Raw genomic sequence first — 56463 nt, forward strand, 5'->3', positions numbered from 1 at the left:
GTGGCGCAGACCCTCCTTGAAGAAGCCGTCGGCGGTCGCGGCGAGGGCGCCGGAGGTGACTCCGTGGAAGCCACCGCCGAAGGCGACGATGGTGCCCCGGCGGGTCACGAGGCACGCCAGCGCCAGCGCGGCCTCGACCGCGCTGGCGCCGGAAGGACTGCAGAACTGGACCCGGTACGTCAGGTCGCGGGGTTCGAGCACGTACCGGCGGAAGGCGTCGAGGAACTCCGCCTTCGCGGACGTCGCCAGGTCCAGCCCGTGGACGAGCCCGTCGTTCGCCAGGTGGCCGATCACCTCGCGCGTGATCACCTCGGGGTTGTGCCCGTAGTTCAGCGACCCGGCGCCGGACAGGAAGTCGAGGTAGCGGGTGCCGTCGGCGGCGTACAGCCACTCTCCCTTGGCCCGGGTGAAGACCGTGGGGAAGGACCGCGCGTAGGACCGGACCGCCGACTCGGTGGTGTCGAAGATGGTGCTCGTCGTATCGGAAAACGCTGTGTCGGAAATCGTTGTGTCGGAAATCGTTGTGTCGGAAACGCTCATCCCGGCCTCCTAACGGCTCGGTACGTTGCCGGCGAGGGTGGGTGCCTTCTCCCCCGTACCGGATGGCACGAGGCCGATGGCGATGTCGTCGCGGTGGCGCATCCCGGGGAAGGACACGCGGCGTACCTGCCGGTAGGCGTTCTCGCGCGCCTCCCGGTAACCGTGGCCCGCTCCGACGACGTGCAGGACCCGGCCCCCGCACGTCACGGGGACCCCGGCCGCGTCGCGCCGGAGGTTGGCGTAGAAGGCGACGTCGACGTCCTCCAGCCCGCTCACCGGCTGTCCCTGTGCGAACGCGCCGAACGGCCACCCCGGCAGGGCGTCCGGGTCGAGGGGGTCCAAGCAGCCCTGCGTGAGCGCGACCGAGCACCGCACCAGGTCGTCGGTGATGAGCCGCTGCCGGCCAAGGCCGCCCGCGAGGACCGACCGGCACAGCGCCACGAAGTCGCTGTGCACGGACGGCAGCACGACCTCCGCCTCGGAGTCGCCGAAACGGGCGTTGACCTCGATGACGACGGGCCCGGCGTCGGTGAGCATCGCCCCGATGTAGACGAAGCCCGAGTAGTCCAGGCCGTCGCGGCGCAGCCCCCGTACGAACGGGTCCAGGATCGCCGCGCGGACGCGTTCGCGCAGCGCGGGGCTGTCGGCGGGGTGCGGCGCGACCGACCCCATGCCGTCGCAGTTCTTCCCGGAGTCGCCGTCGAGCGCCCGCTTGAAGTCGACGGCCGAGGGGAACATGAGGTACTCGTCACCGCCGATCAGCGCGAAGATCGAGATCTCCGTGCCGCGCAGCCGCTCCTCGACGACGACGCGGAAGTCGTCGCCGTGCTCGCGGGCGAAGCGCTCGACCGCGGCCTCGGCCTCGCCGGTCGTCTCACAGACGATCGAACCGTCGCCGTCCACGGTCAGCCCGTCGGTCTTGACCACACAGGTGTACGGGCGGGACCGGATGTGGGACCGGGCCTCCTGCGGGTCCGTGAAGACCCCGTACGCGGGAACCGGCACGCCGTGGCGGTCGCAGAAGAGCTTGCCGCGCTCCTTGCTGGCCTCCAGCTCGGCGGCGGCGCGGGCCGGGCCGATCACCTGGTGGCCGTGGGCGCGGAGCACGTCGACGTACCCCCGCGACAGCGCGTCGATGTTGCCGACCAGCACGAACTCGACCGGCGTCGTACGCAGGAACGCCAGTGCCGTACCCGGGTCGTCGAACGCGATGGAGGGCACCGGCACGACGCGTTCGTCGCCGATCACGTCGCATCCAGGGCCGTAGTAGACCGTGACGGCGGGGTTCGTACGGGTCATGAGGTCGCAGATGGCGTGGCCCCGGCCGGTGCCGTCGACGACGAGGACGGCCGTCACCGTACCTGCACCCTCTCGGACCTGCGCACGCTCGTGTCGAGCACGGCGTTGGCGGCGCGTACGTGGTCCAGGAGGGTGCCCCAGACCTCGTAGTACCGGTCGGAACCATCCATGATGTCCTGGTTGCGGACGAAGGAGGAGTTCGCCCATTCGCACTTCGGCCGTACGTGGTGCAGGTCGTGCTGGACGGTGTCGCCGACCAGCACGAGCAGGCGGTACGGCGCGTGCACGAACACCATCCGCAGCCACCATCGCGCCCAGGCGCGGGCGCCCGATCCACGGCCCGGCGCGGGCTCGCCGCAGAAGCGGCCGAAGGTGAGCTGGTCGCGCTCGGCCTTGACGAGGCCCTCGGCGTTGTCGAACAGCCACCAGCGGTGCTCGCTGAGCGTGTAGAGGAAGGTGTGCGCCTGGAAGAACACCGAGGCCGGGACCACCCACAGCACCAGCCATGGGATCCACAGGCCGGTGGCGGCCAGCACGGCGACGGTCCCCGCCAGGAAGACCAGGGACATCGCGAACCGGTACGGCCGCTGGCGCGGCGTGTAGTTGCCCTTGAGGCGCGACCAGAAGAAGCCCCAGTGATGCTTGGGGGAGACCGTCGCCCGCCACAGGTAGCGGTTGAACTCCTGGGCCGTCATCCCCGGCCGGGCCCCGGTGCTCCGCAGGTAGAGGGTGTCCTCGTCGCGCAGCGAGCACGGGAACGCGTGGTGGAGCAGGTGCTCCCTCCGGTTGGGGTCGTACGGCCGGCGCCACAGGAACGTCGTGACCACCTCGCTGACGACCCGGTTTCCCCGGGCCGTCCTGGCGAACATCCGGTGCAGGGTCTGGTGCACGACGACGACGTCGAGCCGCCGCATCCCGCCCGCGGTCGTGAGCCACGAGACGGCGAGCAGTGGCACGGTCCACAGGCTGGGGAAAAAGAAGAAGACGGAGCCGATGGCCACACCGATGGCGGTCTGCGCCACCCCGGCCAGGCTCGCCAGCACGGGCCGCCACTTCACCCGGGGCCGGTCGCCCTCGAGAGGAACGCCCGTCACCCAGGTAAGGAACGGCTGGACGACCCGCCACAGGCCGCGCATGCTCTCACGCGGATGCGTCACCGTCTCCGGCGCCCGCCACGAGGTGTCGATGGCCATCATGATCTCCGGGCGGCCGGGTCGGCCGCGGCGCCGCCGAAGAGGGTGTCGTTCGTCTCGTGGCTCATCGGCCGTACGAGGTCGTGCCCGTTGGCGAACGTCGTGTTCACGATCAGGCGGCGCCCGTCGCCGCGGATCGGGTAGACGCGGTGCATCGTGGTGTCGGTCTTGATGAGGTACGCGTCGCCGGCCTCGAAGGCGTACGAGCGCACGACGCTCTTCAGCAGCGCGCCGTGCACGTCCGGGTTCTCCTTGTCCCACGACGTGTGCGGCACGGCCTGGACGAACCCGCCGTCGCGGTGGTCCGGGGCCTCGAGGACCAGAATGAACCCATAGGTGTAGTCGTCCCAGTGCCAGCCGTGCGTGTCGCCGTCGCGGGCGAGCCTGCTGATGACGTAGTGCTCGCCGGGGTACGGGCAGATGAACAGCTCTTCGCCGACGATGTCGGCGAGCAGGCTACGCAGGGTGGGGGAGAAGTAGACGGAGTGGATGAGCGGCCCGTTGTCCTTGATGACCGGCTGGCCGACCGAGGCCATGTGCCGCGGAGTCCCGTCGGTTATCTCCATGTCGAAGTCGTGCACCACGCCGAAGCGGTCCATGATGCCGGCGGCCTCGGCCCTGACCTCTTCGAGGAGCCCCTTCGGGCAAAGGTTGCGCAGGGCAACGACATGCTCGTCCCGGAAAAGCTTGCGGAGGGAGGCTCGTTTTTCTTCGGTGAAGCCGGTCGCGAAATGCTCCCGCAGCAGGTCGTCGACGTCTGTGGCGCCGATTTCCCGCTCGGCTCGCGCGGTTTCTGAGCTGCTCATAAAGTATTCCCTTCCATCGCTTCGCCCGGAGTGGATCGTCTTCGGTCCTGATGTGTTCCCGGAATGACTCGGCCGGCGTTTTTCGCGGCATGGCGAGCCGCTTCTCGCGGAGCTGCGCCCGTAGCGGCACGCCGATGGAGCCGCAGTCGGCGGCATGTGAGTTGACGTGCGCCTATGTCGGACTTTGGCGCAGGGTGGGCGTGCGGCGGGTGAGCTCTCATCGGGGCCCTCGTCCCACGGTCAGGCCATGGCGAGCCGTCGAGCCGCGCGCGCATGGGCCGTTATTTTGAGCCGACGATTCAATGTGGCCGAAGACGCAGATGTGCGTGGCCGTTACCGCGCGCTACCTCAGAAGGTGGTCGCCCGAGGTATGAAAGCGATTAGCGTCATGATCGACTATTGGCGCTTCCGCTGATTCCGCCATGTGTATGTCCTCCTTGACATCACGGGCGTCCCACGGGTCGAAAAGAGTATTGCATGACGCCTATGACCTCCACGGTGTGACATGGAACACATTGCTGTGGGCGCAATGGATATCTACAGTGGGCGACCTTTTCGGCTGGAGATATCGGCGAGTGAGCGCGGGAGCTCCATGCGTGACGGCGGCGCGTACTCGCGGGCGTACAGGGAGGCTTTAGCGGTAATAAACCGATCGCTTAGATGTATGGGTTATGGGAAATGGCGGAAATGTTCGAGGGCACGCACTCCGGTGTGGAGTGCGTGCCCTCGTTCTGCCGTCGAGGCGGGTCGTCAGTGGACGACGCCGAGAGCGCGGGTGAGCGTACGGAACAGGTCGGTCTGGTCCGTGACGCCCACGACGTTGGCGGCCTGGGGACCCTGGGCGGCGATCCGCACCTCCGTCCCGGTGTGCTCCTGCGAGACGCCGGGCTTGGTGGTGGCGTAGTTGATCTTCATCTGGGCGCCGTCCGCGGTGATGAGCGTGGCGGTCTGCCCGGGGCTGTCCGTGGTCGGCGGGACGATCTGGCTGGTGTGGCCGTGGTCGGCGGTGACGACGACGAGAGTGTCGGAGTGGTGGCGGGCGTAGTCGAGCGAGGCCTTCACGGCCTTGTCGAACTCCACGTTCTCGCCGATCTGGCCACACGGGTTGGCGGCGTGGTCCTGCTTGTCGATCGAGGCGCCCTCGATCTGAAGGAAGAAGCCCTTGCGGCTGTGCGCGGACTGGGCGTCGAGGAGGCTGATCGCCTTGCCGGCCATGTCCGTCAGGTGCGGGCCGGTGAACGCGGTGTTGGGCGTGCACCGGGCCGGCTCGGTGCCGCCGACCTTGGCGAGCGGGCCGGTCTGCTCCAGCGGCAGGTTCGAGTCGGCGAACAGGCCGAGGAGCCTTTTGCCCGGCTTGGCGGCGGCGAGCCCGGGAGCGTCGGTGACGACGTTGTAGCCGGCGGCGGCGGCCTGGTCGATCACGGTCTTGTTCTTGTACGGCCCGGCCTTGATCGTCTGAGCGAAGCGGGCCTTGCCGCCGCCGAGGTAGACGTCGGCGCCGGTCTGGACCTGCTGCTCGGAGATCGAGCCGGGGCCGCCGTTCACCTTGTCCTGCAGCGGGCAGTTGGCCATGTCGGCCGGGCCCTCACAGGAGCGGTCGGCGACGTGCGCGGAGAGCACCGCGGGGGTGGCGTCGCCGAGTTCGGCCGTGGTGACGTCGCCGGTACGGAAGCCGGCCTTCTTGGCCAGCTCGAGCACCGTCGGCTGCGGCTTGCCGTCCGGGGTCACCGAGATCGCGCCGTTGTAGGTCTTGTGCCCGGTCGACCATCCGCTGCCGCTGGCGGCCGAGTCGGTGACATAGTCCGGCTTGCTCGGGTCGGCCTTGGTCAGCGCGTACGTGGTGTACTCACCGGTCAGCGGGAGCGTGTCGAGGGCCAGCCGGCCGGCGGCGCCCTTGGAGTAGTTGCGGGCGATCGTGATCTCCGAGTCGCCCATCCCGTCGCCGATCAACAGGATGACGTTGCGGGCGGTGCCGCCCTTGATCGCGGACCGGACACTGCTGGTCCGGTCGCCGTTGGAGGCCAGAGTCGGCACGGCCGCCCCGGTCAGCAGCCCGATCGCGGCCACCGCGACCACGCCACGGCGGATCAGCCTCGACTTTGAGGTCATACGGCAAATTCTCCTCTGCGGGGGAACGATCTATGGCAGCAAGCACACGCCACCAGTGCCTCATGACGCACCACACAAGGCCAGGCAAAGGAGAGGCAAAAAACAGGTAAAGACGGCAGTTCGGCGGCGGGCCCCGAGCCGCCGCACGTCGCGGCGCCGGCCCTCGCGGCGACGGAGCCGGGCCGGCCGGCGAGGTCATAGAGGTGGTGGCCGGGGGGTGACGTCTCGTCGCCCTGGTCGCCGGCCGTCTCGCCGCGAAGATGACCGCCGCCTGCGGACAGGCGGCGGTAAATGGGCGCTCCGCCCCAGAGCCAGGCCGGACCCGCGGTGGTCGCGGGCGCTCGGCCCGCCGGTGCCCCGGCCCGTCGGCATCTTCAGGCCGCGGTCCAGGCGAAGGCGTCTCTCAGCCCGTCGGCATCTTCTCTCGTGCCCGGGCCTTCATCTCCTCGACCTTCTCGGACGGACGGGTCTCGCCCATCTCCTCTTCCAGCCGCATCCCGTTGCCCAGGGCGAAGAAGGCCGGGGCCCACTGCCCGACGAAGATCCCCCAACGGTCGGCGCGGGCGATGCCCTTCGACTCCAGGTTGCGTGAGGTGAACCACGACGCGATCGACAGACCGATGGACGCGAGCCCCGCGGTGTAGAGCATCGACGACGAAATGCCGGCCTTGCGCAAGAGCTTGATCACGAAATCCCCCCGATGAGCTGCGGACTGACGTTTCGTGTCTGAATACCCAGGTACCGGGACGGCCACCTCGGCGTGACTCACCGCAGGTCGGATTTTGCGAACGCGTGGCGGATCAGCCGGCGAGCAGCAGGATCGCCAGGTCGTCGGTCAGCACGCCGCCGTTGAGGTCCTCGGCGTCGGCGACCAGCGCGTCGATGAGGTCCTGTCCGGTCATGCCTCGCCGCAGAGCCTGGGCGGCGAGGTCCACCAGGCCCTCGGTGTCGAGCCGCCGCGAGCCATGCCCGACGCGGCCCTCGATCAGGCCGTCGGTGTAGAGCATCAGCCCCCAGGAGTCCGGGAGCTCGATCTCCGCGGCCGGCCACTCGCCGTCGGTGAACAGCCCGATGGCCGGGCCGCACGCCTCCTCCGGCATCGCCCGTACGCCGGAGCCGCTGAACAGCAGCGGGCGGGGATGCCCGGCGCGGTACATCGTGGCGTGCCGGCGGTCGGGGTGGACCGTCACCATGCACAGGGTGGTGAAGATCTCCTCGGTCCACCGTTCGAGCGTCAGGACGCGGTCCAGCGTGACGAGCAGTGCCTCGCCCCGCTGGCCCGCCAGGACCAGCGTGCGCCAGGCCATGCGCAGCCGTACGCCGAGGGACGCCTCGTCCGGGCCGTGCCCGCTGACGTCCCCGATCATCAGGTGGACCGCCCCGTCGGGCGTCTGGATGGTGTCGTAGAAGTCGCCGCCGAGCAGCGCGCGTCGCCGGCCCGGGCTGTAGCGGGTGTGGTGACGCAGCAGAACGTCGTCGAGCTGGGGCACGGGCAGCAGGCCGCGCGCCAGGCGGTTGTTCTCCGAGCTGAGGAGGCGCGCCTCGCCGAGTTCGCGCTCGGACTCGTCGGCACGCTTCCGCTCGATCGCGTATCGGACCGCGCGGGTCAGCAGCGGGGGCTCGACCTCCTGCTTGACCAGGTAGTCCTGCGCGCCGGCCCCGACCGCGGCCACGCCGACCTGGGCGTCGTTGAGCCCGGTCAGCACGAGTACGGCCGTGTGCGGCGCCAGGCGGAGCACCTCGCGCAACATGTCCAGGCCGTTCGCGTCCGGCAGTGACAGATCGACCAGGACGCAGTGGAAGCCGGGTCCGCCAGGGCCCAGGAAGCCTCGGGCCTCCGCGAAGCTGCGCGCCACGACGAGCTGGGCGTCGAGTTCGCCCTCGTCGAGGAACTCCTGCACCAGCAGCGCGTCGCCCAGATCGTCCTCGATCAGCAGGATGTCGAGCGCGTCGCGCCCCGCGACCGGGACGCGGGAGGGATCAAAGAGATCGGCGGTCCTCACCGGTATCGGGCCTCTCATGGCAAGCTGGGTTCGGCCGCGGGCGTGCGGCGGGGGGAAGGCTGAGTGAGGAAGCGGAGCGCAGGGCGCGCGATCGCGTCTTAGCACCATACGTCCGATACGGCGTCGTTCGCTCATGACATCGCAACCGCCTGCACACTCCCACCCTGAAGCGGGAAGCCCGCCACTCTGCCACCGAGTGTCACGATACCGAGCCGGTTGCCGCCCGACAACAGACGTCCCCCGTACCGCCGTCCAGGGGGGTCTTGTCCTGGTACGTTGCCTAGGCGGGTCCGAACCACATGCGACCGCGCAAAGGGAAGCGGAGTTCTGGGGATCGGCGACCCGCCCTACAATCGAACCTGACCGTGCCGCTGCGGCGGACGCCATCAGGTGTGACGCCCCGTAACCGTTTGAGCTCCTGATGTGAGCCCACCATGACAGGAGTCGCGATGGCCGCCATGGCGCCCGCACACCCCTATCGCATCCTGCTGGTCGAAGACGACCCCGGGGACGCGATGCTCGTCGAGGAGGCCCTGCTCGACGGCGCCGAGGACCGCAGCGTCGTCCAGGTATCCGATGGCGTCGCGGCGCTCGAATACCTACGCGACACCGCGCAGCCCCGGCCCGACCTCATCGTGCTCGACCTCAACATGCCGCGGATGAACGGCGCCGAGACGCTCAAGGCCCTCAAGGAGGACGAGGCCCTCAAGTCCATCCCCACGGTGATCCTCACCACCTCGGCCGCGAGCCAGGACGTCTCGGCCGCGTACGCCACCTACGCCAGCGCGTACGTCGTCAAGCCGGTCAACCTCGACGACTTCATCAGCGCGGTGCGCAACATCGACACGTTCTACCGGGAGTTCGCCGAGCACCCCCCGAACGACTAGACCCCTTCGGCCTCGGCGGGGAGCGTGAAGGCGATCTTCGTCCCCGGCGTGTGAGTCGTGTCGACGCCGATCGTGCCGCCGTGGAACTCCACGATCTTCTTGCACATGGCCAGGCCGATGCCCGTACCGGGATAGGACTCGCGGGTGTGCAGGCGCTGGAAGATGACGAAGACCCGCTCGGCGTACTCCTCACCGATTCCGATGCCGTTGTCGGCGACCGCGAACTGCCACATGTCGCCCTGCCGCGCCGCGGACACCCGGATCTCCGGGGTCCGGTCGGGCGACCGGAACTTGATCGCGTTGGACAGCAGGTTCTGCAGCAGCAGCGCGAGCTGACCCGGATCTCCGGTGACGGTCGGGAGCGGGTCGTGCTCGACGTGCGCGCCGGCCTCCTCGATCGCGACGCTGAGGGTGTTCTCGGTCGTCGTGTACACCTCCTCCAGGTCGACGTCGGCGCGCGACTCGTGGAAGCGGCCGACGCGGGAGAACTGCAGAAGGTCGTTGATGAGCGTCTGCATGCGGTTGGCGCCGTCGATCGCGAAGTCGATGTACTGGTTGGCGCGCTCGTCCAGCTGGTCGCCGTAACGGCGCCGCAGCATCTGACTGAAGCTCGCGACCTTGCGCAGGGGCTCCTGCAGGTCGTGGGAGGCGACGTACGCGAACTGCTCCAGCTCGGCGTTGGAGCGTCGCAGCTCGCCGGTCTGGTCGGCCAGCCGGTCGCGGGCACGCCCGGAGACGGCGAGCTCCGCGGTGAGCCGTCGCCGCATGGCCTCGACGCTCGCGGCCACGCTGCGCAGGTCGGCCGGTCCGCGCGGGACGATGGGGTGGGCGAAGTCACCGGCGGCGACCTGCGCGGTGTCGGTGCCGAGGCGTTCGAGCGGAGTGGTGACGCCGCGGCGCAGTCCGGTGAAGACCAGCCCGGCGATCACCAGGATCAGCGCGGCGATGCCGAAGAAGATCGCGTTGCGCTCGTTGCGGACGGTGTCGAGGTCGGCGCGGCCGGCGGCGCGGTCCTGCGTCAGGTGCTGTTGCTGCGCGGCCATCGCGGCGCGCAGGGCGTCGAAGTCGGTCTTGCCCGCACCGGCCCGCTCGTCCGCGACACGTGTCGCCGCGGCGCCCTTGGCGGCGGCGATCGGCGTGGCGACCTGGTCCTGCCAGGCCGTGGCGTGCCGCAGGACCAGGGCCAGGTCCGCGCGTTCACGCGGCGCCTCGACCAGCGGGTTGAGCACGCGGAGAGCGGCCTGCTGCTGTGCCTTGCCTTCGAGGTAGGGCTGGAGAAAGTCCGCGCGGCCGGTCATCCCGTAGCCGCGGATGCCGGTCTCCTGGTCGAGCATGGCGGCCTCGAATCGGATCGAGGCGATCAGCATCGACGACTCGCGGTCGACCAGCCGGTCCGTCACCGTACCGGCGTGATGGAGGGCCCAGACCCCGAGGAGGCCGAGAGCGGCCAGCACCGCCAGCGCGACGCTGACGCCCAGCTGCAGCCATCGCCGGGTCGTCCAGCGACCGAAGGCCGGGGGCGGCACGACGGCGTCCGCCTTCTCTTCGGCGTCGCCGCCGTCGATCTCGGCGACCGGTGACGCCGTGGGTTCGGGGGCCATGAATCTCCGCTTTCACACTCAGGTGGCCGACGCGCCGCGACGAGGCACGGCGGATACCCGACGATATCGCCGGTGACCATGCCGGACGTCGCACGGCCGCCCGGGTGTCACACTGAACGTGGCCGACCTTCCGAGCGGACGGGGTCACATGAGTACGGACGGCACCGAATACGTACGAGACCAGCGGTATCTGACCACCCGGATCACCGCCGACGGGCGAGACGGCCATCCCGTCGAGCCGGGGCGCTATCGGCTCGTCGTGAGCCGCGCCTGTCCCTGGGCGAACCGCAGCATCATCGTGCGGCGGCTGCTGGGCCTCGAACCCGTGCTCTCCATGGGGGTCTGCGGGCCGACCCATGACGAGCGGAGCTGGACCTTCGACCTCGACCCTGGGGGACGCGACCCCGTACTCAAGATCGAGAGGCTCCAGGAGGCGTTCCTCGCCCGCGATCCGGACTATCCGCTCGGGATCACCGTGCCGGCCATCGTGGACATCCCGACCGGCAAGGTCGTGACCAACGACTTCGCGCAGATGACGCTCGACCTGTCCTCGGAGTGGCGGCGGTACCACCGGGCCGGAGCCCCGGACCTGTACCCCGAGCGGCACCGGGACGCGATCGACGTGATCAACGCCGACGTCTACCGCGATGTCAACAACGCCGTGTACGAGGCCGGTTTCGCCCCGGCCCAGGATGCGTACGAACGCGCGTACCGGAAGCTGTTCCACCGCCTCGACGTCCTGGAGGAGCACCTCGCGACCCGCCGGTACCTCGTCGGCGACACGATCACCGAGGCCGACATCCGGCTGTTCACGACGCTCGTCCGCTTCGACGCCGTCTACCACGGGCACTTCAAGTGCAATCGCAGCAAGCTGACCGAGATGCCGGTGCTGTGGGCGTACTCCCGCGATCTCTATCAGACCCCCGGCTTCGGCGACACGATCGACTTTCCGCAGATCAAGGAGCATTACTACGTCGTCCACCGCGACGTGAACCCCACCGGCGTCGTACCGCTCGGACCGGACACGTCCGGCTGGCTCACCCCGCACGGCCGGGAGGAGCTCGGCGGACGGCCCTTCGGGGACGGCACGCCGCCGGATTGAGGAGCGGCGAACGGCGGGCGTACGCCGCTCGGCGGGCGGTCAGACCTTCAGGAAGGGCTGGAGCTCGGTGGCGTACTTCTGGAAGTTCTTGCCGCGCGCCGAGAAGTCCGTGGTGACGTTGCCCGAGATGCGGGTGAGCGCGTCGAGCAGGGCCGTGAAGGCCGGGCCGAAGACGCCGCGGGTGTGGTCGCCCTGGTGGCGCCCGCCGATCTCCACGGCGGTGTCGACCTCGGGCCGGAGGGTGTCGTCGAGGGTCTCCAGGAACGGCTTCGCGGCCGGCGGGATGTGCGTGATGCCGTAGTCGATGCTGAGCCAGTTCTCCGTGATGCCTCCGAGGACGGCCAGGTCGAGGACGTCGCGGGCCTGGGCCCACTCGGCGGCGGTGGGCGCCGTCGCGGCGAGCGCGTTGATCTGGTTCCTGATCGCGGCGACCGTCGGGGTCTCGAAGAGCCGGTCGTGGTCGTAGAAGAGGTCGACGAGCGCGTGCCGGTACTTGTCGAGCAGCGGCGAACCGCCGGCGGCATAGGGCGACGCCTCGACCAGGACGTCGAGGATCATGTCGGCGAGTTTGAGCGCGGGCACGCCGGCCAGGGCGTACGGGATGGTCAGCCGCCGGGTCTGGGCGTCGTAGCCGACGGTCTGGCCGGCGTCGGCGAGCAGCGGGCGGACCTTGCCGACGGTCTCCTTGAGCGTGGCGAGGTAGGCGCTCATCCGGTCGGCCGTGTCGAAGTGTTCCTTGTCCAGGCCGTACCAGATGCCCGTCCAGCCGGTGTGGCGGTCGCCGATGAGTTTCTCCCGGCCCTGGAGAGCCGTTTCGAGTTCGAGGAGGCGCAGCTGGTCGGGGTTGGCGGCCTTCCAGAGCGCCAGGGTCTTGTCCCAGCCACGGCTGCCGGTCTCGATCCGGGCGAAGGCGCGGTAGTCCTCGCTGCGGATCCAGGCTCGGTTGACCTTGATGTCCACCCAGGCCAGGGCGGGCCCCACGGCCAGCGCCGGGGTGTGCAGCGCCTTCAGCGCGCGGCGTGACGCGACGAGCCGGCCCGTCGCGCGGTAGTGGCCCGTCGCGGCGCCCTCCAGCCGCTCGGCGATGCGGGCGGCGGCCTCGGCGTAGGTGTCGGCGTTGAACAGCCCTGCCTGCGGGGGGAGGTACTCCAGCCCCCACGCGCCGCGGTAGGCGTAGTCGCGGACCGGGAACACCGGGTCCTCGTACAGGTTGTGCGCGACCTCGTGCAGGAGCATGATCGCCCGGTCGGTGACCGTGCGGGGGGAGTTCTTGTCCACCAGGTCCGGCCGGATGTCCACGCCGTCCACGAGAGTGCCGTCATCCTCCTTGCCGACGGCGGCGTTGGCCCCCATCGACGGCGGCAGGTCCCCGTTCACGACGATCTTCTGCCGGCCGATCAGGTCTTCCAGCCGGTCGTGCAGCAGCGTGAACCGCTGGTGGAAGCCCGCGTGGTCCTGGGCCACGTAACCGTCGAGGACGCCGGTCGCCGTCAGCGCCGGCTGGTCGGCGGCGTCCACGATGGTCTTGATCTTGGCGGACAGCGTCTTCAGCACCACTGTCTCGTCCTTGCTGAGCGGTCGGCCCATGTCTCCCCTTTTCGCCCCGTTATGTGCGTGGGTTCATCAGAACCGGGCCGTACGGGTGCCGGTCAAGGTCAGAGCGTGGGGCCGGAGGTCCTTTAGGCCGGCGGGGCCCGGCCGTTAAGCGGCGGCCGAGACGACGTGGCTGGTCAGGGGGTTCTCCGTCCGAGAGATTTGGACGACGAAGTGCACGAGCAGGTGCATCGTGCCGAATTGACGGCAATCGGGCGTAATGTCGCTGTATGACGTTCGATGTTCCGCCTGACCTGGTACAGCTCCGTCGTGACTTCCTGCGGGCCGACGCGGCTCGTGCGGGTGAGGGCGAGGCGGCGGAGCAGGCGTACCGGGAGGCGCAGCGGCTCACCGAGGCGATCGGGGACCATCCGTGGTGGGCCACGGTCGAGAACCGCTTCGAGGCGCGGATGGCGCTTCTGGACGCTACCCGGGAGTGACCGCCCCGCTGAGGAGCACCTCCCGCTGCCACGCGTCCCGCGGCTGGGTGTGCAGCCGCCAGTAGTGTTCGGCGATCTCGTCCGGGTCGAAGGCCGTGCCCGGGGCGACCGCCCCGCCCACGGTCACGCTGGCCACGTGGACGCCCGATGCTCCGTACTCCTGGTCGAGCAGGGTCACCAGTGTGCGTACGCCGGCCTTGCCGAGCGACAGGCTGACGTAGTCCGGCTTCGGTTCGGGCATCCCGCCGGTGATGAGGTACGAACCGCTCCCGCGCCGCGCCATCTCCGGCGCGACGTGGGCGGCGGCGGTGAGCGCCCCGACCACGTTGACCGCCCAGGCGTCCAGCTGGGCGCGTACCGACAACCGCCCGGGCGCGTCCGCCTGGATGATCGCCGCGTTGTAGACCACGACGTCCGGGGGACCGAGCTCGCCCGCCGCCGCGTCGAGGGCGGCGACCAGCTCCGTCTCGTCGCCGCTGTCGGCGGTCGGCGTGACGACCGGCACGCCGAAGGGGGAGAGGGCCGCGGCCAGGCCGGCGAGCTTTCCGGCGTCCCGCGCGATGAGGGCGATCGGCAGGCCCTCGCGCGCGAACCTCCGGGCGACCGACCCGCCGATTCCCGGACCGGCTCCGATGACCACCGCTCCTGCCATCAGGGGCTCCTTCGTCTGGATGATGCCTGACATCCAGGACGTTAAGGTGTGACATCAATGTGAAGGTCAAGCGAGGGATCACATGCGGATCGGTGCCCTGGCCCACCGGACGGGAGTCAGCCGGCGGCTGCTGCGCTACTACGAGGAGCAGGGCCTGCTCCGGCCGGTACGGCTGACCAACGGCTATCGGGAGTACGCCGAGTCGGACGTGGCCGCCGTTCGCCACATCCGCGTCCTGCTGGCCGCCGGCCTGCCCACCGCGGTCATCTCACGAGTGCTGCACTGCGTCCACGACGACGGCGAGCGGGTCATCCCCGCCCCGTGCCCGGAGATGGTCACCAGCCTGCGGCGTGAGAGCCGTCGCATCGCCGAAGAGATCACCGAGCTGCGCTCGTCCCAGCAGACGCTCGACACCCTGCTCGCGATCGCCCTGCGGGACCGTACGGCGGAGTCGGTCTGACCCGCGGCCGGCTGCGGGAAGCCCGAGTGCCTGCTGACAGTTGGCTGCGAATCCGCAGGTCAGTGGCGATGCCCCAGCAGGCGTATGGCAGTCTGTCGGACGATGGACCACCCCTTTTACACCACATTCCTGCTGCTCGCCGGGCTTCTGCTGTCCGTCGTCGCGCTGTGGCGCGGCTGGCGGCCGTCGCTTCGCACGGCGCTGGCGGTCGGGATCGCGCTGCGGCTGTTCCTGCTCATCAACGCCGCCGCGGACTCGTGGCAGCCGCTCGACTTCGTCGACGGCTTCAAGCCCGCCGGGCAGGCGATCCTGGCGCATCAGGACCCGGTTCTGGCCACCCATGGGTCGTGGCACTTCCTGCCGATGATCCCGTACCTGTACGCCCTCGGGCTGCGGGCGGGCCTGCCCTGGGAGATCGCCGGACGCCTGGTCACCGTGGCCGCCGACATCGCCCTCATCCCCCTGGTGGGGAGGCTGGCCGGTGAGAAGAACGCCGCCGCGGCCCGGTTCGCGTACGCCTGCAGCCCGATCGCGCTGATGGTCGCCGTCATCCACGGGCAGATCGAACCGGTCGCGCTGGTCTTCCTGGTCGCCGCGTACGTCATGGCGCGCTCCGGCCGCGGCGGCTGGGCGGGGGCGCTGTTCGGGTTCGCGCTGTCGGCCGGTACGTGGCCGGTCATCCTGCTTCCGCCCCTGCTGGCGATGCTCCCGAACTGGCGCGAACGCGTCCACAGTGTGGTCATGACCGGTGTCGTCCCGGTGTTCTTCCTGGTCACCATGCCGCTCGTGGTGCACGTCGGCTGGGTGGACCTGCTGCACGTCGCCCGCTACCTAGGCGGCGTGAGGCCCGTCGTCGGCGAGTGGGGATGGACGGCCTGGATGACCGGCGGCAACTGGGCGCTGGCCCCGACCGCCGCCGGGATCGGGCAGGTGGTCCTGTACCTCACGCTGCTCGCGGTGATGTGGCTGTGGCGGCGCGCCGACCGCGTCGACATGACCTCGGCCATCTTGCTGGCGTTCCTGATCGTCACCCCGCGCATGGGCGCGCAGTATCTCCTGTGGGTCGTGCCGTTCCTCGTCGCCCGGCCGACGCGCTTCAGCCGGCCGGCGCTCTGGCTGGCCGCGCTGTGGGCCGGGCTGGGCTACATCTACCTGACCCACTTCGACGACGCCGGCTGGTGGCAGAACCACCAGTGGTGGTCCCGCAGCTCCGTCGCCGTCATCGCCCTGCTCATCCTCGCCATGCCCTGGGGCCGCCGCACGCCCGCCGAAACCGAGGAGCCGGCGACCGTACGCTCCCAGCCACTCCCCGCCGGCCACTAGGGCGGCGCACGACGCCGCGGACCGGATGACGGCCACGCCGGCGTCGTCCGGTCTGGAGGACGTACGCCGGTTCCCGGCCGTCCCCGGTGGCCCGGTCCTCGTGGTCGCCCGCCGCGCCCAGGGCTGACCGAAGCCCTGCGCTCCGCCGTGAGGTCGATTCACGCAACAGAGGTCACAGAGCGCTATTGTGCCACTTCGCCGCGACAAAATCTGAGCCAAGATTGTTGACAATCACTCGGATGTGGCGGCACTATGGCGGCTGGGGCTGCACACCCTCCCAACCCGTCAGCCCTACGTCGAGGAAGGGTTCCGATGAGTGGTGAGTCCCGGTCCGCTGGTCCGCTGCTCGTGGTGAGCGCCCACGCGGGTGACTTCGTGTGGCGTGCCGCGGGTGCCATCGCGCTGGCGGCCGAACGCGGGGACCGCGCGAAGGTCGTGTGCCTCAGCTTCGGAGAGCGCGGCGAGTCGGCGCGGGCATGGCGTGAGGGCAAGAGTCTGGAGGAGATCAAGGCGCTGCGGCAGGGGGAGGCCGAAGCCGCGGCGGCCGAGCTGGGCGCCGAGATCGAGTTCCTGGACGCCGGGGACTATCCGCTGCGGGAGACGCCGGAGCTGGTGGACCGGCTCGTACGGGTCTACCGCGCCTTCGAGCCGGCCGTGGTGCTGACGCACACGCTGATCGACCCGTACAACGGCGACCACCCGGCGGCGGCGCGGATGGCGCTGCAGGCGCGGGTGCTGGCGCAGGCCATCGGGTACGACGCGCCGGGTGAGCCGCTGGGCGCGCCGCCGGTGTTCCTCTTCGAGCCGCATCAGCCGGAGCAGTGCGACTTCAAGCCGGACGTGCTGCTGGACATCACGCCGGTGTTCGAGCGCAAGCGCAAGGCGATGGAGTGCCTGCCGGCGCAGGTGCACATGTGGGAGTACTACACCGACCTGGCCAAGCGGCGTGGCGTACAGCTCAAGCGGAACGCCGGCCCCAACCTCGGGCTCCAGCACGACACGATGGCCGAGGCGTACGTGCGGGTGTACCCGCAGACGACGGGGGAGCTGGCGTGAGGACGGTGGTGGTCACCGACCCGCCGCGCGCCGACCCCGGCGCGGTCGACGCGCTCGCCGGTTTCGGCGTCGCGACCGTGCACGAGGCGATGGGCCGCGCCGGGTTCCTCGGGCCGGGCATCCGCCCGGTGCACCTGGGGTCGCGCGTCGCCGGTACGGCGGTGACCGTGCTGTCCTGGCCCGGCGACAACCTGATGATCCATGTCGCGGTGGAGCAGTGCCGTCCGGGCGATCTGCTGGTGGTGGCGACGACGTCGCCGTCCACGGACGGGATGTTCGGCGAGCTGTTCGCGACCGCGCTGCAGCACCGGGGGGTACGCGGGCTGGTCATCGACGCCGGCGTACGCGACGTGGCCGACCTCCACGCGATGGGCTTCCCCGTGTGGTCGGCCGCGGTCAGCGCCCAGGGCACGGTGAAGGCCACGCCCGGCGCCGTGAACGTCCCGGTGAGCATCGGTGGCCAGGTCATCCGGCCGGGCGACGCGATCCTCGCCGACGACGACGGCGTGGTGCGCGTCCCGCGCGAGACCGTCGCGGACACGGTGAAGGCCGCGCGGGCGCGGGAGGAGAAAGAGGAGGCGACCCGGACGGCGTTCCGCACGGGCGAGCTCGGCCTCGACCGCTACGGGCTGCGCGACCGCCTGCTCGAGCTGGGCATCGAGTACGTCCCTTACCGCGACGGCTCATGAGCGGCGGCACCCGCTGCATGGTGATGCGCGGAGGGACGTCCAAGGGCGCGTACTTCCTGGCCGGCGACCTGCCCCCGGGCACGCGCGAGCGCGACGACCTGCTCCTGCGGATCATGGGGTCGCCCGATCCCCGGCAGATCGACGGGATCGGCGGCGCGGACCCGCTGACCAGCAAGGTCGCGGTGGTCTCGCCCTCCGGCCGTACGGACGTCGACGTGGAATACCTCTTCCTGCAGCTCGGCGTCGAGGAGGCGACCGTCTCCGACCGGCAGAACTGCGGCAACCTCCTGGCCGGGATCGGGCCGTTCGCGGTCGAGCGCGGCCTGGTCACCGCCGGACCGGAGCGCACCAGCGTACGGATCCGGATGGTCAACTCCGACAGCGTGGCCACCGCGACGTTCCCGACGCCGGGCGGCGTGGTCGACTACGACGGCGACACGGCCATCTCCGGGGTGCCCGGGACCGCCGCGCCGGTCGTCCTGGACTTCGAGGGCACCGAAGGCTCGGCGTGCGGCGCGCTGCTGCCCACCGGCAACGTCCGCGACGTCATCGACGGCGTGCCGGTGACCTGCCTCGACAACGGAATGCCGGTCGTGGTCGCCGCCGCCTCTGGCCTCGGTCTCACCGGGTACGAGGACGTCGCCGCCCTGGCCGCCGACGAGGCGCTGCGCGAGCGCGTCCAGTCGCTGCGGCTCCAGGCGGGCAGGCTGATGGGCCTCGGCGACGTGTCCGGCACGTCGGTGCCCAAGACGACGCTGGTCGCGCCGGCCCGCGAGGGCGGGGCGATCTGCACCCGTACGTTCATCCCGCTGCGCGTGCACGCCTCGATCGGCGTGCTCGGCGCGGTCACCACGGCCACGGCGCTGCTGATGGAGGGCGCGGTCGGCCACGACCTGGCCACGCTGCCGGACCCGGGTGTCCCGATGAGCATCGAGCACCCGACCGGCCGCCTGGACGTCCAGGTCGAGCTGGACGAGTCGGCCGGCCGGCCGGCGATCCGGCGTTCGAGCATCGTCCGCACCGCGCGGAAACTGTCCGACGGAACCGTCTTCGCCCGTCCCGGGAGCCAGCCATGAGCATCAAGCATGAGATCGCGCACGTCGCTCACGTCGAGCTGCTGACGCCTGAGCCCGACAGAAGCCTGTGGTTCTTCACCCGCATCATGGGCCTGACCCAGGTCGGCGCCGAGGGCGACTCGGTGTACCTGCGGACCTGGGACGACTACGAGCACCACACCCTCAAGCTGACCGCGAACGGCACGTCCGGGATCCGCCGTACGGGGCTGCGCACGTCGTCTCAGGAGGCGCTCGACCGGCGGGTGAAGGCGATCGAGGAGGCGGGCCTCGGCGTCGGCTGGCGCGACGGCGACCCGGGCCTCGGGCCGACGTACGTCTTCCGCGACCCCGACGGCCACGAACTGGAGATCTACTGGGAGAGCGAGTGGTACGAGGCGCCGCCGGAGCTGAAGCCGGCGCTGAAGAACCAGGCGCAGGCCTATCCGGCGATGGGCGTCTGCGTCCGCCGCCTCGACCACGTCAACTTCCTGGCCGCCGAGGTCGAGCCGAGCACCGACTTCCTGCGTGACGTGCTGGGCGGGCACCCGACCGAGCAGATCCAGCTGAACGACGGCACGATCGGCGGGCGCTGGGTCACCTTCACCAACAAGTCCTACGACCTGGTGTACACGCGTGACTGGACGCGCAGTAACGGGCGCCTGCACCACATCGCGTTCGCCACCGACACCCGCGAGGACATCCTCCGCGCCGCCGACATCTTCCTCGACAACGACGTGTTCATCGAGACCGGCCCGCACAAGCACGCCATCCAGCAGACCTTCTTCCTGTACGTCTACGAGCCCGGAGGCAACCGGATCGAGCTGTGCAACCCGTGCGCGCGGCTCGTCCTGGCACCCGACTGGAAGACCGTCACCTGGACCGAGGCCGAACGCGCCAAGGGCCAGGCGTGGGGCCTGAAGACCATCGAGTCCTTCCACACCCACGGCACGCCGCCCGTCGGCTGATACTCCAGCCGCAGGCGCCGGACCCGCGCATCCTCTACCCGAGCGTGAGCATCGCCTCGGCGACCTCGCCGGCCGCCGCATCGGGGATCGCGGTGGCGGCCTCCTCCAGGACGAGCAGCCGTGCCCCGGGGATCTCGCGCGCGATCGCCTCGCCGTTGCCGACGGGGAAGAACCGGTCGCGGCGGCCGTGGACGACGAGCGTGGGGACCTCGATCTCGGGCAGGCGCTCGCGCCAGCGGGGTTCGCAGTCGAGCCTGGAGAACACCACACCCAGCTGGTTGGCCAGCTGGACTGCAGGTGCGGTGCCGGGCGTGCGGTCCCAGACGCGCGCGGCGATCGCGCGCGCGGCGACGGGGTCGTCGCCGAGGATCTCCGCGCCGGCGGCGGCGAACTCCGCGACCGCCTCGCGGTCGGCCCAATCGGGCATCGGGTGCGCGAACAGCCGGCTCATCGTCGCCTGGTCATGGTCGGGGAGGTCGTCGTCGGCCGGGCCGGGGGCGACCGCGCGGGTGCCGACCAGGGTGAGCGCCGAGAACGCGCCCGGATGCTCGAGAACGGCCACCTGGGCGACCATCCCGCCGACGCCGATCCCCGCGAGATGCGCGGGCCGCCCGCCGAGCGCGTCGGCGAGGGCCGCCGCGTCGGCGGCGAGGCCGCGCAGAGTGTAGGCGGGCGCCTCCGGATCCGTCGTCGTCGACTCCCCGCTGTCGCGCAGGTCGTAGCGCACCACACGGCGCCCGCCGGCGGCGAGGTGCTCGCAGAGCGCGTCGGGCCAGGAGAGCATCGTCGTCCCGCCCGCGAGCAGGACGAGTGGCGCGCCGTCGTCGCCGAACGACTCGATGCCCAGGGCGATCTCATCGGCATTGACAGTGGTCATCGTGATTCGGGTCATGCCGGGACAGACCTGATCCGCCGCCCGAACTCATCGCTCACGCCTGAAAGACCGATTTGGCCACATCTGTCCATAAATTGGCGTAGATAGCGCAGATAATATCGTCTCTCATATTGTTAACACTTCTGAGGGAGGCGGTTGCCCATGCGCAGGATGTTCACCCGCGCCGGGAGGTCCCGGCCGAAGGGACCGCGTACCCGGTGGAAGGCCGGTCTCATCACCCTCGCGACTCTGGCGGCCTTCGCCTCCGCCGGGGGCCTGACCGGTGCCGCCGGGGCACAGCCCGCGCACCGCCCGGTCACGGCGGCGGGCCTGGCCGACCTGCCCGCGCTGCACCCGAAGATGGACTGCGCCGACGTCACCGGCCTCCACCTCGAGAACGTCACGATCACGTCCGCGGCCGTCTCGACCGCGGGCGCGCCGGCGCCGTACTGCGACGTGCGGGGGACCATCGCCCCGGCCGACACCATCGTCATGCGCCTGCCCGTCGACGGCTGGACGCAGCGCTACGTGCAGACCGGCTGCGGCGGCGAGTGCGGTTCCGCCGGCATCAACTACACGCAGGCGTCGGCCTGCCCGGTCGTCGCCGACGGCACGGTCGCCGGCGCGACGACCGACATGGGGCACCAGGGGCAGAACGACGGGTCCTGGGCGGCGGACGACCCGCAGGCGCAGATCGACTTCTCCTACCGTGGCGTCCACGTGACGTCCCAGGTCGCCAAGGCGATCATCGCGAGGTTCTACGGCCGGTCGCCGGTCTACTCCTACTTCGACGGCTGCTCCGACGGAGGCCGTGAGGCGCTGATGGAGGCCCAGCGCTACCCCGGCGACTTCGACGGCATCGCCGCCGGCGCGCCCGCCAACGACATGGTCGTGCAGAACACCTTCCACCACGCCTGGAACGTCCTGACCAACCTCGACGACAGCGGCCACTACATCCTGCTCGCCGGCCGGCTGCCACTGATCCACAACGCCGTCCTGTCCGCCTGCGACAGGCGGGACGGGCTGAAGGACGGCCTGATCGACGATCCGCGCCGTTGCGACTTCGACCCGGCGACGCTGATCTGCAGGTCCGGCCAGGACCCCACGACGTGCCTGACCGGCGCCGAGGCCGGCGTGGTCCGCCGGCTGCACGACGGCGCGGTCGACGCGGCCGGCCGCCGGCTCGAACCCGCGATCGCCCACGAGTGGGGCTCCGAACTCGACTGGACCCTGTTCGTCCCCTCGGCGCAGGGGCAGACGGTGGGCAGCGAGAACTTCGTCCTCGCCTTCGCGCGCTACCTCGGCTACACGAACGAGGTGAAGCCCGACTGGAAGCTGTCGGACCTGAAGTTCACCGTCGCCTCGTTCTGGAACACCGTGCAGTCCTCCGGCTACCTGTCCGCCATGGACCCCGACCTCCGCCGCTTCGAGCGCTCCGGCGGCAAGCTCCTGCTCTGGCACGGCTGGGGCGACCAGCACATCTCACCGCAGGGCACCCTGGCGTACTACGACGCGATGCGGAAGTCCATGGGCGGCGGCACCGTCGACAGGTTCGCCAAGCTCTACCTCTTCCCCGGCGTCGCGCACTGCGGCGGCGGCGAGGGACCGAACACCTTCGACGTCCTCACCCCCGTGATGGCGTGGACCGAGAGCGGCAGGCAGCCGGGCAGGATCACCGCGTCGAACGTCACGAACGGCACCGTCACGCGTACGCGGCCGGTGTTCCCCTACCCCACGGTCGCGCGCTACGACGGCAGCGGCAGCGCCGACGACGCGGCGAACTTCGTCCCGTACACGCCGCGCCAGGAGCCGGGCCCGGACTACCACTGGCTCGGTGAGCGACTGTTCTCCGGCGACTACCAGACCTGGTGCACGGCCTCGGGTACCGACTTGGTCTGCCGGCCGTCCCGGACCTGGCTCACCCGGAGGAAGGAAGCCTGAGCGTCAGGCCCGTACGGACGTGAGCGCCTCCATGACGCTGACCAGGTGCGTACGGGCCGCCCGCTCGGCCGCCTCCGGATCGCGGGCGCAGATGCCGTCGATGATCGCTAGGTGCTCGGGGAGGGAGACGTTCGGCCGGCCGGGGACCAGGGCGAGCCGGAACTGGTGCCGGACGTTCTGCGCGCGCAGCCGCCGCAGCACGCCGGCGGCGGTCTCCTGGCCGCTGATCTCGACGACCCGCTGGTGCAGGGCCTTGTTCAGCTCGGAGTACTTCAGCACGTGCCCGTCCGTGACCGCGGAGCGCATGGTCGCGCCGAGGGCCCGGAGCTCGGCGATCTCCTCGTCGGTGACGCGCTCGGCGGCCTTGGCGGCGCACAGCCCCTCGACCACCATGCGGACCTCGGAGATCTCGATCGCCTCGTCCAGCGTCACCGCGCGTACACGGGCGCCGCGGTGCTGGATCCGCTCGACCAGACCCTCGTTGGCCAGCTCGAACAGCGCCGCCCGCACACCGCCCCGGCCGACGCCGAACTGCTCGGACAGGTCGGCCTCGACCAGACGCTGGTTGGGCGCGAAGTCCCCGCGGGTGATCGCCTCGCGGATCGCGGTGGCGACGTCGGGGGTTCCGGCCGTGGTCTGCTCGTGCGCTGGCATGCTTCCTCGCTCGCGGGCTGCTGTGGCGGACTGATTCTCGGGACCCGTCCCTCCCTTACCGCAGGTCGCCGACTGCCGGGCGGTCGCCCTCCTTGGCCTGCTGGATGAGCTTGTAGACGTGGGCCCGCAGTTCGGCGAAGCGGGGCGCGGACCGGGTGGTGAGCTGGTCGCGCTCGTCCGGCAGGTCGATGGCGACCTCCTCCAGCACGACCGTCGGCGAGTTGGACAAGACGATGACGCGCTGGCCGAGGTAGACCGACTCGTCGATGTCGTGGGTGACGAACAGGATGGTGACGCCGAGGCGTTTCCAGAGGGCGCGGACGAGGTCTTCGAGGTCGGCGCGGGTCTGGGCGTCGACGGCGGCGAAGGGCTCATCCATCAGCAGGATGTGCGGCTCGTACGCGACCGCGCGGGCGATGGCCACCCGCTGCTGCATGCCGCCCGAAAGCTGCCAGGGGTGCGCGTCCTGGACCCCGGCCAGGCCGACGGCCTCCAGCGCCTCCCGCACGAGCCGCCGCCGCTCGGTCTTGGGGACCTTCTTCTCCTTCAGCGGGCGCTCGACGTTCTGGCGCACCGTCATCCAGGGGAACAGGCTGCGGCCGTACTCCTGGAAGACCACGGCCATTCCCCGGGGCGGGCCGGTGACCTTCTCCCCTTCGAGCACCACCTCCCCGGAGGTGCAGGTCAGCAGGCCGGCGACGCACTTCAGCAGGGTGGTCTTGCCCGCGCCGGAGGGGCCGACGATGCAGACCATCTCGCCTCCGCCCACGGTGAAGGTCAGGTCGCGGACCGCCTCGACGCTGCGGCCGTTGCCCTGGTAGACCTTCTTCAGCCCGCGGACGTCCAGCAGCGCCGGGCTCTCGGCGCCGATCGGTGTGGTGGTCATCTCAGCCCTCTCGCTGTGATCGGCGCAAGCCGGTGTACCAGCGCAGCACCCAGGCCTCCACGAGCTGGAACACGACCGACAGGGCGATGCCGATCAGCCCGAGCAGGATGATTCCGCTCCACATCTGCGGGATCGAGAAGCTGCGCTGGAACTGGATGATGGTGAAGCCGACGCCGTTGCTCGCGGCGAACATCTCGCTGATCACCATCAGGATGATCCCGATGGACAGCGCCTGCCGCGCGCCGGCGGCGATCTGCGGGCTCGCCCCCCGCAGTACCAGATGGACGAGCCGCGAGTGCGGGCGCAGCCGGTAGCAGCGGGCGGTGTCGCGCAGCACCTCGTCCAGCGCGCGCACGCCCTCGACCGTGTTCAGCAGGATCGGCCAGACGCAGCCGGAGACGATCACCAGGATCTTCATCCCGCTGCCGATGCCGGCGAACAGCATGAGGATCGGCACGAGCACCGGCGACGGGATCGCGCGGAAGAACTCCAGGACCGGCTCCAGCAGGGCGCGCAGCACGCGTACGGAGCCGATCGCGACGCCGAGGCCCACGCCCAGCACCAGGGCCAGAACGTAACCCGTGAGCAGCCGGGCCAGGCTGGGCAGCACGTCATTCGTGAAGCGGCCGCCCAACCACGTGTCGTCGAACGTGCCCAGGATCTGGCTCAGCGGAGGCCAGAAGAAGTCGGTGCTGTTCGCCGTCGCCACCCACCACGCCGCGACCAGCAGGGCGGGCACGGCGAGCAGCAGGACGATCCGCCGAACCACGCTCAGCACGCTCATGAGAGGACCTCCCGGCGTACGGAGGGGTGCCACCGCAGCACCCGGCGTTCGACGAAGCGCACGATCACGTTGACGATCACTCCGATCAGGCCGACCACGATCACCAGGGCGTACATCGCCGGCACCGCGCCGGAGGTCTGCGCCACCGCGATCTGCTTGCCGAGGCCGGGCGACCCGATGACGAGCTCACCGGTGATCTCCAAGATCAGCGCGACCGCCGCCCCCAGCCGAAACCCCGTCATCACGTACGGCAGAGCCGTCGGCCAGATGACCGTGCTCACCAGCGACAGCGGACGGAACCGGTAGGAGCGGGCGGTCTCCCGGGCCACCGGGTCGACGTCCCGCACGCCGTACAGGACCTGGACCATCACCTGCCAGAACGAGGCGTACACGACGAGCAGGAGGGTGGAGCGCATGCCGGTGCCGTACAGGAGCACGGCCAGCGGGATCAGCGCCACCGACGGGATCGGGCGCAGGAACTCGATCGTCGAGGTCATCGCCGCCCGTACGACGGGCAGGCCGCCGATGACGATCCCCAGGACCATCCCCGCGACGGTCGCGATCGCCAGGCCGATCGCCCAGCCGCGCAGCGTCTCCAGCAGGGCCCGCCAGAACGCCTCCGTGCGGACCTCGTCGGACAGGGCGGAGACCATGGAGCTGAACGGCGGCAGGAACCGCTTCTCGGCCAGCCCCGTCCGCGGCAGCAGTTCGACCACCGCCATCAGCCCGGCGAGGCCGATCAGGCCGAGGACCCAGGGGGGCAGGTGGCGGTGACGGCGTTCGCCCGGGCCGTCTTCCGTCGCGTCCGCCGTCACCGCCGCCGTCACGGAAGCAGGTCCTTCACGTCGGGAGCCTGCTTGATCAGCCCGTCCTGTACGGCGAGGTCCTCCAGGGTCTGCAGCGACGCGCTGTTGACCTCCGTCGGATACGCCGGGAGCTTGAGCGCCGCGGTCACCGACGGGTCGATCTTCGTGTAGGTGCCCAGGACCTTGCGCACCGCGTCAGGGTTGTCGTTCGCGTACCTCAGCGACTTCTGCATCGCCGTGCTGAACCGCTTGACCAGGTTCGGCTTTGACGAGGCGGTCTTCTGCGAGGTGAAGTACCCGGCGATGGTGAGGCTCGGGGCGGTGTCCACGTAGTTGGACGCGACGAGCCGGCCGCCGCCCTTCAGCGCGGTGGTGAGGAAGGGCTCGACGACCTGGACCGCGTCGACGTTGCCCTTGTCGAGGGCGGCGAGCATGTCGGGGAAGGCCAGCTCGGTGAACTTGACGTTCTTAGGGTCACCCCCGGCCTTCCGGATGGAGGCGCGGACCGTGGTGTCGTTGATGTTGTTCAGGGTGTTGACCGCGACGCGTTTGCCGGTGAGGTCCTTGGCCGTCTTGATCGGGCTGCCGTCCTTGACAACCACCCCGCCGAAGTCCTTGCCCTGGACCCCGGTCGAGGCGTTGCCGGGCGCGACGACCTTCAGCGGCAGGTTCTTGGACCTGGCGATGATCAGCGAGGTGTAGTTGCTGAACCCGAAGTCGACCTGGCCGCTGACGACGGCGGACACGATCGCCGCGCCGCCCTGGGCCGTCTGGATCTGCAGCTTCAGCCCCTGCTCGGCGAAGAAGCCCTGCTGGTTCCCCAGGTAGAGCGGGGCGACGTCCACGATCGGGATCACGCTGACCTTCACCGAGGTGGGGCCCGTGTCGGACGCTTTGGACTCTCCTCCTCCGCTTCCGCACGAGGCGAGGAGGAGTACGGAGGCGGCGGCCATGGCCGCGCGGATTCTTGTCACGGTGCTTCTCCAGGACGTCGGTCGCGGGGGAGTGGGACATGGCGTCGGCGTTCGGCACGGCGTGCCGTCGGCCGGTCCACCGGCGCGAGACGGCCTCGATCGCCCGGCTGAACCCGGGAATCCGCAGGTCAACCGATGGCCACTCCTCCCCGATGGCACCGCTGGTGTGACGATGATGCTAAGAATGATGCACAGGATTGTCAATAATTTGTTTGCCAAAGTGGTCCACCAGCTTGTCGCCCATGCTTTGGCCCTGTCCGGCCGGGCTCAGCACCCGATTCGTTCGGCCAGGGACGGATAGTCGAGGACGACGAAGTCCGCGTCCGTCCTGAGCTCGCGGGTCTGACCCGTCGATCCCCGGTAGAGCACGGTCGCCCCTCGCCGCGCCGGCCTCGACCACCCGGTAGTGCTGGACGATCGGGACGACCTTCAGCGACGGGACCTTCACACACGCGATGTCGTGGCCGACCCATTCGCCCACCGGCCCGTCGCGCACCAGCCGCCGGATCGGCATGACGTTGGTGAACGGGCACTTCCCAAGGTCGCAGTCGAGCGCGTCGTCCAGTGACCGCAGGGTCGTCGCCGGCAGGGGAGTCCGACGGCCGGCGCCGGCCTCGGTACGGTCACCGGACCAGGCACCGCTCGGCATCCGTTCGAGCGTGAGTCTCGTGTGCTCTCCGGACCGCGAACGGCGCTCCACGACCAGGAGCCGGGTCCGCCATCCGTCCCCGACGTCGAGCCGCCAGGTCAGGTCGTACTCACGCGTGACGCCGGCGCCGCGGGCCGCGCACCCAGTAGATCGCCGGGATGCCAAGGTCGGTCAGGTAGTGGTCGAGTACCTGCTCCAGGGTCTTCGTCGCGGCCCACTTGCGCTTCTCCTCGGTCCAGTCGCAGTTCACGAACAACCCGATGGCCAGGCCGCGGGCGTGCTCGGACTTCCCGGCCTGAAGAAGCTGGTCCAAGATGCCGTCGACCTGCCAGGGCGATTGCCCTCGTCCTCGAAGAACACGACACTCTCGTCGGTGTCGGTCTCGAACGGCGTGCCGAGGCTCGCGCGCAGCTCGTACACGTCGCCTCCGATCAGGCGCGCCGTGGGCCGGCCGTGGCCGAGGGTGCGGACGTGGGGAAAGTCCGGACGCCGCGGCAGCGGCCCCTCCCCGCCGCGGTGCACCAGGGAGTCCGGGGCGGGACTGGCGGGAGCGACGAGGCCGACCGTGCCGCCCCGGGGAAGAGCGCGCGGCTTGACGAGGTCGTTCACGGCTGTTCCCCCTCGACGGTTCCGAGAAGGCGGCGAAGCGTCTCGCCGTCGGTCGTGTCGTGGACGATGGCGTGCTCTTCCGCACGCTCGGGGTCGCCGCACGCGATGGCGCCGACCAGGGACTCGTGCATGGTGATGATCTCCTCCTGATCGGGGTGGAAATGCTCCGTGAGGTTCATGAAGAGGAGTGACCGGTCGCGGATTCCGGCGTACATCTCCCGCAGCCTCCGGTGCCCGCTCAGCTCGACGATCACGTCGTGCAGGTTCATGTCGGCATGGACGATCTCGGAGCGGCCTTCGCGGCGTACGGCCGTGACCAAGGCCGACATCGCCCCGCTCAGCCGCTGCCGCCCGGCGTCGTCGATGTGTTCGGCGGCGAGCCGGGAGGCCAGCGCTTCGAGGTGGTCGCGGAGGCTGTGGATCTCGAAGGCGTCCTGCGCCGTCATGGTGGCGACGAAGACGCCGCGGTTCGGCTCGGAGCGTGTGGAAGCCCGCGCGTACGGTCCCCGCGCTCACCCCGGGCCGCCACCTCCGCCTCGGTCAGGTGCCGCCCGGGCTCCAGATCTCCCGACAGGATCCTCTCCCGTACGGCGGTGGCGACGTAGAGCAGATTTGCTGACATGTCGGCGTCTGGGACGCCTTGCGGCGGGCGGCATTCCGGCTCCGCTCGCGGTCCCGTACCGTCCGCCGGCGCCCGGTTGCCACGGATACGCCTACCTCGCCCCTTCCTGCTGGTAGCTTCGTCCGGCGCGAAGCGCGGTGTGCAGGTGGATTCGGGGGGGTTCTGGTGGCTCAAGTGCGGTTGCGGGATCGTGCGCGGTACGCGTTCGACAACACCATGTCGCGGGGCACCCCGGCGCTGATCGGCTGGCTGGGCCTGGCCTCGGCGCTCCTGATCATCCTCATCGCCTCGGTGACGGTGGTGCTCACCCCGGGCGACGCGGGCCACAACGGGCACTGGCCCGGGATGCTGTGGCGCACCCTGATGCGTGCCATCGACCCCGGGACCGTGGGCGGCGACACCGGCAGCCACACCTTCCTGGCGCTCATGCTGGCGGTCACGGTCGGCGGCATCTTCATCGTGAGCGCCCTGATCGGTGTGCTCACCACCGGCCTCGAAGCCAAGATCGCCGACCTGCGCAAGGGTCACTCGAAGATCATCGAGCGGAACCACACCGTGCTGCTGGGCTGGTCGGACCAGGTCTTCACGGTGATCTCCGAGCTCGTGAAGGCCAACCAGAGCCAGCGCCGCGCCTGCGTGGCGGTCCTCGCCGACCAGGACAAGGTCGACATGGAGGAGGCGATCCGCCACAACGTCGGCGACCTCGGCAACACGCGGGTGGTCTGCCGCCGCGGCGACCCGCTGAAGCCCACTGACATGGAGCTCGTCAGCCCCGGAACCGCCCGGTCCATCATGGTCATCACGCCGCCCGCCGGCGACGCCGACACCCACGTGATCAAGGTGCTGCTCTCCCTCGGCGCGCGGGACTGGGAGGCGCACCGGCCGCCGGTCGTGGCCGCCGTGACCAACTCGGCGAACCTCTCCGCCGCGCGGCTCGCCGGCGGCGAGGGCGCGCACGTGGTCGACGCCGACGACATCGGGGTCCGGCTCGTCGTGCAGTCCCACCGCCAGTCCGGGCTGTCCACGGTCTGCACCGACCTGCTGGACTTCTCCGGCAACGAGTTCTACCTGCGGCCCGAGCCGGCGCTGACGGGAAAGACGTACGGCGAAGCGCTGGACGCGTACGCGGAGGGCATCGCGGTCGGGCTGCGCCGCGCGGACGGCGTCGTGACGGTGAACCCGCCCATGGACACCGTCATCGAGGCCGACGACCAGGTCATCATGCTGGCCGAGGACGACCTGCTGATCCGGCTCGCCGACACCCCGCCGCAGGTCGTCTCCGACGCGATCAGCACGACCGCGCCGGAGCCCGCCAAGCCCGCCCGTACGCTGCTGATCGGCTGGAACCAGCGCGCCCCGAAGATCGTCAGCCTGCTGGACGCGTTCGCCGAGCCCGGATCGACGCTGGACGTCGCCGCGCCGAGAGACGACCCGCGCGACCAGCTCGCCGACCCGGCCAACCTCACGATGGGCTTCACCCGCTGCGATCCCACCGACCGCGCCGCGCTGGAGACCCTGGACGTCGGGTCGTACCAGCACGTCGTCGTGCTGTCCGACGACGCCCACGCCCCGCAGCACGCCGACGCCCGTACGCTCGTCACCCTCCTGCACCTGCGGGACATGGAAGAGCGCATCGGCGACCCGTACTCCATCGTCAGCGAGATCAACGACGAGGGGAACCGCGAGGTCGCCCAGGTCACACAGGCCGACGACTTCGTGGTCAGCACCCGGCTCATCAGCCTGCTGCTGACCCAGCTGACGGAGAACCACCATCTGCGGGACGTGTTCGCGACCCTGCTGGACCCGATGGGTTCGGAGATCTACCTCAAGCCCGCCACCGACTATCTGCTGCCGGACACCCCGGCGAACTTCGCGACGATCGTCGAGGCCGCCCGCCGGCGCGGCCAGACGGCCCTGGGCTACCGCCGGCGAGAGGCGTTCCACCGGCCGCCGGCGTACGGCGTCGTGCTGAACCCGGACAAGGCCGCCCCGCTGACCCTGTCCGCCGACGACCGCGTCATCGTCCTGGCCGAGCAGTGACTCAGGTGGTGGCCATGAGGCGCCGGATCAGGCCGCGGCTGGCGTCCGGCGCGAGCGTCTCGCCCTGCTCGATCAGGCTCCAGGTCTCGCTGAGGTCGCTGGGCACGAAATGGGTGCCGAGGGCGCTGTGCGCCAGCGTGAGCCGGTCGCTGACCTCGGGGAACTCCAGCACGTCGAAGGCGTTCGCCCGCGCCTCGTAGAACCGCGCGCCGCTGGGGATCACCCGGATCGTCATGTCCGGATGGACGCTGAGGTCGAGCAGGTGCTGGAGCTGGGCGACCATCACCTCGGGCTCGGAGAGCTGCAGCGTCAGCGCGCCCTCGTCGATGATCACGTCGAGGACGCGGCGGCGGCCGCACACGCGGTAGCGCTGGCGGCTGTCGAGCAGGTCCCATTCGGCGTCGACGTCACAGCCGGGATTCATGCGGGGCGCGAGGTGCCGGACGTAGGGCTCGGACCGTACGAGCTGGGGGACGGTCAGCACGCCGTAGGTGTGGATGACGGAGGCCTCGGACTCCATGATGAGGACGTCACGGTCGGACGGCTTGAGCCGGTCGGCGTGGTCGCTCAGCCATGCCGGTCCTTCTGGTCTGGTCGAGATGTCGATGACGGCCTTGGCCACTTCGGAGCCGCGGACCTGATAACGGTCCATCATCCGCTCCACTTCGACGGGCGAGGGCCACGCGAATCCGGTCTCCACCCGTACGAGCCAGTCGGACTGGCATCCGAGCTGCCCAGCGGCCTGCTCGTAAGACAACCCGAGAAATTCTCGTATCGTCCGCAAGTAAAGCCCCAGGCGCCGCGCGTTGATATTCGGCGCACGGTGATCTATAGGCATTAAAACCTCCGGCCTTACCCTCCTGTACTGCTGGCGTCGGCGTCCAATATGCCACTCCTGTCGTTGGGGGTGAGGGTGATCTGCGGTAGTCGGTGGAGTATTTCTTACTGTGCAGGTCATAGCCTGTTCGAAATGGGGATCGACGCGTCGAGAATTCTGGATTCGGTCGCGACTTCGCTTCCTTAATCCCTATTTCGTATTTGCCGCGAATCAATGGTGAAAATTGTTCACTCCGGTCAGGGCTGGACGGGCATGGTCCAGCAGTTGGAGACGGTGCTCCTGCCCGCCAGGCGGTCGGTCAGCCAGGACACCGCGTCGCCCTGGTCGGTGATCAGCGGCGTGAGGTGGTTGGTGAGGATCTTGTCGCCGAGGTTCGGCAGGATGACGGGCTGGTACGTGATGTCGCCGCCCTTGTGGCACCAGTCCACGGCCAGTCGCCGGGCCTGGCCGTGCGGGACGATGTCGTCCTGGACCCCCGTCGCCAGCCGTACGGGGCCGGCGGGCTTGAGCGTGCCGATCAGCTGCCTGTCGAGGACGGCCTGCGCCGCGGGGTTGGCCGCGATGATGTCGGCGAGGGACGTGCCGCTCTTGGTCCATGTGGTGCTCGTGGCGAAGCCGTAGCCGAAGATGGCGTCGCCGACGCACATGGTCGACAGGTCCCGCAGCGCCGCCCGGCCCGCGTCGTTGATGTTGGCGTCCACGAGGGTCCGTACGTCCGGGTCGGACTGGGCGAAACCGTTGATCGACCAGCCGAGCGCGCCGGCGAGGGCGCTGCCGTCGATGCCCTTCATGACCGAGGTCAGGTCGGCGGGCGGCGCGCCGGAGTAGGTGCCGGCGAGCTGGACGTCCGGCGCGTACGAGGGTTGCAGCTCGGCGGCCGAGGCGCTGGCGCCGCCACCCTGGCTGTAGCCGTAGAGGCCGACGCGTGAGGCGGTGGTGATCGACGCGCCCGGTACGGCGTGCGCCGCGCGGGCCGCGTCGAGCAGGGCGTGCCCCTGGTCGAGGCGGTTGACGTAGGTGTGCAGCCGGTCGGTCGCGCCGAGGCCGACGTAGTCGGTGACGACCACCGCCGCACCGGTGGAGAGCAGGCGGTAGATGGCGAGGTTCTCGTAACCGATCGACACCGTCTCGCCGGTCAGGCTCAGCGGGTACTGCAGTGCCATCGAGGGTGCGCACTGGTCGCCCTGGCCCATGGTGCCCGAGGCGAGCGCCACCAGCGGGCGGGGTCCTCCGCCTCTCCAGGTGGCCGAGGGTTCGATGTACGAGCCGGTGACCGCGACGGGCTGCCCGTTGGAGTCGGTGGACCGGTACATCAGCCTTGTCGCCGTGCCCGGCATCGGGCGGCCGTCCAGGCCCGGAAGGCTCAGGCCGAGAGGCAGCGGCTCGGTACGGATCAGCGCGCCGTTGGCGGACGGGAGCGTGGCGGGCGGGTCGTAGAAGGCGGGGATCGTGACCCCGCGGGAGACCTCGCCGGGGGAGGCGACGGAGGCGGAGGCGGGTGCGACGGCCAGGCCGACGCATGCCGCGACGGCCGCCGCGACGGTCGGTAGTCGCGTCATGCCCGGCCTCCGCCGGGCGGCCGTCGGGGGTGTGGAGTCGGCGGGGGAACGGAGGTGGGGGCTCGTGCGATTCACAGGGGCACTCCTCGCTCTGATGCGCGGGTGCGTGCAAGCTAACAGCGCCTGTCACCGCAAGTAACTCACCAGTAGGTTACGCATGGGTAACTTACGGCGGGTCGTATGAATGGTGATAAATCGTCGATGGGGGATCGGCGACCGATGATGCCTTTCGTCCACCGCCGGCCCGGCCGGGCGAAGCCCTAACGGCGGGCGTGGCGGATCTTCAGGCGGCCCATTCCCATGGCGCCGGAGATTCGGATGGTCGGGCCACCGGGGCCGGAGCGTGGCCGGGGCTTGTAGCGCGGGGCCTTGAACACGGTGCCCAGACCTTCGAAGTCGACGATCGCGTCGCGGGGCACGGTGATCGTGGCCCCGCCGGTGCCGAGCCGCAGTTCGATGTCGACCACCGGATGCTCGATGATCGCACGGGACAGGTCCAGGCGGACCTTCCCCAGCGCGGACTCGACCGTGAACGTCCGCGGCACCCGCCACGCACCGCTTCGCCGGATCCGTCCGCTGATGGCGGCGACCGTCGAGGTGGTGCCCGCCTTCTCCGCAGGGAGCGAGGCCAGCGCGGTCGCGACCTCGCCGTGCGTCTTCGCGGTGAGCACCTGGTCGAGGCGTGAATCCATCTCCTCGTGCGAGAGGTGCCCCTCGGCGTACGCCTCCTGCAGGCGCCTTACGGCCGCGTCGCGATCGGGTTCGCCGATCGGCGACAGCGGGTCGTCAGGGGCCACGATCCAACCCTAGTGGCGTACGGCTCAACCGGCACTCGGTCGCGAGGCCTTGCGGGAGCGGATGTTCCCGCGCTGCTTCGCCAGCCGCAGGAACAGGACCGTCGGGACCCCGCAGACCAGGATCGCCACGACGCTCGCCTCCGGTCCGAAGGTCCCGCCGGTCAGCACCGCCGAACCGGACAGCGTGCCCTTGACCAGGCCCTGCGGCCCGTCGCCCGAGCCCGAGACGGTGACTCCGAAGATGGCGCCCTCGGCGAAGTTCCAGGCGAGGTGCAGCCCGATCGGCAGCCAGAGGGTACGGGTGGCGGCGTACGCCGCGCCGAGCATCAGGCCGGCCTCGATCATGATGGCGATCGCGCCCCAGATCGTGGCGTGCGGGTTGACCAGGTGCAGCGCCCCGAAGACCACCGCGGAGACGGCCATCGCGCCCCAGGTGCCGGCCATCTCCTCGACGATGCGGAACAGCACACCGCGGAAGAGGACTTCCTCGGCGACCGCCGCCGCGGACATCAGGCCCACGGAGGCGATGACGCCGCCGACGGAACCCCAGCCGTCGATCCCGTACCCGCCGAACATCGCGATGATCCCGATGGCGACGGCGAACAGCACGAGCCCGATCAGCAGCCCGCGGCGTACACGAGCGACCGCGCCGTCCCTGGCCAGCTCGACCACGTCGCGGCCTTCGAGGAAGCGCACCGCCTTCGCGTACGCCAGCAGCACCAGCGCCGTGAGGACGAGCCCGCACAGCAGGCCCAGGACCGCGTGGTCCTTGAGCGCCGAGTACACCGCGCCGATCACGCCGTCGACCAGCACGAAGAGTACGAGCAGCACCACCAGGCGGATCCAGGCCGGCCGCGACCACTTCGGGGACGCCGGCGCGGCCTCCGCCTGCTCCGCCACGCTGTCGCGTTCCGTCACGATCGCCTCCCTGCTCACCGGCCGCGGCTCGTACGCCGGACCGCCTGCCGGAAACGCTAGAGAAAAGGCGAGCGAAGATCATCGCGCTGGAGTGGACACCTCACGTAGCTCGCACGGGGGACAGGTCAGCCGTCGGTGCTGACGATGCCGGTCCGGTACGCGAAGACCACCGCCTGGACCCGGTCGCGCAGGTCGAGCTTTGTCAGGATGCGTGAGACGTACGTCTTGACGGTCTCGTGGCTGATCACCAGGGCGGCGGCGATCTCGGAGTTGGAGAGCCCGGCCGCGATCAGCGTCAGGACCTCCCGCTCCCGAGCGGTCAGCGGCTGGGCCGGCTCCGGCGTCGCCCGGTCCGCCGTACGCACCCGCGAGCCGAACCTGCCGATCAGCTCGCGCGTCACGGCAGGCGCCAGCAGCGCCTCCCCGGCGGCGACGGTGCGTACCCCCGCCACCAGGTCGGCGGGCGGTGAGTCCTTCAGCAGGAAGCCGCTGGCCCCGGCGCGCAGCGCCTCGTACACATATTCGTCCAGGTTGAACGTTGTCACGACCAGCACCTTCACCGGTTCGGCGACGTCCGGTCCGGCCAGCAGCCGGGTGGCCGCGATACCGTCCAGCACCGGCATCCGGATGTCCATCACGACCACGTCCGGGCGCAGCCGGCGGGCCAGCTCCACCGCGGCCTCGCCGTCGCCGGCCTCGCCGACCACCGTGAGGTCGGGCTGGGCCGCGAAGATGGTGACGTAACCGGCTCGTACGAGACCCTGGTCGTCGCAGACCAGCACCCTGATCGGCGGCTCGGCCCGCGTCACTGTCCGCTCTCCGCGGGAATGCGGGCGCGTACGGTGAAGCCGCCGTCCGGACGGCCGTCGGCGAGCAGTTCGCCGCCGACCACGCTGACCCGCTCACGCAGCCCGGTCAGCCCGCGCCCGTGGGCGGTGGGGGACACGGCGTTCCCGGTGCCGTCCGTGCTCACCTCGATGTCGACCTGGGCGGCGTCGTGACGGACGCGGACCACCGTACGGCGCCCGGGGGCGTGCTTGAGCGCGTTGGTCAGCGACTCCTGGACCACCCGGTACGCCGCCAGTTCGGCGCCGTGCGTCATCGGCCGCCGTTCGCCGACCTCGTTCAGCTCGACCGGCTGGCCCGCCGAGCGGGTCTGCTCCACAAGGTCCTCCAGCCGTCCGACGGCCGGGGCCCGATCCGCCTCGGGCACGGGGTCCAGCACACCGAGGAAGTACCGCAGCTCGGCCAGCGTACGGCGGCCGGTGTCGCTGATCGCGGACAGGTTGCTCACCGCCTGTTCCGGCTCGCCGGCGACGAGGAACTGCGCGGCGTCCGCCTGGATCACCATCGCGGTCACGTGGTGCGTCACCACGTCGTGCAGCTCCCGGGCGATGCGTGCCCGCTCCCGCGTGATCGCCGACTCGGCGGTGTGCCGCCGGCGCTCGGCCTCCTGCCGGGTACGCGACCGCATCCAGGTGCCCGCCGCCCAGCAGCCGAGGATGACCACCAGGTAGAACGTGACGAACTGGATCGGCTGCTCGGGCGATCCCTGGGCGTCGAACACGACGGCGAGGGCGGCGTACCCGGTCGTGCCGACCACGGCGAGCGTACGCCGGTGGCGCTCCTGGTACGCCCCGACGCTGTACAGCGCGACGAGCAGGCTCTCACTGGCGAAGGTGGACGGGTAGCCGAGAAGCTCGTGGACCGCGTACGCGGCGGCGATCCCGGCCAGGCACCAGACCGGCCGGCTCCGGCGTGCCACCAGCGGCAGGCACTGGGCCAGCAGCAACGCCGACCCGAGCGGGTCGAGCGGCCGCCGCGCGAGCTCGGCCAGGTTGAGGCCTTCGTGCGCCACGCCGGGCGTGAACGCCAGCAGGAGGAACACCGCCCCCACCGCGCCGTCGCGTAAGGCCAGGCCGCGTCCCTGCCACCAGGCCCTGACCGGCCGGACCCGCGTCGGCACCGAGAGTATCTTCCCGATCACGCGGGAGAGCTTAGAGGTAATTTCCGGTGGAATGGCCGGAATTCGCCTTACCTTGGCGCGCCGGTTCGTCCCGTCCCTCACCTTCGCCTACCGGGAAAAGCTCGGCGACGACACCATCGCGGGTTTCACCTACGGTCTCTCGCTGGTCCCCCATCCGGACTGGCGGTTCGGCCGCCCCGAGCGCTTCATCGCCATGGAGTCCGAGCACATCGAACGGGTGCTCGCCGCCCGCCACGTCGCCTCCGCGTGGCGAGGCGAGAGGGCCTCCAGCGCGGGTGAGATCCTCGACCTCGGTGCCCCCATCAGCCGGAGGAGTCGAAGATGTCGGCCGTGCTCCTCTTCGCGGTCACCGGCCTGGACCCGGACGTCGCCCACGTCGAACTGCCGGACGGCGAGAGCAACCTCGTTCAGCTCGACCCGTTGTACGACTCGGAGCCGGCGCTCGTACAGGAGAAGGGCGTCACCGAGTTCCTCGCCACGGAGACGGCGCGGGCGGCGGGCCGGTCGCGCGGGAGCCGGGCGGGAAATGCTGTAAGGGGGGTGTCCCCCGTACGGTCGCTCGTTCGTCTTGCAGGTGAGAGCCCACTGTCCTGGAGGTCGCGATGCAGTACGCCTTTCTGATCTACACCGAGCCCGCCTACATCGAGACGCTGCCGGAGACGGACCGTGAGACGGCGTACGCCGACTACTCCGCGCTCGCCGACGACCCCCGGTGCGTCGAGGCCGCGCGGCTGCAGCCCGTCGAGACGGCGACCAGCGTGCGTGTGGTCGGCGGCCGGACGCTGATGACCGACGGGCCGTTCGCCGACACCAAGGAGGTGCTCGGCGGGCTCTGCCTGGTCGAGGCGGCCGACCTGGACGAGGCGGTCGAGATCGCGTCGGGCATTCCGGCCGCCCGATTCGGCGGCGTCGTTGAGATCCGGCCGGTGGTGCGGCCCTGACCGCGCTCGAGGAGGTGTTCCGCGACGAGTGGAGCCGGGTGCTGGCCTCGCTGGTCGGGTTCCTCCGTGACTTCGACCGGGCCGAGGAGGCCGCGCAGGAGGCGTTCGCGATCGCGGCGGAGCGCTGGCCCCGGTCGGGGACGCCGGACAACCCGGGCGCGTGGCTGGTGACGACGGCCCGCAACCGGGCGATCGACCGGATCCGCCGGGAGCGCACCCTGGCCGGGAAGATCCATCTGCTGCCGGGGCCGGAGGCCATCGTGGACGAGTTCGACGACACCGCGATCAAGGACGAACGGCTTGAGCTGATCTTCACGTGCTGCCATCCGGCGCTGGCGCTGGAGGGCCAGGTGGCGCTCACGCTGCGGGCCCTCGGCGGCCTGCAGACCGCCGAGATCGCCCAGGCGTTCCTGGTCTCGGAGGAGACCATGAAGCGCCGGCTGTCCCGCGCCAAGGCGAAGATCAAGGCGGCCGGGATCCCGTTCGCGGTTCCCGGCGCGCACCTGCTGCCCGACCGTCTCGACGCGGTGCTGGCCGTCATCTACCTGATCTACAACGAGGGTTACCGCGGCCGGGTCGACCTCGGCGCCGAGGCCCTCCGTCTCGGTCACGTGCTGGCCAGGCTCATGCCGGACGAGCCGGAGGCGCGCGGGCTGCTCGCGCTGATGATGATCCATCACGCCCGGCGCCGGGCGCGCTTCTCCGGTGAGGACCTCGTGCTGCTCGACGACCAGGACCGTTCGCTGTGGGACGTGCGCCAGATCGCGGACGGCCGGGCGGTGCTCGACCGCGCGATCGCGATGGGCGGCCGCGGCGCGTACGTCGTCCAGGCCGCGATCGCGTCGCTGCAGACACAGGAGCGGATCGACTGGCCGCAGGTCGCCGGGATGTACCAGCGCCTGGTCGAGCTGACCGGCTCGCCGGTGGTCGAGCTCAACCGTGCCGTGGCGGTCGCTCAGGCCGGTGACCCGGACGGGGCGCTGCGTGCCGTCGACCGCCTGGACCTGGACGGTTACCTGTACTTTCACTCGACCCGGGGTGAGCTGTTGCGGCGTCTGGGCCGTGAGGAGGAGGCGCGGGCGGCGTACCGGCGGGCGCTCGACCTGGCCACCTCGACGCCCGAACGGCGCTTCCTGACCCGGCGGCTCGAAGGGGGCTGACCCGGCGCGTCCCCCGGGAAGGTGCTCGTTCGTCACCTGGACATGAGCGACAACCTTTCCCTGAACGTCCCGGCCGTCCCGGGCTACCTGACCGGCACCTGGAAGGCCGACCCGGTGCACTCTGAGATCGCCTTCTCCGTACGCCACCTCATGGTCAGCAAGGCACGCGGCCGGTTCACCGCGTACGACGTCACGCTCGTAACGGGCGAGGACCCGCGGGCCTCGACGGTCACCGCGACGATCGATCTCGCGTCCATCGACACCGGCAACGAACCCCGTGACGAACACCTCCGCTCCGCCGACTACCTCGACGTCGAGTCGTACCCGACGATGACCTACCGCTCGACGGGCATCCGTCAGACCGGCGACGGCTGGGTCGTCGACGGCGACCTGACGTTGCACGGCGTCACCCGGCAGGTGCCGCTGGCCGTCGAGGCGAACGGGTTCCGCCCGGACCCGTTCGGCGGGCAGCGTGCCGGCTTCTCCGCGACCACGCAGATCAACCGGCACGACTTCGGCGTCGACCTCGCCATCCCGATGGACGGCGGCGGTGTGGTGGTCGGAGACAAGATCTCGATCAGCCTCGAGATCGAGGCCGTCCTTCAGAAATGAGCGAGGAGAAACGCATGTCACAGGCACAGGAGAACAAGGCGGCCTTCATGCGCCTGCACGACGCCATGAACTCCGGCGACGTGGAGGTCATGGCGAAGACGATCGACGAGGTCGTCGCGCCGGACGTACTGATCCGTACGCCGCTGCCGATCGGCGCGACAGGGGCGGAGGCGCTCAAGCAGGTGTGGACGGTGCTCCTCCGCGCGTTCCCGGACCTGCACGTCGCGGTCGAGGACCTGATCGCGGAGGGGGACAGGGTCGTGTCCAGGAACACGGTCACCGGGACGAACCGGGGCGAGTACATGGGGCGTCCGCCGACCGGCAGGCCCGTCACGTACAACGAGATCTTCATCTTCCGCTTCGCCGGCGGCCGGATCGCCGAGACGTGGGGAGTCGTCGACGTGCTCGCGCAGATGCGGCAGCTCGGCGTGATCCCCGCCTAGCCTCAGCCGGACGTATTCGCCGCGATGGGGCCCGGCGGCCCCATCCGGCGCTCCGGAGGAGTCATCTGTTGTCCGTCCAGCCGGTCTCCTCGCGGAGCTCCTCCCGGGCCTCGGGCGGCAGGTGCTCGGTGTTGAGGTCGAACGCCATCCGCCCCAGCGCCATGAACTTGTCATCCCAGCCTCCGGTCTCCACCATCCGGTATTCGAACTGGGCGCCGCCGGCCTCCAGCCGGATCGGCTCATGCACGGGGCTGATGGCCAGCGGGTCGGGTTTCGTGAGGAGTGTCCCCGGCCTGGTCGAGAAGAACTTTTTGCCCTCACTGTTTCTGCCTCGGACGATGTCGATCATAAGGTCGACTATCGACCCCTTGTGGTCGAGGACGTCTTCGTTGGCGGCTCCGGTGTACGCGGGCAGTTCGACGGCGTCGTTGATCTCCTCCTCCTCTGCGTGAAGCAGCTCGCTGAAAAGGGTGAGGAAGGCCGCCTGGAGATGCGGCGGAAGCCCCGCCTTCGGGAAGACGTCAAGGAGGTGCATGCGCGCCAGCAGAGCCACCGAATTCTTATCGCTCGTGCCCTCTTGTACCTTCTGGCGTGCGCCCAGGTAATAGGAGAGGGCCACCCTGAAGACGCTGTACACCGAGTCCTCGACTATCTTTGCGAGAAGGGCCGCGCGGGAGTCGGATCGGAGCTTGTCGTAGGTCTCCCATTCTTCTGTGTCCAGCTCAATCTCTTCAGCTGTCAAAGGCTGGCTTTCAAGGAAATCTCTGTCGGCCGCGCCGAGGCCCCCCTCCGGATCGATCTCGCCTTGGAGGTGCTCGACGATGGAGGATATAGTGCCACTGAGGCGCTCGATGACTGTGTTGATGTCCTCTTGGATGGTACGAAGGTTGCGCGACACGAGTCCCTGTTTGATGCTGATCCGGTGCAGTTTATCCAGCTTGGAGGGGAATACTCCTACGGTGAACTGTACCGCGCAGTTACCATAGGTGATTCCTTGAGGAAATCCTTGTGGCAGGCCGACGTAATAATGTGATTCGGTTCTCCCTTCGTTGTTGGCCTTGATTTCGTCCGTGACCCGTTTGGTGTGTGCCCTGAAATTGTCCGCCGCATTCTTCTCCAGTTCGTCGAGACCTGGTGCCTTGGTGGTGTACTCGGGACAGCTCACCCCCTTTTCCGGTATCTTGTTCTTGTATTTTGAAGAGGAGTGCCTTTTCAGATAGGTCTTCAGTTCGATGCTGTACTGAGGGTTGTCGACCTTCACCACGACGTCGCCCTTGGTGTAGATCGGTGTGTCGTTGTCGTATTCGTACGAGCCCTGCCGCAGGCTCTTCTCCTGGTCGCCCAGGTTCTGGTAGATCGGCACGCTGTGCTCCATCTCCAGGCCGACCGAGCGCTGCACCGTGGTGCCGCTCGCACCGCCGCCAGACGCGGGTGGCGAGAACGCGCCGCCCGAGGCCACCGCACCGGCCGCGGCGTCGGCCTCCCGTTCGAGCGGGTCGCCGGGCCGGCTGACCCGGAGTCCGTCGCCCCGGTCGGTGCCGGTGGCCCGGTGCGCGCGTTGCTGCAGGACATGCGCGGTCTCGTGGGCCAGCAGGTGGAGCCCGCCGGCGGAGCCCGGCGCGAACCGCCCGCGCGCGAAGGCGATGTGCGAGCCGACCGTGTAGGCGTCGGCGCCCAGCGACTCCGCCGAGCGCTGGGCCGCCTCGTCCGTGTGGACCCGTACGGCGGACAGGTCGGCGCCGAACCGCGACTCCAGCCGCGCGCGTACCGGAGGGTCGAGCGGCCGGCCCGGAGCGCGCTGGATCACCTCAGGCCGCGACGCGGACGAGGGGGCGAGCACGGCGGCCGTCGCCCGGTTGCCGGCCCGGCGCTGCAGGGCGGCCGCCGCCGGGCCCACCGCCCACGTCCCCTCCGAGGCCGCCGCCGCGGCCATGGCGTCAAGGGCCGGAACGGCGCCGGGACCGCGGGCCGCGGTGGCCGGATGTGGTCCGAGATCCGGTGTGCGTCCGGCCTCGGCCCGGCGTGCTCGAGCGCGCATCTGAACCCTCCCTGGTCGTACCCCGACACGCCGCGCGGACGAGAATCCGGCGGTCGGCGAACGATGATCATTTAGTCCTACGGTCGCATGGATTTCGGGCGCGGTGGGGGCTACTGTCTGAGCACCTCGGCGAGACTCGCCGTAACCGTTGCGGGGCGGTTTCCAGGGGAGTGCCATGCCCATCGTTGTTCCTCTTGAGGGCTCGGCGCCATGTCGTTTCCCCTGGTGAGAGACGTGCTTGCAGGTGATGGCCCTCCTGGCGCGGCGGAGGACCTGCTGGCCGCCCTGGCCCGTCTCGACCGGCTGATCGAGGCTGCGGTGGCGCGTACCGAGGAGAGCGATCCAGGACGGGCGGCCGACCGGTTCCGCGGGCTGTACGTCGGGCCGGAGGACGTCACGCGGCTGCTCGCCCAGCCCCCAGCGACGTCACCGGTGCTCGACTCCGCACCGGCCGAGGCCGCGCCGCCCGCGGACCCGCTGAGGCGTCTGCGGGACACCTTCGGGCTCTCCGGGTTCGACCTCGACCTGCTGGTGCTCGCGCTCGCTCCCGAGATCGATCTCCGCTACGAGCGGATCTTCGGCTTCCTGCACGACGACCTCGGCAAGCGGCGCCCGACCGTCGAACTCGCCCTCGACCTGCTGTGCGGGTTACCAGCCGAGAAGTTCCGGCGGCGGTCGCACCTCGCGGCCGGCGCGCCACTCCTCAGGCACGGCCTGCTGACGCTCGACGCGGGTGACGCGTCGCCCCGGCCGCCGTTCCTCGCCCGCCAGCTGGTCCCCGACGAGCACCTGGCCGGCTTCCTGCTCGGCGAGCCGGGCCTCGACCCCCGGCTCGACGGCGCCGCCGTCCTCACGACTCCGGACGGCGAGCTCCCGCCGGAGCTCCTGCCGGCGGTGACCGCCCCGCTCGACCCGCCGCGGGTGTACCTCCACGGCCCGGCCGGCGGCCGGCGCGCCGCGGCCGAGGCGCTGGCCGCGGCCTGGGGGAGACCCCTGCTGAATGTCGACCTGAACCGGACGGACTCCGCGGACACGCTGGTCAGGCTGGCCGTACGCGAGGCCGCCCTCCGCGACGCCGTCCTCGGCCTCACCTCGTTCGAGGCGGCCGGCGACGTCGGCTCGGCGGCCCGTCATCGGGTACTCGCGACCCTGGCCGGGCACCCCGGCCCCGTGGTCATGGCCGGCGCCACCGAATGGGTGCCCGAGCACGAGACCCCGCTCGCCGTGGTGAGCGTGGCCGTCGACGTCCCCGCCGCGCCGGTCCGCCGGCGCCTGTGGCAGGAGGCGGCCGAACGCGCCGGCGTCGCGCTGCCGGCCGAGGCCCGCGACGCGCTGGCGGCACGCTTCCGGCTCGGCGCCGAGCAGATCGCCGCGGTCGTACGCGCGGTCCCGGCCGGCTCCGAAAGCCTCTATCAGGTCCTGGCGGAGGCGGCACGGTCGCAGGCGGGCACCTCCCTCGGCCGGCTCGCCCAGCGCGTCCCCTGCCGGCACGAGTGGTCCGACCTCGTCCTGCCGGCCGGCGAGCTCGCCCAGCTGCACGACCTCGCCGACTCGGTCGACCGCCGGGAGACCGTGCTCGACACGTGGGGCTTCGCCCGTCACGCGCAGGCGGGAGGCGGCATCACCGCGCTGTTCAGCGGGCCTTCGGGCACCGGCAAGACCCTCGCCGCCGGGCTGATCGCCCGCAGGCTCGGCTACGACCTGTACCGCGTCGACCTCGCACGAGTGGTGAGCAAGTACATCGGCGAGACCGAGAAGAACCTCGACGCGGTCTTCACCGCGGCCAGAGACGCCGGCGTGGTCCTGCTGTTCGACGAGGCCGACGCCCTCTTCGGCAAGCGTTCGGCCGTACAGGACGCCCATGACCGCTACGCGAACCTCGAGGTCGCGTACCTGCTGCAGAAGATGGAGGAGTTCGACGGCGTCGCGGTGCTCGCCACGAACCTCCGCGACAACCTCGACCCGGCGTTCATGCGCCGTCTCACGTTCGTGGTCTCCTTCCCCTTCCCCGACGTCGCGAGCCGCCGGTCGATCTGGCAGCGCCTGTGGCCGGAGGCGGCGCCGCTGGCCGGCGACGTGGACCTCGACGCGCTCGCCACCGAGCTGATGCTGCCCGGCGGGCACCTGCGGAACATCGCCCTCGCCGCGGCGCACATGGCGGCGGGCCGGGGGGACACGATCGGCATGGCCGACGTGCTGGCCGCGGCGCGGCGGGAGTACGCCAAGCTCGGCAAGATGCCGCCCGCGCTGCTGGACGGCGACGCGATCACGCTCCCGGCCATGGAACGCGGGGCCGTCTCATGATCGACGACCTCGACGCCAGCCTGCTGCGCCTGCTGGGCGACGCCCGGGCGCCCGAGGCCGTACGGGACGCCGACGTCAGCTTCGAGACGCCCGCCCGGACGTACGCGCCGAGCCGCCCCACCCTCAACCTGTTCCTGCACCAGGTCACCGAGAACCAGACGCTGCGCGAGGCCGCGCCGTTCGCCGACCGGTCCGGCCCGAGCGTCCTGAGCCGCCGCCCGCCGCTGCGCGTGGACTGCGGTTACCTGGTCACCGCCTGGTCCGACCTGGCCGCCGGATCGGCCGTACGCGTCGCGCAGGAGCACCGGCTCCTCGGCGCGGCGCTGGCGTGGCTGTCGGGCTTTTCGGCGATTCCCGCCGCGTACCTGCAGGGCGCCTGCGCGACGCAGGAGTTCCCGCCGCCGGTCGTGGTGGCCAGGCCGCACGCGCCGGGCGAGGAGCCGGGCCAGTTCTGGACCGCGCTGCAGATCCCGCCGCGCCCCGCGCTCGGGCTGCTGGTCACCCTGTCGCTCGACGTGGCACCCGCCGCCGACCTCGGACCGCCGGTGGCCGGCATCGACGTGCGGCTGCCCGGCGACCCACCGCCCGTACGGAAGAAGAGGGCCAAGTCGTGAACAACAGATCACCCATGCCGACCGTCATCGGGTTGTGAGGAGCCGGGATGTCGAACTATTTCTCGCCGGGCGTCTACGTCGAAGAGGTGCCGCCGACCGCGCGTCCGATCGCGGGCGTCGGCACCAGCACCGCGGCGTTCATCGGAGTCGTCCCCGATGACGTGGTCATGCCGCTTCGGCCGGGACGGACCATCGTGGCGGACCAGAAGCCCGCGGCGGAGGACTACTACCAGGTGGCTCCGGCCGGGAAGTCCCAGCTCATCACGGACTGGGAGATGTTCCGGCAGAACTTCGGCGACTTCAGCGCGGCGAACTCCATTCTCGCGCACGCGGTGTACGGCTTCTTCAACAACGGCGGCACGCGCTGCTGGGTGCAGCGGGTGGCCACGGCGAACGCGCTGAAGGATCCGACCGCCGCGCTGGCCGAGCAGGAGGCGATCGACGAGATCGCGATCGTGGCGATCCCCGGAGCGGTCACACAGACGCAGCAGGCGGCGCTGGTCGCGCACTGCGCGCGGATGCGCGACCGGGTGGCCGTCCTCGACGGCGCCTCCTCGGACAAGCTCGCCGTACCGGGCACGATCGCGCCCGCCCCCCGCAGCGAGGACGCCGGCTACGCCGCCCTCTACTACCCGTGGATCCAGGTCTTCGACCCGGTGACGCAGGCCCCCGCGGCCGTACCGCCCGCGGGTCACGTGGCCGGCATCTACGCGCGCACCGACGCGACCCGAGGTGTGTTCAAGGCTCCAGCGAACGAGGCGATCCGCGGGGCGCTCGACGTGACCCTCCGGGTCAGCACCGCCCAGCAGGACGGGCTGAACCCCGAGGGCGTCAACGTCCTGCGGGTGATGAACGGCCCGGTCATGGTGTGGGGAGCGCGGACACGCGTGGACGAGGCGCACTCGGAGTTCCGGTACGTCAGCACCCGGCGCTACATGAACTTCCTGCGCGAGTCGGTGCTCGACGGCACCCAGTGGGTCGTGTTCGAGCCGAACACCCCGGCCCTCTGGCAGCGGATCGTCCGCAACGTCAGCGACTTCCTGCTCGGGCAGTGGCGCGACGGCGCGTTGTTCGGCGCCACTCCGGCGCAGGCATTCCAGGTCCGGTGCGACGAGACCACCAACCCCTCCGACGTCCGCGAGCTCGGGCATGTCGTCACGGAGATCGGGGTCGCGATCGTCAAGCCGGCCGAGTTCGTCATCTTCAGGGTCCAGCAGACGGTCGGCGGATGATCCGCTCGCCGCGCAGAGAAGGGCAGGTCCATGCCTCGGGTTGATCCCTACGCCGACTTCCGGTACCTGGTCGAGATCGATGGCATCGTCCAGGCCGGGTTCTCCGACGTCTCCGGCTTCGGCTCCAAGGTCGAGGTGGTGGAGTACCGCGAGGGCGGCGACGCGGCCACCGTCCGCAAGCTGCCCGGCAAGGTCAGCTATCCGGACATCACCCTCAAGTGGGGCGTGACCGACTCCCACGAGCTGCTCGACTGGCACCTCGCCGCGACCGCCGGGCGGATCGAACGCAAGAACGGCTCGATCGTGCTGCTCGCCGACGACGGCCAGGAGAAACTGCGCTGGAACTTCTTCCAGGCGTGGCCGAGCGGGTGGGACGGTCCCGCGCTGAGCGCGAAGGGCAACGACGTCGCGATCTACACGCTCACGGTGACGTGCGAGCGGGTGGAGCCGGCGTGACCGACCTGCCCGGGGAGTGCGAGTTCACCCTGCCGATGGGGTACCTCGACTCCTCCGGCGAACTCCACCGCAGCGGCCGCATGCGGCTCGCCACGGCCGCCGACGAGATCCTGCCCCTCCGCGACCCGCGCGTGCAGGCCAACCCGGCGTACCTCGTGGTGATCCTGCTGTCGCGGGTGGTGACGCGGCTCGGCACGGTCGAGGCGATCAACCCCAAGGTGGTCGAGGGGCTGTACGCCTCGGACCTGGCGTACCTGCAGCATCTCTACAACCGCCTCAACAGCGGCAGCCGGCTCGTCGCGGTGGCCTGCCCGCACTGCGAGCAGAGCTTCGAGGTGGACATCGACCAACCGGGGGAATCCACGGCTACCCCCTCGATCTCCTCCACGAGGAGGTAGCCGTCATCGCCTCCCACTTCCACTGGGCCCGCGCGGAGCTGCTCGCCCTGGACCACACGGAACGCCGCCGCTGGGTGGCGGAGGTCGACCGTCTGTACGGGACGACGCGCCCACATCCGGGTGCGGGCGCGCCGTCCGGCCCGGCGCGCTGACGGAGGAGACATGACCGACGAGAGAGTGCCTGACGCGGCGGCACCGTACGCCCCGGCCGGTGGTGTCGGCCGGTCGCGGTGCGTCGGTGGGAGAGCCGGGAGCGGAGAGGACGTGGCCGGCGCGGTGTCGGCCCCGGCTGAAGTGGCGATCGGTCGTGATGCGCTGGTGGGGGTGACGTGACCGACGAGAGCGTGTCCGGCGCGGCGGCGCCGGAGGAGGACGCTTCACCGCTGCTGGCGGCGTACGCCCGGTCGGGGTGGCGGCCGGGGGCGGCGCGTACGGCGGAGCGGACCGTCGCCGGGATCAGCCGGCGGTACGAGGGCATGGTCGGCAGGCCCGTCGACGCGGCGACGTGGCCCGCCACGTTGCGCGGGCGGGTCGGCCGGCGTGTTCCCGGCCGGCCGGCGGAACCCGCGCTGCCCGGGCGGCCGGCGGGATCCGCGCCGTCCGGTACGGAGGCGGTGCCCGGTGCGACGGACCCCGTGTCGCCTGGCGGTGTGGCGGGACTCGCGCCGCCCGGCATGGCGGATGGGGTGGCGCCGGCCGGTACGGCGGCGGACCTCGGGTCGCCTGGCACCTCGGCCGACACTGCTTCGCCTGGTCATCGGCCGACGGCATCCGGCGCGTGGGCCGGGTCGCCGATCCCTGCCTCTCCGCTTGCGGGCTCGCCGGTGTCCGGGGCGACGGCGGCGCCTGACGCCGGCGGTGAGCTTGGTGATGCCGCGTCCGGGGCGGCGATGTCACGTACCGGTCTGCCCTCGGCGGGTGTGGGGACCGTCCGGGCCGTGCCGGTCGTGTCTCCGGTGGCGACGGCGGCCGGACCGGACGTGTACGCCGGGGCGGGCAGCGTGGAGGTAGGGAGACCGGGGGCCGAGAAGCCGGGCGGTTCCGGGACGGCCGGAGCCGGGATGGCGGGCGATTCGGGGTCGGGCGGAGCCGGGATGGCCGGTGGTTCCGAGATGGGCGGCACCTGGACGGCCGGAGCCCAGGCGGGCGGTGCCGGGATCGGTGGTGCTCGGGCGGCCGGCGTCGAGGCGGGCGGTGCCGGAGCAGGTGGTGGCGGGATGGGCGGGGCCGAGGCGGCCGGGGCTGCTCGTCGCGAAGCGCGCGGCGGACGGGCCGGCGCGGTGCCCGCCGCCGGGCCGCTGTCCGCCGCGAGCCCACTGCCTGTCGTTAGCCCCCTCTCCGCCCCAGGTCCGCCGCCCGCCGCAGGTCCGCCGGCCGGGTGGAGCGCCGCCGCGTCGCAGGCAGGCGGTACCGCCGACCTGCTGGGAACGCTGTTCGACGCCGTGACCACCCCCAGAGAGATGCCCGCCTTCACCCTGCGCGCGGCCGACGAGCCCCAGGCCGCCAGGCGCCGGCCGGAGCCCCCCGGTCCCGTACCGCCCGACGCCCACGAGCCCCCGGCCGGAACGGCGGCGGGACGACACGGCACGGCACCCGCCACGGACGACCGGCGGTCACCGGCCGACGTCCCGCGCCCCGGCCTGCGGGCGAGTGAGGTGCGGCGGATCGCCGACCAGGTCGGCGAGATGCTGCTGCGCCGGCAGGAGATCGAGCGCGAGCGGAACGGAGGTTGAGAGATGGCACTGTCCAAGGCCTTGATCGTGGCGAGGTATCCGCGGGGACCGATGCTGGTCCCGGTCATGTTCAACCCGCCGGAGTACCAGCTCACGCGCAGCAACGAGTACGCCGAGATCGCGGTGCCCGGGCTGGGGTCCTCGATGGTGCAGTTCGTGCGCGGCAACGCCAGGTCCCTCACCACGGACCTGTTCTTCGACACCACGTCCATCGGCCTCGACGTACGCCTGCACACCGACATCGTCGTCGGGCTCGCGGACGTCGATCCCGAGACGCACGCGCCGCCGCAGCTCCTGTTCCTGTGGGGTTCGCTGGTCTTCCCGTGCGTACTGGAGAGTGTCAGCCAGCACTTCCTCTACTTCGACGCGGCCGGGCTGCCGCTGCGGGCCCAGCTCTCGGTCACGCTCCGCGGCGCGGAGAGCCTGACGACGCTGGTCGCCTCGACGCCGCTCCAGTCGCCCGACCGCGCCAAGGGACGCGTGGTCAGGGCGGGCGACACGCTGGCGCGCATCGCCGCCGAGGAGTACGACGACCCCCGGCAGTGGCGGGTGATCGCGCGGGCCAGCGGGATCGACGACCCGCTCGCGCTCAGTCTCGGGCAACGGCTCACGATCCCGGCGCTACGGTGACGGGGCGCGGATGACGACGAACGGCGACCGGGCGGTGCTCGTCCCGGACTACGCGATCACCATCGACGGCAGGCCGCTGCCCGCCCTGGTCCTGGACCGGGTGACGCAGATCAGCCTCACGCGCCGGATCGACCCTCCCGACCACTTCTCCATCGACCTGTACGACCCCGGGCTCGAGCTGATCACACCCCCGCTGGGGCCCTTCCGCGAGGGCGCCGAGATCACCGTCGCGGTGGGGTTCCTCGGCGGAGTGAAGATCGCCGTGAGCGGGACGATCACCGCCGCGGCCGTGGAGTTCCCCGCGGAGGGGAACCCCGTGGTCCGGGTGGACGGCTTCGACACGCTGCACGGGCTCGGCCGCGGCGCGTCCTACCGGGTGTTCCCCGGGCAGGGGGACGCGGGCCCGAGCGACGCCGACGTCGTGTCGAGGATCGCCGGCGAAGCGGGGCTGGCCTCCGACGCCGCCACCGGCGTGCCGGGCGGTACCCCACGAGTGCAGAACGAGGTCAGCGACCTGGCGTTCCTGCGCGAGCTCGCGGCCGTGAACGGCTACGCGATCTGGGTGGACCGCCGGACGCTCCACGTACGCGGCGAGCGCCCGGCCGCGCGCGCGGTGGACCTGCGGCGCGGTGAGGACGTCACCTCGCTGCGCCTCCGCCTGAGCACGACGGGCCAGGTCGCCAAGGTCGTCGTGCACGGCTGGGATCCGGCGCAGAAGCAGGCGTTCACCGGGAGCGCGACGCGCGCCTCGATCGGGCCGGAGCTGTCCCCGGCACCCACCGCCGGGTCCGACCGGACCCTGGTCATCATGCACGCCCGCGTCTCGGGTGCGAACGAGGCCGAGTCCCTGGCGAAGGCGGTGCTCGCGGAGCAGGCGAAGTCGCTGGTCGTCGGCGGCGGCGTCACGTCCGGACGGCCCGAGCTGGACGTCGGCACGGTCGTGAAACTGCATGGGACGGGCCGGTTCGACGGCGGCAAGTACGTCGTCACCGAGGCCACGCACGTCGTCTCCGAGAGCGGCTACCTCACCGAGTTCAGCCTCAACGGCGCGCACGCCGACGGCGAATGGACGGGCTCGGCGACCGGCGTCGCCGTCGGAGTGGTCACCGACAACCGCGACCCGCGCGGCCAGGGGCGGGTCAAGGTGCGCCTGGCCGCCGGAGGGGAGGACGGGCTGTGGGCCCGGCTCGCGGCGCCGTCGGCGGGCAAGGACCGCGGCGCGTACTTCCCGCCCGAGCCGGGCGACGAGGTGCTGCTCGCCTTCGAGCACGGCCACGCGGACCGGCCCTACGTCGTGGGCTCGCTGTGGAACGGCAAGGACACCCCACCGGCCGCCACCCCCGACGTACGGGTCGTGAAGTCCCGGAGCGGTCACATGGTCCGGCTCGACGACACCGACGGCGCCGAGAAGATCGAGCTGGTGGAGAAGAACGGCCGGAGCAGCGTCGTCCTGGACTCCGCGACCGGCGCGATCACCGTGCACGGGAGCGGCGACGTCACCGTCGAGGCGCCGGAGGGCGAGCTACGGCTTCGCGGCAGCCGGATCGTGCTGGACGCGGACGCGAGCATCGCGGTCCGGGCGAAGGGGTCGCTGGACCTGACCGGCGACGGCCCGGCCACCCTCCGCGGCGCGACCGTCGACATCAACTGAGCGGATGAGAAGGAGACCCGAGATGGGGCAGCCTGCGGCCAAAGGCGGCGACCAGGTGGTGGCGACCGATCTGCACGTCGTGATCCTCCCCGCCGGGACACCGGTGCCCCTGCCGCACCCGTTCGTCGGGAGTCTCGACGGCGGTCTCAGCCCGACGGTCCGCATCGAGGGCCGGCCCGCCGCGACGCTCGGGAGCACGGCCACCAACCTGCCCCCGCACGTACCGGCGGGGGGCACGTTCCAGCGCCCTCCCCTGAACCGCGGGACCGTCCAGCAGGGCAGCCCCACCGTACGGATCGGCGGCCGCCCGGCCGCCCGCGTCGGCGACCGGGTGGTCACCTGCAACGACCCGGCCGACCTGCCCGCCGGGCAGATCACCGGCGCCGGCACGGTCCGGATCGGCTGACGCGGATGACCCAGCCGATCCCCGGCGTGAGCCCGCCGGGCCCCGAGACCGAGGGCGCGCCGACGCCGTACCTCGGCACGGGCCTGGCCTTTCCTCTGCGTCTGGACGAGAACGGGCACTTCGCCCTCAACGACATGAACGCGCACGTACGGCAGGCGATCGGGCTCATCCTCGCGACCGGCAAGGGCGAGCGGATCATGCGCCCGGACTTCGGGGCGGGCCTGTCCGACCTGGTCTTCGCGCCGATGTCGGCGGCCACGATGACGCTGGTCGGCCACGAGGTGCGGGAGGCGCTCACGAGGTACGAGCCGCGCATCGACATCCTCGCGCTCGACGTCTCCGCCGATCCCGACGTGCCCGAGCGACTGGTGATCACGCTGGACTACCGGGTGCGGCGCACCGACACGCGGCTCAACCTGGTCTACCCCTTCTACCTCGACCGGGGAGGCCTCTGATGCCGTCGCCGCCGCTGGACGCGCGGACGCTCGCCGACGTGCTCGCGCGGCTGAGCGAGGAGGCCCGCCAGACCCTTCCCGCCTGGACCCCGCCGCCCGAGGGAGACGCCGGCACGGCGCTGCACCGGATCTTCGCTCGGTTCGTGGAGATCGGGCTGACGCGGCTGAACGGGGTGCCGGACAAGACGCTGCTGACCTTCCTCGACGCGATGGGAGTCAGCCCGCTGCCGGCCTCGGCGGCCCGTACGCCGCTCGTCTTCGGGCTCGCCCCCGGCAGCGACGCGACGCTCGTCCCGGCCGGGACCCAGGTGAGCGCGCCGGCGGCGGCCGCCCGGCCCGAGGTCGTGTTCGAGACCGAGCAGGACCTGATGGTGCTGCCCGCCACGCTGGCGGCGGCCCGGGTGGTGGACCCCGTCTGGGACCGCGCGAGCGATCTCACCGGCCGCGCCGGACCGGTCTTCGCCGGGGACACTCCGCTCGCGCACGTCCTGCACGCCGGCGACGACCTGCTGACCGGGCCGTCCGGGCTCGCCGTGTACGCGCTGACGTTCCGCTACACGACCTACGCCTCGGAGGACTCGGTACGCGCGCTGTTCGACTCACTCGTGGTGTCCTGCCGCACCTCCGGCACGACGCGGACCCTGTCGCCGACCGTGAGCATGCAGGGGAACGGCACCGTGTCCCTGCAGGGCAGGCTGCCGTTGCTCGACACCGAGGAGGTCACCGGCGTGGGCCTGGCGGTCTCCGGTCGCTGGCTGCACCTCGCGCTGCCGGTGCCCCACCCCGACGCCGCGGTCCCCGGCGGCCTGCGGCTGCACGATCCGACGCTCGACGTGGAGGTCGGCGCCCTGGTCCCCGACACCGTCCTCGCCGGCACCGCCCTTGCCGACCCGACCAGGGACTTCCTCCCGTTCGGCGACCGGCCACAGGTCGGCGATGTCATGTACCTGCGCGCCGACCAGGCGTTCGCACAGCCCATGACGGTGTCGTTGATCATCAAGGCCGGAGGGGGGACGGCTACCGCGGACCTCGCTCTGACCTGGGAGTATCTCGGGACGGACGGCTGGACCGCCGTCGGTGCCACTGCCTCCCCGGCCGGCGCCGGCACGCTCACCGCGGACGGAGCGGTGACCCTCGCCCTGCCGCCGGTGCCGATCCGCGAGGTCGCGGGCAGATCCGGCCGCTGGGTCAGGGCCCGGATCACGAAGGGCGGCTACGGCACGCCGGTGGAGTACGTGCCGGTCAACACGTCCGACCCGAGCCGCGGCTTCCAGGTGAAGCCGGGCACGGGCAACCTCGCGCCGCCCCGGCTGCGGTCCGTGACGCTGTCATACGTGACCAGGACCGTGCCGCACTGCGTCGTCCAGGCCGGCGACCACTTCGAGGAGGCCGTGCCCTCCGACGAAACAGGCTTCGCGCCGTTCCCCGGGCTCGCCGACCTGCCCGCGCCGTACGCCGATCCGGGCCCCGCGCTGTACCTCGGTTTCGACGGCCTGTCCGCCCAGCAGGCGCTCACCCTGTACGCCGAGGTGCCGGCGCGAGAACTCACGCGGCCGGGCGGCGATCCCCCGGGCGGCGCCGATCCCGCCGGTACCCGCTGGGAGTACTTCGACGGCCGCCGCTGGCAGGAACTCACCGTCTTCGACGGCACTTCGGGATTCACGGTGTCGGGTTCCATCAGCCTGGTGACGCCCGTCGAACTGGCCGGGCTGGCCCGGTTCGACCCCGTCACGCGGGTGTGGCTGCGGGTACGGTCGGCCGCCGACGACCCGGCCGGATCGCGGCGGATCTCGGCCCTGTACGCCAACGCGGTCCTCGCGGCGGCCGCGGTCACCGTCTCCGGCGAGGTGCTCGGTTCGAGCAGCGGACAGCAGGGCCAGGTGTTCACGACCGCGCGCCGCGACGTGCAGCCGGGCCAGGAGCTGTTCGTGGCCGAGTCGGAGACCCTGCCCGCGGACGAGGCCGAGACCCTCGCCGCGGAGGAGGGGCCCGGCGCGGTCGCCCCGGCCACCTTGGCCGGCGTCCAGGCGCGCTGGCACGAGGTCCCCGACTTCGGCCGGTCGGCCCCCGCGGACCGCCACTACACGCTGGACCGGAGCACCGGCACCGTACGGTTCGGCGACGGCGTCCGCGGGCTGATCCCGCCGCGCGGCACGTCCAACCTGACGATGACCTACCGAGCGGGAGGCGGGGCCTCCGGCAACGTCCCGGCGGCGAGTGCCGGCCAGCTGCGTACGCCGGTGCCCGGCATCGCGACGGTCACGAACCCCTCGGCCGCCGACGGCGGCTCCGACGGCGAACCGCTCGACCAGGTACGCGAGCGCGGCGCCCACACCCTGCGCCACCGCGACCGCGCGGTCACCGCGGAGGACGTCGAGTGGCTCGTACGGCAGGCCACGGGCGGACGGGTGGCCCGTGCCGTCTGCCTGCCGAACACCGGCGGTGACATGGCCTTCGCTCCCGGATGGGTGACGGTGCTCGTCGTCCCCGACGACACGGGCCCGACGCCCGAACCGGCACCCGAGCTGGTCCGCGAGGTCGGCGACTACCTGGCCGCGCGCGCATCCGTCTCCCTGACCGGCCCGGCGCCCGGCCGGATCAGCGTCATCGGCCCCGCCTACGTACGGGTGACCGTCGACGCCGACCTCGTCCCACGTGTTCTCGCCGACGCCGACCAGGTCACGCGCCGCGCCGTGGCCGCGCTCGGCGCCTTCTTCCATCCGGTCACCGGCGGCCCCGGCGGAACCGGCTGGACGCTGGGCCGCCCGGTGTACGCCTCCGAGGTCGCCCAGCTGCTGGAGAACGTCGACGGCGTCAGCCACGTCCAGACGCTCTCACTCCGGCCGAACCTCGCGCAGCGGCGGCTGACCCTCGCCTCCGCTCCGGTGGCCGTCGCGCCCGCCGCCTACCCGGCGGGAACCCGCGTCGCCGCCGTGGACGGCCGGTGCGCCGGGCCGCTGGCGCTGGCGATCGCGGCCGGCACGCAGGTACGGCGGATCGACGTGACCGGGTTCCGCGAAGGCGACCAGGTGACCTTCGCCGCGGACCTCGTCGTGGAGGCGACCGACTCCGGCGGACGGGTCCACGCCCGGCTCGTCCGCGGCTCGCTGGCGGCCGGCCTTCCGCGCGGCAGCACGATCGTCGGTCCGGGCGGCTACCGGAGCCGGCTGCGCGGCGGCATCGCCCCGGGGACCACCGCGACCCTCACGGTCGTCCCGGAGGACGCGTCGCCGGTGACGGTGGGCGAGTCGCTCACCGTGCTCCACCCGTTCCCCGCCACGGTCTCGGCCGTGGACGCCGGCACGAGCGGTCAGGTGGAGCTCACCGTCGCCCCGATCGAGGCGCCGCCGGGCGACGGAGCGATCGTGAGCACCCTGGGCGGTCAGGTACGCGCGCCGCTGGTCGCGGCCTCGTCCGCCCCGGGGGAGACGGCGATCACCAGGCTGACCGTGGGCGACTTCGCGGACGGGCAGACGATCACGGTCGGAGGATCGCTGACCGCGGTGGCCGAGCGCGTCGCCACCGTGTCGGACCACGTCCATCTCGACCCGTACGTCTTCGCGTACTCGGCCGGGCACCGCATCCGGATACGAGCGGTATAGGGGGGTTCTGGTGCCACTGCCGATACGGTCGCTCGACGACAAGAGCTTCGACGACCTCACCGCGGAGGGCCACGCGTTCATCCCGCGTGTCTTCCCGGCCTGGACGGACCACAACGAGTCCGACCCGGGCGTCACGCTCATGGAGCTGTTCGCCTTCCTCGTCGAGTCGCTGGTCTACCAGGCCGACCGGGTGACCGACCGTACGCTGGTCAACCTCGCCCGGCTCGCGGGCGTCGAGCCCCGGGCCGGCGACACGCCCCAGGACCTGCTCGCGCGGGCCGCGGCGAGGCTGTCCACCCCGGCCTGCGCGGTGACCGCCGACGACGTCGTGGCGCTCGCGCTGAACGGCCTGTTCCAGGTGAAGCCGCCGCCCGCGACGGCGCTGCCGGCCGGGACCGAGGCCGGCCTGCTCACCGTGGCGTCCTCCGGCGCGTCGCTCGCGGAGGCGACGCCGGCCGGCGCCGCCGCGCTGACCCTGACCGCGGGCCCCGTACCCCGGCCGGGCGACCTGCTCGCGGTCGGACCGCCGGCCGGCGACGAGGCGTTCGAGGTGGTCACGGCGCGGTCCGTGGACCAGTCCGTGGTGACTCTGGAGGAGCCCGCGAGCCTGGCCCACGACGCCGGCGCGCCGGTGGCCCCGCTCACGTCCGGGCCGCCCGGCACCCGGCTGGCGGCGCTCGCCCCGGCCGGCGCGGCGACGGTCGCGATCGTGCCCGGAGACGCCTGGACGGCGGGTGTGCTGCGGTTCACCGGCGAGGACGGCGCCGTCTCGTACGCGGCGGCCCGCCCGGCCGTGGCCCGGGTGTCGGTGACCGCGGTCGCGCCGGCCGGGGAGCCGGACGTGGTCCGCGTCGTCCTCGTGCCGGCGGGCTCCGGCGGCCGTCCCGTACCCGCCGAACCCCTGCTGCAGCAGGCCTATGACCTGGTGAGGAACGGTACGCCGCTGACCACGCGCATCCGGACGGTGCCGCCGGCGTACCGGCCGGTGGGGATCGCGGTCACCGTCGTCCGCGACGTCGCCACGCAGCTCCGCAAGGACACCGTGCAGGCGGCCGTGGAGAACGCGCTCGTCACCTT

Annotated in this window: 55 protein-coding genes (2 of these 55 only partly in view); 29 read left to right on the forward strand and 26 right to left on the reverse strand. The window is 71.2% G+C overall.

Annotated elements, in window-relative coordinates:
* The 7 genes from QWU11_RS19775 to QWU11_RS19805 all read right to left on the reverse strand — a co-directional run.
* Positions 1-540, reverse strand: partial view of a diaminobutyrate--2-oxoglutarate transaminase gene (locus tag QWU11_RS19775; RefSeq protein ID WP_290115298.1) — the beginning only. 753 nt of this gene lie to the left of the window's left edge; only the first 540 of its 1293 coding nucleotides appear in the window; it begins with the start codon at positions 538-540; its stop codon lies beyond the left edge, outside the window.
* A 9-nt stretch (positions 541-549) separates the two neighbouring features.
* A complete protein-coding gene (purD, locus tag QWU11_RS19780) occupies positions 550-1896 on the reverse strand; it encodes a phosphoribosylamine--glycine ligase (RefSeq protein ID WP_290115300.1) in 1347 nt (448 codons plus the stop codon).
* Positions 1893-3032 (reverse strand): fatty acid desaturase, encoded by a 1140-nt coding sequence (locus tag QWU11_RS19785; protein ID WP_290115302.1) that lies wholly within the window; start codon positions 3030-3032, stop codon positions 1893-1895. Before QWU11_RS19785 ends, purD begins: the two co-directional genes overlap by 4 nt.
* Entirely contained in the window at positions 3032-3838 is an 807-nt protein-coding gene (locus QWU11_RS19790) for a hypothetical protein (protein ID WP_290115304.1), read from the reverse strand. Before QWU11_RS19790 ends, QWU11_RS19785 begins: the two co-directional genes overlap by 1 nt.
* 750 nt (positions 3839-4588) lie before the next feature.
* Entirely contained in the window at positions 4589-5947 is a 1359-nt protein-coding gene (gene phoA, locus QWU11_RS19795) for an alkaline phosphatase (protein WP_290115306.1), read from the reverse strand.
* Positions 5948-6350: 403 nt separating this feature from the next.
* Positions 6351-6635, reverse strand: coding sequence for a hypothetical protein (locus tag QWU11_RS19800; protein WP_290115314.1), 285 nt, complete (start codon positions 6633-6635; stop codon positions 6351-6353).
* A gap of 112 nt (positions 6636-6747) precedes the next feature.
* Positions 6748-7950 carry a SpoIIE family protein phosphatase gene (locus QWU11_RS19805; protein ID WP_290115316.1) on the reverse strand — a complete coding sequence of 401 codons (1203 nt, stop codon included), beginning with the start codon at positions 7948-7950 and terminating at the stop codon, positions 6748-6750.
* 434 nt (positions 7951-8384) lie between these two features.
* Here QWU11_RS19805 and QWU11_RS19810 point away from each other — a divergent pair, with 434 nt between their 5' ends.
* On the forward strand, positions 8385-8837 hold the full coding sequence (locus QWU11_RS19810) for a response regulator (RefSeq protein WP_290115318.1): 453 nt from the start codon (positions 8385-8387) through the stop codon (positions 8835-8837).
* On the opposite strand, the gene QWU11_RS19815 is transcribed toward QWU11_RS19810, so the two are convergent.
* Positions 8834-10438, reverse strand: a complete 1605-nt coding sequence (locus QWU11_RS19815; RefSeq protein ID WP_290115324.1) for a sensor histidine kinase — start codon at positions 10436-10438, stop codon at positions 8834-8836. The genes QWU11_RS19810 and QWU11_RS19815 overlap by 4 nt on opposite strands.
* Before the next feature lie 148 nt (positions 10439-10586).
* Here QWU11_RS19815 and QWU11_RS19820 point away from each other — a divergent pair, with 148 nt between their 5' ends.
* Positions 10587-11540, forward strand: coding sequence for a glutathione S-transferase C-terminal domain-containing protein (locus QWU11_RS19820; protein WP_290115326.1), 954 nt, complete (start codon positions 10587-10589; stop codon positions 11538-11540).
* A 39-nt stretch (positions 11541-11579) separates the two neighbouring features.
* Here the strand turns inward: QWU11_RS19820 and QWU11_RS19825 are convergent, their stop codons facing one another.
* Positions 11580-13127: a hypothetical protein gene (locus QWU11_RS19825; RefSeq protein WP_290115328.1), complete on the reverse strand. Its 1548-nt coding sequence runs from the start codon at positions 13125-13127 to the stop codon at positions 11580-11582.
* A 236-nt stretch (positions 13128-13363) separates the two neighbouring features.
* Here QWU11_RS19825 and QWU11_RS19830 point away from each other — a divergent pair, with 236 nt between their 5' ends.
* Complete coding sequence (locus QWU11_RS19830; RefSeq protein ID WP_290115330.1) at positions 13364-13573, forward strand: hypothetical protein; 210 nt, start codon at positions 13364-13366, stop codon at positions 13571-13573.
* Here QWU11_RS19830 and QWU11_RS19835 read toward each other — a convergent pair.
* Positions 13560-14225: an SDR family NAD(P)-dependent oxidoreductase gene (locus QWU11_RS19835; RefSeq protein ID WP_290115332.1), complete on the reverse strand. Its 666-nt coding sequence runs from the start codon at positions 14223-14225 to the stop codon at positions 13560-13562. The two genes, QWU11_RS19830 and QWU11_RS19835, sit on opposite strands and share 14 nt — an antisense overlap.
* Before the next feature lie 82 nt (positions 14226-14307).
* Between QWU11_RS19835 and QWU11_RS19840 the strand changes: the two genes are divergently transcribed.
* The 6 genes from QWU11_RS19840 (at position 14308) to QWU11_RS19865 (ending at position 19773) form a co-directional block, all read left to right on the forward strand.
* The gene (locus tag QWU11_RS19840) at positions 14308-14685 is read left to right on the forward strand and encodes a MerR family transcriptional regulator (RefSeq protein ID WP_290115343.1); all 378 of its coding nucleotides are present in this window, start codon (positions 14308-14310) and stop codon (positions 14683-14685) included.
* A 102-nt stretch (positions 14686-14787) separates the two neighbouring features.
* The gene (locus QWU11_RS19845) at positions 14788-16008 is read left to right on the forward strand and encodes a glycosyltransferase 87 family protein (RefSeq protein ID WP_290115348.1); all 1221 of its coding nucleotides are present in this window, start codon (positions 14788-14790) and stop codon (positions 16006-16008) included.
* Between the two features lie 312 nt (positions 16009-16320).
* Positions 16321-17064 (forward strand): PIG-L deacetylase family protein, encoded by a 744-nt coding sequence (locus tag QWU11_RS19850; RefSeq protein ID WP_290115350.1) that lies wholly within the window; start codon positions 16321-16323, stop codon positions 17062-17064.
* A complete protein-coding gene (locus tag QWU11_RS19855) occupies positions 17061-17753 on the forward strand; it encodes a 4-carboxy-4-hydroxy-2-oxoadipate aldolase/oxaloacetate decarboxylase (RefSeq protein WP_290115352.1) in 693 nt (230 codons plus the stop codon). The genes QWU11_RS19850 and QWU11_RS19855 overlap by 4 nt, the downstream gene beginning before the upstream one ends.
* Complete coding sequence (locus QWU11_RS19860) at positions 17750-18829, forward strand: 4-oxalomesaconate tautomerase (protein ID WP_290115369.1); 1080 nt, start codon at positions 17750-17752, stop codon at positions 18827-18829. The genes QWU11_RS19855 and QWU11_RS19860 overlap by 4 nt, the downstream gene beginning before the upstream one ends.
* Positions 18826-19773 (forward strand): catechol 2,3-dioxygenase, encoded by a 948-nt coding sequence (locus QWU11_RS19865; RefSeq protein ID WP_290115377.1) that lies wholly within the window; start codon positions 18826-18828, stop codon positions 19771-19773. Before QWU11_RS19860 ends, QWU11_RS19865 begins: the two co-directional genes overlap by 4 nt.
* A 34-nt stretch (positions 19774-19807) precedes the next feature.
* Here QWU11_RS19865 and QWU11_RS19870 read toward each other — a convergent pair whose 3' ends face one another.
* Positions 19808-20650 (reverse strand): alpha/beta hydrolase, encoded by an 843-nt coding sequence (locus QWU11_RS19870; protein WP_290115379.1) that lies wholly within the window; start codon positions 20648-20650, stop codon positions 19808-19810.
* Positions 20651-20809: 159 nt separating this feature from the next.
* Here QWU11_RS19870 and QWU11_RS19875 point away from each other — a divergent pair, with 159 nt between their 5' ends.
* Positions 20810-22588 (forward strand): tannase/feruloyl esterase family alpha/beta hydrolase, encoded by a 1779-nt coding sequence (locus QWU11_RS19875; RefSeq protein WP_290115381.1) that lies wholly within the window; start codon positions 20810-20812, stop codon positions 22586-22588.
* Positions 22589-22591: 3 nt separating this feature from the next.
* Here QWU11_RS19875 and QWU11_RS19880 read toward each other — a convergent pair whose 3' ends face one another.
* The 8 genes from QWU11_RS19880 to QWU11_RS19915 all read right to left on the reverse strand — a co-directional run bounded on the left by QWU11_RS19880 (position 22592) and on the right by QWU11_RS19915 (position 28396).
* A complete protein-coding gene (locus tag QWU11_RS19880) occupies positions 22592-23242 on the reverse strand; it encodes a GntR family transcriptional regulator (protein ID WP_290115391.1) in 651 nt (216 codons plus the stop codon).
* A gap of 55 nt (positions 23243-23297) precedes the next feature.
* On the reverse strand, positions 23298-24128 hold the full coding sequence (locus QWU11_RS19885; RefSeq protein WP_290115394.1) for an ABC transporter ATP-binding protein: 831 nt from the start codon (positions 24126-24128) through the stop codon (positions 23298-23300).
* A gap of 1 nt (position 24129) precedes the next feature.
* A complete protein-coding gene (locus QWU11_RS19890; RefSeq protein WP_290115408.1) occupies positions 24130-24912 on the reverse strand; it encodes an ABC transporter permease in 783 nt (260 codons plus the stop codon).
* Entirely contained in the window at positions 24909-25739 is an 831-nt protein-coding gene (locus tag QWU11_RS19895) for an ABC transporter permease (RefSeq protein WP_290115410.1), read from the reverse strand. The genes QWU11_RS19890 and QWU11_RS19895 overlap by 4 nt, the downstream gene beginning before the upstream one ends.
* A complete protein-coding gene (locus QWU11_RS19900; RefSeq protein ID WP_290115424.1) occupies positions 25736-26692 on the reverse strand; it encodes an ABC transporter substrate-binding protein in 957 nt (318 codons plus the stop codon). Before QWU11_RS19900 ends, QWU11_RS19895 begins: the two co-directional genes overlap by 4 nt.
* Positions 26693-26870: 178 nt before the next feature.
* Positions 26871-27506 (reverse strand): putative glycolipid-binding domain-containing protein, encoded by a 636-nt coding sequence (locus QWU11_RS19905; protein WP_290115426.1) that lies wholly within the window; start codon positions 27504-27506, stop codon positions 26871-26873.
* Positions 27451-28035 (reverse strand): hypothetical protein, encoded by a 585-nt coding sequence (locus QWU11_RS19910; RefSeq protein WP_290115432.1) that lies wholly within the window; start codon positions 28033-28035, stop codon positions 27451-27453. The genes QWU11_RS19905 and QWU11_RS19910 overlap by 56 nt, the downstream gene beginning before the upstream one ends.
* A complete protein-coding gene (locus tag QWU11_RS19915; RefSeq protein ID WP_290115434.1) occupies positions 27947-28396 on the reverse strand; it encodes an FCD domain-containing protein in 450 nt (149 codons plus the stop codon). Before QWU11_RS19915 ends, QWU11_RS19910 begins: the two co-directional genes overlap by 89 nt.
* Positions 28397-28746: 350 nt before the next feature.
* On the opposite strand from QWU11_RS19915, the gene QWU11_RS19920 reads away from it, so the two are divergent.
* The gene (locus QWU11_RS19920) at positions 28747-30612 is read left to right on the forward strand and encodes a potassium transporter TrkA (protein WP_354670864.1); all 1866 of its coding nucleotides are present in this window, start codon (positions 28747-28749) and stop codon (positions 30610-30612) included.
* Between the two features lies 1 nt (position 30613).
* Here QWU11_RS19920 and QWU11_RS19925 read toward each other — a convergent pair whose 3' ends face one another.
* From QWU11_RS19925 to QWU11_RS19950, 6 genes are all read right to left on the reverse strand, one after another.
* Positions 30614-31570, reverse strand: coding sequence for a helix-turn-helix transcriptional regulator (locus tag QWU11_RS19925; protein WP_354670865.1), 957 nt, complete (start codon positions 31568-31570; stop codon positions 30614-30616).
* A gap of 116 nt (positions 31571-31686) precedes the next feature.
* Entirely contained in the window at positions 31687-33009 is a 1323-nt protein-coding gene (locus QWU11_RS19930; protein WP_290115445.1) for a lipase family protein, read from the reverse strand.
* A 260-nt stretch (positions 33010-33269) separates the two neighbouring features.
* Entirely contained in the window at positions 33270-33806 is a 537-nt protein-coding gene (locus QWU11_RS19935) for a DUF1707 domain-containing protein (RefSeq protein ID WP_290115447.1), read from the reverse strand.
* 24 nt (positions 33807-33830) lie between these two features.
* Complete coding sequence (locus QWU11_RS19940; protein ID WP_290115449.1) at positions 33831-34724, reverse strand: CPBP family intramembrane glutamic endopeptidase; 894 nt, start codon at positions 34722-34724, stop codon at positions 33831-33833.
* A 125-nt stretch (positions 34725-34849) separates the two neighbouring features.
* Positions 34850-35533, reverse strand: a complete 684-nt coding sequence (locus tag QWU11_RS19945; protein WP_290115451.1) for a response regulator transcription factor — start codon at positions 35531-35533, stop codon at positions 34850-34852.
* The gene (locus QWU11_RS19950; protein ID WP_290115454.1) at positions 35530-36711 is read right to left on the reverse strand and encodes a sensor histidine kinase; all 1182 of its coding nucleotides are present in this window, start codon (positions 36709-36711) and stop codon (positions 35530-35532) included. The genes QWU11_RS19945 and QWU11_RS19950 overlap by 4 nt, the downstream gene beginning before the upstream one ends.
* 321 nt (positions 36712-37032) lie before the next feature.
* Between QWU11_RS19950 and QWU11_RS19955 the strand changes: the two genes are divergently transcribed.
* The 5 genes from QWU11_RS19955 to QWU11_RS19975 are packed head-to-tail and all read left to right on the forward strand — an operon-like array spanning position 37033 to position 39867.
* Positions 37033-37332 carry a hypothetical protein gene (locus QWU11_RS19955; protein WP_354670866.1) on the forward strand — a complete coding sequence of 100 codons (300 nt, stop codon included), beginning with the start codon at positions 37033-37035 and terminating at the stop codon, positions 37330-37332.
* Entirely contained in the window at positions 37314-37652 is a 339-nt protein-coding gene (locus QWU11_RS19960; protein WP_290115456.1) for a YciI family protein, read from the forward strand. The genes QWU11_RS19955 and QWU11_RS19960 overlap by 19 nt, the downstream gene beginning before the upstream one ends.
* Positions 37653-37666: 14 nt before the next feature.
* A complete protein-coding gene (locus QWU11_RS19965; RefSeq protein ID WP_290115468.1) occupies positions 37667-38812 on the forward strand; it encodes a sigma-70 family RNA polymerase sigma factor in 1146 nt (381 codons plus the stop codon).
* A gap of 42 nt (positions 38813-38854) precedes the next feature.
* Positions 38855-39424: a YceI family protein gene (locus tag QWU11_RS19970; protein WP_290115471.1), complete on the forward strand. Its 570-nt coding sequence runs from the start codon at positions 38855-38857 to the stop codon at positions 39422-39424.
* A gap of 14 nt (positions 39425-39438) precedes the next feature.
* A complete protein-coding gene (locus QWU11_RS19975; RefSeq protein WP_290115474.1) occupies positions 39439-39867 on the forward strand; it encodes an ester cyclase in 429 nt (142 codons plus the stop codon).
* A gap of 61 nt (positions 39868-39928) precedes the next feature.
* On the opposite strand, the gene QWU11_RS19980 is transcribed toward QWU11_RS19975, so the two are convergent.
* Entirely contained in the window at positions 39929-41800 is a 1872-nt protein-coding gene (locus tag QWU11_RS19980) for a DUF4157 domain-containing protein (RefSeq protein ID WP_290115481.1), read from the reverse strand.
* A gap of 339 nt (positions 41801-42139) precedes the next feature.
* Here QWU11_RS19980 and QWU11_RS19985 point away from each other — a divergent pair, with 339 nt between their 5' ends.
* The 13 genes from QWU11_RS19985 to QWU11_RS20040 all read left to right on the forward strand — a co-directional run.
* Entirely contained in the window at positions 42140-44209 is a 2070-nt protein-coding gene (locus QWU11_RS19985) for an ATP-binding protein (RefSeq protein ID WP_290115487.1), read from the forward strand.
* A complete protein-coding gene (locus QWU11_RS19990) occupies positions 44206-44823 on the forward strand; it encodes a DUF4255 domain-containing protein (protein ID WP_290115488.1) in 618 nt (205 codons plus the stop codon). The genes QWU11_RS19985 and QWU11_RS19990 overlap by 4 nt, the downstream gene beginning before the upstream one ends.
* 47 nt (positions 44824-44870) lie before the next feature.
* On the forward strand, positions 44871-46055 hold the full coding sequence (locus tag QWU11_RS19995; protein ID WP_290115491.1) for a phage tail sheath subtilisin-like domain-containing protein: 1185 nt from the start codon (positions 44871-44873) through the stop codon (positions 46053-46055).
* A 30-nt stretch (positions 46056-46085) separates the two neighbouring features.
* Positions 46086-46511 (forward strand): phage tail protein, encoded by a 426-nt coding sequence (locus QWU11_RS20000; protein ID WP_290115493.1) that lies wholly within the window; start codon positions 46086-46088, stop codon positions 46509-46511.
* A complete protein-coding gene (locus QWU11_RS20005; protein WP_290115494.1) occupies positions 46508-46909 on the forward strand; it encodes a hypothetical protein in 402 nt (133 codons plus the stop codon). Before QWU11_RS20000 ends, QWU11_RS20005 begins: the two co-directional genes overlap by 4 nt.
* A 5-nt stretch (positions 46910-46914) precedes the next feature.
* Positions 46915-47061: a DUF6760 family protein gene (locus tag QWU11_RS47355; protein ID WP_354670869.1), complete on the forward strand. Its 147-nt coding sequence runs from the start codon at positions 46915-46917 to the stop codon at positions 47059-47061.
* Between the two features lie 177 nt (positions 47062-47238).
* Positions 47239-48642, forward strand: a complete 1404-nt coding sequence (locus tag QWU11_RS20010) for a hypothetical protein (protein ID WP_290115495.1) — start codon at positions 47239-47241, stop codon at positions 48640-48642.
* Positions 48643-48645: 3 nt separating this feature from the next.
* A complete protein-coding gene (locus QWU11_RS20015; RefSeq protein ID WP_290115497.1) occupies positions 48646-49272 on the forward strand; it encodes a LysM peptidoglycan-binding domain-containing protein in 627 nt (208 codons plus the stop codon).
* Positions 49273-49282: 10 nt separating this feature from the next.
* Positions 49283-50923, forward strand: a complete 1641-nt coding sequence (locus QWU11_RS20020; RefSeq protein WP_290115499.1) for a phage baseplate assembly protein V — start codon at positions 49283-49285, stop codon at positions 50921-50923.
* A 22-nt stretch (positions 50924-50945) separates the two neighbouring features.
* Positions 50946-51329, forward strand: coding sequence for a PAAR domain-containing protein (locus tag QWU11_RS20025; protein WP_290115500.1), 384 nt, complete (start codon positions 50946-50948; stop codon positions 51327-51329).
* Between the two features lie 5 nt (positions 51330-51334).
* Complete coding sequence (locus QWU11_RS20030) at positions 51335-51784, forward strand: GPW/gp25 family protein (protein ID WP_290115501.1); 450 nt, start codon at positions 51335-51337, stop codon at positions 51782-51784.
* Entirely contained in the window at positions 51784-55386 is a 3603-nt protein-coding gene (locus QWU11_RS20035; RefSeq protein ID WP_290115502.1) for a putative baseplate assembly protein, read from the forward strand. The genes QWU11_RS20030 and QWU11_RS20035 overlap by 1 nt, the downstream gene beginning before the upstream one ends.
* Positions 55387-55396: 10 nt before the next feature.
* A protein-coding gene (locus tag QWU11_RS20040) for a hypothetical protein (protein ID WP_290115504.1) crosses the window boundary here: on the forward strand, positions 55397-56463 show its 5' portion. It continues 250 nt past the right edge of the window; 1067 of the gene's 1317 nt are visible here — the first part of the coding sequence; the start codon lies at positions 55397-55399; its stop codon lies beyond the right edge, outside the window.

The organism is Actinomadura sp. DC4 (assembly GCF_030406325.1).
Lineage (GTDB): Bacteria > Actinomycetota > Actinomycetes > Streptosporangiales > Streptosporangiaceae > Actinoallomurus.

Excerpts from the sequence above, each read along its gene's own strand:
- QWU11_RS19825 (WP_290115328.1), bottom strand. The coding sequence starts at position 13,127 with ATGGGCCGACCGCTCAGCAAGGACGAGACAGTGGTGCTGAAGACGCTG.
- QWU11_RS19995 (WP_290115491.1), top strand. The coding sequence starts at position 44,871 with ATGTCGAACTATTTCTCGCCGGGCGTCTACGTCGAAGAGGTGCCGCCG.
- QWU11_RS20015 (WP_290115497.1), top strand. The coding sequence starts at position 48,646 with ATGGCACTGTCCAAGGCCTTGATCGTGGCGAGGTATCCGCGGGGACCG.
- QWU11_RS19980 (WP_290115481.1), bottom strand. The coding sequence starts at position 41,800 with ATGGCCGCGGCGGCGGCCTCGGAGGGGACGTGGGCGGTGGGCCCGGCG.
- QWU11_RS19820 (WP_290115326.1), top strand. The coding sequence starts at position 10,587 with ATGAGTACGGACGGCACCGAATACGTACGAGACCAGCGGTATCTGACC.
- QWU11_RS19990 (WP_290115488.1), top strand. The coding sequence starts at position 44,206 with ATGATCGACGACCTCGACGCCAGCCTGCTGCGCCTGCTGGGCGACGCC.
- QWU11_RS19870 (WP_290115379.1), bottom strand. The coding sequence starts at position 20,650 with ATGACCACTGTCAATGCCGATGAGATCGCCCTGGGCATCGAGTCGTTC.
- QWU11_RS19915 (WP_290115434.1), bottom strand. The coding sequence starts at position 28,396 with ATGACGGCGCAGGACGCCTTCGAGATCCACAGCCTCCGCGACCACCTC.
- QWU11_RS19880 (WP_290115391.1), bottom strand. The coding sequence starts at position 23,242 with ATGCCAGCGCACGAGCAGACCACGGCCGGAACCCCCGACGTCGCCACC.
- QWU11_RS19830 (WP_290115330.1), top strand. The coding sequence starts at position 13,364 with ATGACGTTCGATGTTCCGCCTGACCTGGTACAGCTCCGTCGTGACTTC.
- QWU11_RS19815 (WP_290115324.1), bottom strand. The coding sequence starts at position 10,438 with ATGGCCCCCGAACCCACGGCGTCACCGGTCGCCGAGATCGACGGCGGC.
- QWU11_RS19975 (WP_290115474.1), top strand. The coding sequence starts at position 39,439 with ATGTCACAGGCACAGGAGAACAAGGCGGCCTTCATGCGCCTGCACGAC.
- QWU11_RS19885 (WP_290115394.1), bottom strand. The coding sequence starts at position 24,128 with ATGACCACCACACCGATCGGCGCCGAGAGCCCGGCGCTGCTGGACGTC.
- QWU11_RS19960 (WP_290115456.1), top strand. The coding sequence starts at position 37,314 with ATGCAGTACGCCTTTCTGATCTACACCGAGCCCGCCTACATCGAGACG.
- QWU11_RS20000 (WP_290115493.1), top strand. The coding sequence starts at position 46,086 with ATGCCTCGGGTTGATCCCTACGCCGACTTCCGGTACCTGGTCGAGATC.
- QWU11_RS19790 (WP_290115304.1), bottom strand. The coding sequence starts at position 3,838 with ATGAGCAGCTCAGAAACCGCGCGAGCCGAGCGGGAAATCGGCGCCACA.
- QWU11_RS19890 (WP_290115408.1), bottom strand. The coding sequence starts at position 24,912 with ATGAGCGTGCTGAGCGTGGTTCGGCGGATCGTCCTGCTGCTCGCCGTG.
- QWU11_RS19860 (WP_290115369.1), top strand. The coding sequence starts at position 17,750 with ATGAGCGGCGGCACCCGCTGCATGGTGATGCGCGGAGGGACGTCCAAG.
- QWU11_RS19835 (WP_290115332.1), bottom strand. The coding sequence starts at position 14,225 with ATGGCAGGAGCGGTGGTCATCGGAGCCGGTCCGGGAATCGGCGGGTCG.
- QWU11_RS19785 (WP_290115302.1), bottom strand. The coding sequence starts at position 3,032 with ATGGCCATCGACACCTCGTGGCGGGCGCCGGAGACGGTGACGCATCCG.
- QWU11_RS19875 (WP_290115381.1), top strand. The coding sequence starts at position 20,810 with ATGCGCAGGATGTTCACCCGCGCCGGGAGGTCCCGGCCGAAGGGACCG.
- QWU11_RS20025 (WP_290115500.1), top strand. The coding sequence starts at position 50,946 with ATGGGGCAGCCTGCGGCCAAAGGCGGCGACCAGGTGGTGGCGACCGAT.
- QWU11_RS19840 (WP_290115343.1), top strand. The coding sequence starts at position 14,308 with ATGCGGATCGGTGCCCTGGCCCACCGGACGGGAGTCAGCCGGCGGCTG.
- QWU11_RS19925 (WP_354670865.1), bottom strand. The coding sequence starts at position 31,570 with ATGACCTGCACAGTAAGAAATACTCCACCGACTACCGCAGATCACCCT.
- QWU11_RS19955 (WP_354670866.1), top strand. The coding sequence starts at position 37,033 with ATGTCGGCCGTGCTCCTCTTCGCGGTCACCGGCCTGGACCCGGACGTC.
- QWU11_RS20035 (WP_290115502.1), top strand. The coding sequence starts at position 51,784 with ATGCCGTCGCCGCCGCTGGACGCGCGGACGCTCGCCGACGTGCTCGCG.
- QWU11_RS19865 (WP_290115377.1), top strand. The coding sequence starts at position 18,826 with ATGAGCATCAAGCATGAGATCGCGCACGTCGCTCACGTCGAGCTGCTG.
- QWU11_RS20030 (WP_290115501.1), top strand. The coding sequence starts at position 51,335 with ATGACCCAGCCGATCCCCGGCGTGAGCCCGCCGGGCCCCGAGACCGAG.
- QWU11_RS19850 (WP_290115350.1), top strand. The coding sequence starts at position 16,321 with ATGAGTGGTGAGTCCCGGTCCGCTGGTCCGCTGCTCGTGGTGAGCGCC.
- QWU11_RS19930 (WP_290115445.1), bottom strand. The coding sequence starts at position 33,009 with ATGACGCGACTACCGACCGTCGCGGCGGCCGTCGCGGCATGCGTCGGC.
- QWU11_RS20020 (WP_290115499.1), top strand. The coding sequence starts at position 49,283 with ATGACGACGAACGGCGACCGGGCGGTGCTCGTCCCGGACTACGCGATC.
- phoA (WP_290115306.1), bottom strand. The coding sequence starts at position 5,947 with ATGACCTCAAAGTCGAGGCTGATCCGCCGTGGCGTGGTCGCGGTGGCC.
- QWU11_RS19845 (WP_290115348.1), top strand. The coding sequence starts at position 14,788 with ATGGACCACCCCTTTTACACCACATTCCTGCTGCTCGCCGGGCTTCTG.
- QWU11_RS19810 (WP_290115318.1), top strand. The coding sequence starts at position 8,385 with ATGACAGGAGTCGCGATGGCCGCCATGGCGCCCGCACACCCCTATCGC.
- QWU11_RS19970 (WP_290115471.1), top strand. The coding sequence starts at position 38,855 with ATGAGCGACAACCTTTCCCTGAACGTCCCGGCCGTCCCGGGCTACCTG.